Here is a 57,671-nt window from a genome sequence, read left to right as displayed (position 1 = left end):
TGTCTATTTGAAGACTTTAGTGCTTATGAAAATTTAAAGCTTTTTAAAGATTCATTTGGAATCAAAAATAATGGTATAGAAGAAATATTAGAACTAATTGATTTACCAAGATTTGACAAAAAAGCTGTAAAGCATTTTTCGCTGGGCATGAGACAAAGATTAGCAATTGGTATAGCATTACTTGGAAATCCCGAATTGTTAATTTTAGACGAGCCTTTAAATGGACTCGATCCTGAAGGGATTAAACAGTTACGTAATTTACTGATTGTTCTTAATAAGGAAAAATCAACAACCGTACTGATTTCCAGTCATATATTAGGAGAACTATCAAAAATTGCAACTAAGTATGGGGTTTTACACAAAGGAATTATGGTCAAAGAGTTTAGTATTAATAAATTTCAAACTGCCCGAAAAAGATATGTACATATTAATGCTGCAAACATTCCTAATATTAAAAATATCCTTGAAAATGTGTTTCCGAATGCCACCTATGAGATTGTTTCAATGAATGAAATGAATATATATATTGATAATATTGAAGCAAAAGATATTATAAAAATATTATACGATAAAAAAATACCTATTAATGAAATTTCTAATATTGGTGAAGATTTAGAAAATTATGTATTCTCGTTAATGAGAGGGGAGGGAAATTAATGTTATCACTTATCAAAGCAGAGCTTTATAAACTAAAGCATTTAAAGATATTTTACTTAGGTATAGTGCTGAATCTTTTTATAGTTATCTCAATGTTATTAGGCAGGAAAACACTGGGTAGCATAAATAATGTTTCCGATTTTGTCAATATAATGTATAGAAATTATTCTTTTGCTTTACCTATATTATGCTTTTCTACAACATTTGCATCACAAGAATTTTCACAGAAAACAATATATCCAGTTATAGCTAAAGGAGTATCTTTTAGTAAAGTCTTTATTAGCAAGGCCATAGTTTCATGTATGGGAACAATGCTATATTTCATAATAGGATCTGCTGTAGGCATTGGTTTATCATTTTATGTTTTTCCGGATAACTACGCACCAGACCTATTATCTTCTATTGTTAAAATATTTCTACTTGAAACTCTGATACATATCGCTTATACAGTTTTTGTTTTAGCTATAACTTATGTAATCAGAAGTAGTAAAATGAGTATACTTACAAACTTTACTATTATGATTTTTTTACCTGCATTATTACATGGTATTATGAAAACATTTAATCCGATTATTAATTTAAGAAGTTTGTGGATTGTAAATGTTGTCAATTTGCTTGAAATAGGACGCAATATTGAATGGTTTTATTATGCATTTATCATATCTATTTTTTATATTGTTGTTTGCACTTTAATTAGTGTTCTGGTAGGGAATAAGCGCGATATTTCATAGGGCGTATTTAGTTTTGTAAGTATCTTATACATTTGGAGAATACAAATAAGTTATCGCTTTATACATATTAATATAATTAAATTAGAATACAAAAGATGGGAGATTAAAATGAGAAAATTTAAAAAATGTATCTTGGGATTATTGACATGTAGTATTTTGGTTTGTACAGCTAGTATAAACGTTAGCGCTTATTCAGAAAATGCTAATAGTGACATACAGGAATGGAGCGACGAAGAATTTACCGTACTTATCGACTTTATTAATTCATTAAAAAGTCAGCATCCCAATATGAGCAATGAAGATATTATTAGACTACTAGACGAAGTCTATAGGACTCGTTCTAGCATTTCTGATATATGGGGGGCATTAACTGATAGTGAAAAAAAGCTAGTTGTAAAATACCCATTTTCTGCTTTGAAAGTTAATACCGCAAAAAATGTTGCTCTTGAACAAACTGAATTAAAATTTGGTAATAATGGTTTAGGTGACAGAAGCGATGCATTTAGGCATGGTTTATGGAATGCTGAAATGGTTGTAATGATTGGCAGTGAAAAAGCCGAACTATTTGCAACTGCTCATGAAGATAAAGATATGATAGGTACTGAGGCAGATGGCCATACAAAGTTAGAGCATAAGGAGATGGATCTTCATAACAATAATGTTGGAAGAAAAATTGCAGAAGCAAATATTAATTTAAATGTTGACGAAATGGCTGACCTAATTTATAAAAATATTTTTATTGAGACTACTGACTTTATCTGGCTAAATGAATAAATTCCTTAATAATAAAAGATAAATGATGATAAATAATTTCGCCTATAAAAAATTCACTCTATCTTTACAAGAGGGTGTCGCAAAATCATCAAATTAGATGATTGAGCGATGCCCTCGATCTATGTAAGCGCCAAATAGCAAGTACCGTGACATTTTTAGGCGGCTGCTTTGCAGCCATCGATATTTAAGCTTTGCGAATCCCTGCCGGAAGTTTTTCTGACCAGGGCAGAAGATCTTCCAGAAAAGAACAATCCTTATCATTCATGTGTTTCGGAATCTCTTCCAAGAGATGATGCACATAATCAAAAGGTTTCAGATTATTGGTTTTTGCAGTTTCTACAATACTGTAAATGATTGCGGAAGATTTGGCTCCATGAATCGTATCGATCATCTGCCAATTCTTTTTCTTATGTGCTTAAGAACATAAGAAGAATTATGTGCCGAACTTAGTTATGTGCTCATAGAGCCTAATCAAGCATATTTATATAATGCAGATCACTTTCTATGAGCACATAATTTTTTAGCATAATGAATTCAAGAAGTTCATGATATCTGCAGATGGCTTGTATTTATAAGAACTGTTACCGGCACTTCCCACTTTTTCCATAGCTTTACGTTTGAGCTCCATATCGGAAATCATATATTTATGTGTTGTTTCTTCCCGATAGATTGCCTGAATCTGTTTCATCAGCAGAAATGCATGGAAGATTTGAATCGTCGTGGGAAGGATTTCGTTGAGTCCTGGTGTAATGAAACACATACAACGACCAAAAGAATTCCAAACTGTTTTTTGCAAAGCAAAAATGTAGGTAATTGCAAAATGTTGTGTATGTAGGTAATTGATTATTCCGGGGCCACACCGGACTGGCGGCTCTATAATGGTATCGTAATTTAAGACACTTCAAGAGACATTTCTTAATGAATCTGATATACTGTAAACACTACAGAAAGAAGGATCATTATTATGTCTCGAACAAGAAGAAATTTCTCCGCCAAATTCAAATCAGAATTAGTGATTGAACTGCTCAAAGGAGAAAAAGACTTAAATACAATTGCAAGCGAAAACAATATTCAGCCAAACCTTCTCCGCAACTGGAAGAAGGAATTCCTCGATAAAGCATCCGTGGTTTTTGATGACACACGAGAGGATAATCTGAAAGAAAAACTCGCTTTAGAGCGCAAGGAAAAAGCTGAATATGCGAAAAAAGTTGGCCAGCTCACCATGCAGGTGGATTGGTTGAAAAAAAAATCTGAAGAAACACTTGGACCTGACTACGAGAGTAAATTTAGTCCAAAACCTTTTGAAGACTAAAGAACTTCCAGTTAAAACAGGAGCTGCGCTTCTTGATATCAATCGTACCAGTGTTTATTACAAGGGCACGCCCATATCTCAGGAGGAGTTAGATTGCAAATCGATCATAGATCGATTACACACGGATAACCCGGCCTGGGGAGCACGACAACTGTCTGCTCAACTGAAGAAACGAGGGCATCAGGTTGGCCGCCGGAAAACGCGCCGTTATATGAATGAAATGGGGATTGATCCAATCTATCCAAAAATGAACCTTTCTAAACGTATGCAACAGGCTAAAGTCTGCCCGTATCTGCTGCGTAACGCCGTTATCGACCGTCCTAATCAGGCATGGTCAATCGACATCACATATATCGCCATTAAACATGGATTTTTATATTTAACAGCTGTGATTGACTGGTACAGCCGCTGTATCGTTGGATGGGAAGTCGATGATACTCTGGATACCAGAATGGTCATAACTGCGCTAAAGAAGGCGTTTATGGTAGCAAAACCTGTTATCCTGAATTCGGATCAGGGCTGTCAGTTTACAAGCAATGAGTATATGAATTTTCTCAAAGAGAACCAGATCTTTCAAAGCATGGATGGTAAAAGCCGCTGGGCTGACAATATCATGATTGAACGATGGTTCCGGAGCTTCAAGTACGAGGAAGCATATCTGACCCAATATAACAATATCAGAGAAGCACGGAAGGCAATCGGTAAATATGTGCACACTTACAACTTTGAACGTTGTCATTCTGCACTCAATAATCAGACACCGGCATCCTGCTATTATCCGATCCTGTTACTGGATGATCATGCAGCCTAAGGGGGATTTTTTCCCCCTACCCAGTTACATATATCAGTTCATTATAAAAAGCTTAGATTTTTGTCTTGACAACTGAACCACTATACTCTGCCGTACCATAATATTCAGTAATTGCAAAAAGACCTTGGGGGCTACTCCCCCAAACCCCTGTAAAATCAACGAATGAAGCAAATTAGTACCTACATTTACTCCATCCGTTGATTCGGCAAATACCTACAAAATCAGGTTGCAACTTTCTGTATTTTACTTTTGCAACAAACATTCCAAACATACATTATCTTCAGGAAGAAAGGAATCTGTTGTTACCATTGCCAGATCGTCGTTATCGCCTGAAGGAATTAGAAAGCAGGATTATTAGTCCTGACTGCTATATCAGTATTGGCGGAAATAAGTATAGTGTTCCCGATATCTTTGCAGCAAAACCATGTATTTCAGAATTATTTATGGGTTTAGGATCGAGTTGCAGTTTTATGACAGAAAGAAGAACTATGTTATGAAATTGGAAGCGTCACGTAACAAGCATGAAATCCTGACGAATCCGGAGCACTATAAAAATGTAGCGCCAAAGGCGCCAACATCGATTCCGTAGATACGAAGGGAATTCACTGCCAAATACAGTAATGGTCTGGCTTACCTGGAAGCAGCTGGAAAAAAGTTTGATCAGCCCACGCATTACGCAAGAAAGATTATGCTGCTTGAAGAACTCTATGATACAGATACCCTCAATCGTTTTATCGGATATGCAATACAGCATGATTCTATGGACATCCTGTCATTTAAAGAACTGCTCAAAGCTTACAATGCAGGCAGGCTGTCTCTTCCTGAGGAATCTAAACAGAGACAGGAAGTTTTATATAAAACCGGAGAATACCATGATGATAATCCAGAACTTTTACGGGATCTAGATTACTATGAACAGAATGTAGGAGGAACAGTAAATGCCTAGTGAGAAAAGTGCTGTAAACGCAGCCTATATAGAAGCTAGAATGAAACTAGATGATTTAATGCCTTGGGCGGAGGCAGTACAAGCGGAATGTAAGTAACTTCGAGGATGGTAAAGCCATCCTCATTATTTTTATAGGCACTTTGTTATTAAGTGCTTACAGTGATGAGTCTATTATCTCACATTGGATGATTTTGAACAGGTACTTACTATTTTGCGTTTACCTTAATTTTACACCAACTGCCGGATTCTTTCGAGGTCTGGCAGTTATTTTTTCACTAGAAAAGGAGCTACGCATTACTTAGTGCGACAGCCCCTTATGATATTAAATAAGTCTCCAAACTGAATAATTCTTTCTAGTTTGGAAGCTACACAATTTCAAAATTGCAACCTCTGTTATCTACTACAAGGATGTAAGCAGTTTTTATCTAGTATGCCTTATCCATTTATAGAAAAGCTGTTCTTCAACTGAAATATACTTTGATTTTGTGTAATAATTTTTTGAGAACAGAAAGAAATATTCTCCCTATAGTTCTTTTACTTTTTTCGCAATATTGCCTTACCTTGCTCGGAAAGTTTCGGTTGATAACTAAATCCTGCTGATGCAAGACCTGAACCATATAAAGCAATTTGGTAAATAAGATTAGTAAATAAATCTAAAATCTTGTTACGCATAAATAACCTCCTGTAATTTTAAAAATATATTTATAGTCAATTACGAATTCATCTTAAAACTACATAATAAGTTTTCAAGCTTATTTTCGTAAAAGCCTATCAAATTTAACTTTTAACTGAAGAACTGCAACCAGTAAAAGTGTATTAGATATAACAACTATATACGGATTTGATTTATAGAAAAAAAGCAAAAATATACTAATCGATATATATATTATCAATAAACCTAATGTATAAATTTGAAACTTTTTTTTTTGGCTATATAATTTTTCCTGACACTTATCCAGTAATGGACCAAGAAATAATATTACAATGCCCGACATAAATCCAATAATTACATATGTGTATCCTGACAATAATATGGCACTATGGTAAATGGGTAGTACACTAATTATAAAAAAGAAATTACTGTATATAAAACATTTTGTAAATGTATCAGCATGATACCCGCCATTCAATATCCGTAAAGAAGTAAATATTGTAATAAATATTAAAGAAAATGATGCTTTAAAAAAAATAGTACCTATAAGAAATATAGTAAAGCCAGTAAACACAGTAGAAAAAAAGAGTTCAAACCCATAAACATAAATTTCTCTATACATATTACTAATATTTTGTTTTTTTAGCAAATAATCAGTGCAATATTCAGATGCTTTTTTCTCCAAAGCAATCCTCCTTTCATGCATTTATCATACAATATCTATTTAACTTCATGTGCTAAATATTGTTTTTTGTCCTATTTTTAATGTGTTTTGAGGTAATATATTCAATTTACATTCATAAATCGACAATTTACGTTCAAAAAAAATTCAAAAAAAATATATATGGTATTCTTAAAAGCGTTTACATGTATCAATATAATACGATAAAACGAATAAGAAAAAATCTTGCTCGTTACTCGAAAGCTGAGAGAAATAATAATTAAGTTTATCCAATAAAATAGTTGCATTTTCATCTATGGATATAAAATCAATAAGTAACTTATCTATACTCACATTAAGTACAGAAGAAATATTTAAAAGTTTCTCTAAACTGACCATTAATTCCCCTCTCTCTAATCTACTTACTGTACTTATTGACATATCACACTTAGCAGCTAATACTTCCTGAGACATTTTTCGAGATGTACGTATTTGTTTAATCCTATTTCCAATTAATTTGTTCATAATTTACTATCTCCTTTTGTTTTATTTTATCAGCTCTTTCCATCAAAGTTGAGAGAGCAATATGCCCATATATTTACAAATATGCTCATATTTGATAAAATAAAAACAAAAAGGGGTTTACTATGGAAAAAAAAGAAAGTAAAATAGAGGAAGTATCCGCAATAAAGATGTCCATGTCATCTCTTCATTATAAAGGTATAGACATTAAAAATACATACAAACGTTGCATAGAGGCTTTATTGGCATATTATTATGAATTTCAAGATACAAAGTTTTTAGAAGTAGCCTATAAATATATTGAAGCATTTTTAGACACTGGATTTATGTATAATGAATATTCTGAATTATTTAATATTGTGATTGATTTGTTGGGAATTACCTATGAAGAAGTAAACGCTAAAAATAAATCTAGTTTTCCAAAACTAAAGTTGAACAAACATCAAATTAAAAACGTTATCAGACGTTGGTCACCATCAAAATATCATACAATGCCAATAAATGAAGTGATAGATGATATAATTTTCAAAGTTAAAAATAAAGAAATCGGTATATATAGTTATAGTAGTAATGCAAAGCCTGGAATTACCGAGGATGATTTAAGTAATGATACCTATGAGTTAATCATAACTCCTATAGACGCATATTTCAGAGATATTAGACGCGGCATTTTTTATACTCTTGAGGAGGATTAGTATGTTAAAAATTGCTATAGTAGATGATGAAGAAGCATATTTAATTTATTTAAAAAAAGTTATAGAAAATACATGCAGAGATAAACATATAAATGTAGAAGTTGCGACATATGGTAGTAGTCAATATTTTTTGTTTGATTTACAAGAAAATGTGTATTTTGATATTTATATATTAGACATAGAAATGCCTTTTATAAATGGGCTTAAAATAGCGGAGTTAATACGTGAAAAGTATCAAAATAATTATATAGTATTTGTAACAAGTCATTTGAAATATTCAATTAATGCATTTGAATATAATGCATTTCGATATGTAAAAAAAGAAGATATAAAAAAGAAAATACCAGAGATAATACAAATCATAAATCATAATGTTGAAAATGAAGAGTGTAATAGTTATATTGTTGCTACAAATAATCGATATGAAAAAATATTTATTAAAGATATAATATACATATATCGTGAAGGAAATAATGCTATCATATGCACCCGAAATGGATACAAAACTAAAATTAGAAAAGGTTTAAAAACTTTATTAACAGAAATAAATTCAGATGATTTGTTCTTTATAGACAGAGGAATCATTGTTAATATAAGGTATATTATAAAATTAAATAATAACATTCTAACATTAAATAACGGGGAAAATCTTATTGTTAGCAGGCCGCATTTGTCAGATGTAAAGAAAAAAATATTCCATAATTGGAATGGGAGGTTCTAAGTATAATGATAAACTGTATAGACGTTATCATAACATTTATTGAATGCTTTATTTGCTATAAAACATTGGAAGCTTTTTTTGAAAATAATTGTAATAAAAAAAAGTACTATATACTTAAATACCTTCATTTGTTATTAATGACAGTTTTAATAACTATTGTAAATAATATATCTGTATATTTTGTAATGATTCTTCCCTTTTTAGTGGTCATACTTATGTCCATAGGATTTTATATAATCAACAATGAAGTTCACTTTCTGAAAGTCTTTACAGTAGTTAATTTGTACTATTTACTAATTCTTACATTAGATCTTTTTATGTTGTTTCTTTTAGGAATAATTTTGAAAAAACCACACATTGGTAATATTATAGGTACCGGTGGTGGTCACTATGAAAGAATTGTCTTTATAGTTACAATGAAAATGATTTTGATTATTGTATATTTTCTTTTACTAAGAAATATACATAATATAAAAATCTATTTTGAAGAATATCACAGAGAGCTTTTTGTAATATCAATTATTTTATATGTTAGCGTTGTCTGTTATCAAAAAATAGCTTTTATGAAAATAGAAGATAATATTTTAGACAACTGGATTTCTTTTTTAATAACTTTGATTTTAATAAGTGTTATATTAGGGTTACGTTCGAAATATCAAGGACTATTAATGCGTGAAAATTCAATGAAACTAGAAAATCAACTTCTTCAAAAAAATTTTAGTAATCTTGATGAATCAATCCTGGAAATCTCAAAAAAGGTTCATAATACTAACGCTATTTTAACAATTATACAGCAATATCTGGAAGACTATAAAGTTGAAGAAGCCATTGAATATATTAAAAAGCAACGTAATGAATTAACATATTCAAAATTAAAAATTTGGACAGAAAACAAACTAATTAACTATATTCTAAATGATAAAATATCCCAGGCTCAATCACGTGGTATAATTGTAGAAGAGGATATTGCATTATCTAATATAAATATACGAGATGAGGATTTATACATAATTATTGAAAATATTATGGACAATGCAATCGAGGCATGCAATAGAATAGAAAAAGGCGAAAAATGGATTCATATTTGGATTGGTACGATTAATAATATGTTAATAATAAAAACCGCAAATAGTTCAGATAATGAAACAATCTCTATAAAGAATGGAAAATTAATCACAAGTAAGGAAAATAAATACATTCATGGTTTAGGACTTAAAATCGTTCGTGAAAAAGTAGAGTTTTATAATGGACATATGGATTTTGACATTTTACCCAACGAGTTTAGAATGAATATAGGCCTGTTTTTTTAAATATAATAAACACTATATAAAACTGAAATATTTGATTATTCAAGATGTTGGGGCCAAAAGAGTTTGTAAAAACTCTCTGACCTACCATATAGTACCTTGAAAATTTTATACAACTGGATTTTTATGGTTTTCCCGATGTTAGTAGGCAATACCAACATGACAGTTATCCTTTTTGTTATACCAATACTGGATTTTGAGCATAGTGCCCCAAGCCCTTTCGATAAGTAAAGAGTTTTTTTGAGTTCAATGCTTCGATTTTACATCCAAAGAAAAAACGTCCTTGGATTAGTCCTCTGATCATCATCCTATCCGCATGATATTGTCTGCGTAACAGGGACGGCAGGGTTTATAATGTTCTATTGAAATTCCAGAAACGGTTAATAATCTTGCTTCTATAACTACCACACCGATTGAAATAAGAGATGCAAATATCTAGTTTTTTTCGTTGGCGTATTGTATCACGCAACGATAAGTCTAACGAGTTTACAACAAGGGCTTCCACATCATTACTATTTAATGTCTTGTTCTCTTTTATTTGTTTTCCTTGTAAAAGTTCTGTTACTGTAATACTAAGTACATCAGCAATAGGAATAAGTAATATAACATTTGGCATACTGTTTCCACGTTCCCAGTTACTAACTGTTTTATCCGACACAAACAACTTATTTGCTAAGTCTTTTTGCGTCATATGTTTTTCTTTTCGCACTTCGGCTAAAAATTGTCCAAATTTTTCATTGTTGATTTGATACATTTATGCCACCGCCTATCGTTATTTTAACTATTTACGATAAGGTAGGCAACCTATTAACGGGAGCGTTCCTCTATTTTTCTAACTTATGAGGAGAATTTTTATTTTTTCTGTTGTTCCTGCGAATTGTTGTTCTGTGAACTGTCTGCGTTCTGGCTATCTTTATCCTACAACACAATATCCTCTGCTTTTATATATCAGTCCACATCTGCATTCAAGTTTTTCATGATGTCATATTGGCTACTGGAGTGATAAGTTACACAACTGAGCAGGAAATCGGAATGAACTGCTTTTTCTATGAAACATATAAAGCTATGCTTCGGAAGCTAATTCATGCATCCAAAAAGCTTCATATTCTTTTGGTTCTGATAATACTGGAACCGTAAGAATATCTATTTGCATTCCAAGTATTTTTGCTATTTTATCAAGGTTTTCATCACGGAGCTTTCTGGCATCTGCTTCATACTGAGCGATACGGACATCAGCAGAATCTTCGGGAAAACCAAGTGTGATACCAAGTTCTTTCTGAGTTAAGTGCTTTTTTGTCTTAAATATTTCAATTTTCTTCCAAATGTGATCATTGTAGTGTTTCCTTTCCATTCGTTATTTTGAGTGTGTGAGGTGTCGAATCATAAGTTGTTCGACACCTCTGATTTTGTAGGGAAGATTATTCACCGGTACTTCCAAATGCACTGATATCTCTTGCCTCTCCAAGATCAAGAACAAAGTCGGCGATTAGAACGGGAGTGATAACCAGTTGTCCTACACGGGTATCTTTGAGGAGTGTCTGGGATTCTGAACTAACATTACTGATGATGGCATGAATTTCTCCACGATATCCGGAATCAATAGGCGGAAGTTCGCAGACCAATCCTTTTGCAGCCATGCTGCTTCTTGGAAAGACATAACCGGCATATCCATCCGGAATCATGAGACCAAATCCTAAGGGGATTCTTTCAATTTCTCCCGGCTTTAAGGTGCAGTCATAAGGCATATATACATCTGCCCCGGCATCATTTTCATGGGGACGGAATGGATAATGATCTTTCTCTAATCCAAAGTCGATTAATTTAATCTTCATAAACAGCTTCCCTCCCTTCTACGAGCAGAGGATAATCTGCTCTCATTATTTCTAATGGAGACCAGTCTTTTGGGATAGGGATTCCACAGGACATAGAACCTTCTTCACAGCATTCCCTCTGACAGAAAGGACCGGTCAGCTTCGGTGAAAATAACACCGGATCAAATTCATATAGTTTCTGCCAGATATCCAACATTACAATTCTTGTTTCGTCGGTATTTCTCCTGCAGATACGCTGACCGATCATATGTTTCCACTCATAAGGTGTAGCGCAGATAATCAGAATATTTCTCAAAGCATGAGGAAGAGCATAACCGGCAGAGTCATGATGAAATCCCACAGAACATAATTCCTGATAACATCTGAGATCCGATAAACAGCTTTGCAGATAGAGATCAATGTATCTCTGTTCGGAAAAAAGGATTTCATATGGGATCACAAATGCAGCTTTTTCTGAATAGTTGCTATATTGTAAAGAAGCACTCATGAATTTTACTTCGTTTTGATGACGAGTGATCTGTGCAAGAAAACGTCTGCTTGCGCCTACAATTGCAACTGTGATCACCGTAAATTTCTGTACGGTTGGATGGGGAAGACTGGCAATCCGGTCTACGGTTTTGTCTGTAAAAGATTTATGGTAAAGTGTCATAAGATCATCCATGTTTTGGATGGAGTGTCCCTGTTGGGTAAGCCTAGCTGCGAATACCATATTTTGAGCCGCTTCCTGAATGGTGTAACTATTTAAAATCTTTGTCTCAATGTGATCCATAGGCTTGCTCCTCCTTTATCAATGCTTTCAGCAGAATAAGATAGTTGATGCAGTCGGTGATCTTCTCATCCCATTGCTCTAAGTCAAACTGGAGCAGAGAAGAGTAACACATATCATACAGAGATACGACATGCTTCGACATCATTCCGGCCAGAGCAGCCTTAGGTGTGCATCCCTGTAATGAGGCAGCGATTTTAAACGCACTCAGGCGGTCAATGCGGTCTCCGGTGTATTCTTTTTTCTTGTGTGCCAGGACATCGGCACATTTTCGATATTGTTGTTCAAGGACAACATTAAATTCATTTTGTGTCATATTGTAATTTCTCCTTTGTAAAATGATTTATAATTCGGGTTCCTGTGTCCTTTGCTTTTTCGGAACCTGGTTGTGGAGAATTGCTTCCACATTTTTGTCTACGGTTTTTAAATCTTGTGTCAGATCCTTTAGAGATTGGATGGATGATTTTTGCCGATTAATCTGTTCCTGCAATCTAGCTTTTTGCTCCTTCAATGTTTTGATGGAATGCATCTTTCCATCCGGATAAAATGATTTTAGCCAGTCGCGGGCTTCTTCATATGCCTGAATTTCAGCGGTGTGTTCCTTTCGGAATCTGCCTTTGTTTTTTGCTTTTAAAAATTCGGTATAGAGCGCTTTCTGTGCAAAATATTGTCCGGTGTAATGGATCTGACGATTGATGCTTTTCAAATCTGCATTCATTTCCATAAGCTGATCTGTTGCCTGATCTAACTGTTTTTGAGATTTGGAAAAGGCATCTTTTAATTCAGTTTGGGTATTGTATCCATGTTCTTGCACATAGATAATGGTATTTGCCATTTCCTGAAGATTGGATATTTTTACCCGATGAGCATATCCGGGACTTTGCATTGCTTTCACATTTTTCTGAAGATCTAGCACCAACCGTAAATGCGATCTGACATAAAGAATGGTTATTGGATCTTTTTGTGAGAAGAGCTGTTCTAAATGTTCTTTGCCGTATTGAGTCCCTAAAGCCTTCTCAGTAATTCGTTTGTCCCGATCCGGATGGAGATAACGATATCTTCCTCTTTCTTCAATGACGGAAATCTGATATTTTTCAAAAAGCAGAGATTGGAATTCCTGAAAGCTTTTAGAATGCGAGCTGCATTCTTCGATGGCATTCCTAAGTTCTTGCTTCTGTGTCTGAAATGTAGTGGCAGTTGGTTTCAACCCATCTGCAATGATTTTTTTGTTTGTCTCTTCTAATTTTTTCTGTCCGGATTTTTGCGCCATATATTCAGCCTGTGTGATTTTTGTTTCAGCTGGAGAGAGAAGATCAACCTGATGAAGTCCCTCCTGGATGCACATATCCATAATTTCCTTTTTGAAATAATTCAGGAATTTATTTGTGGATCGGTGCTTGTATCCGGCAATTTCTTCATGGGGCTTATCCATGTAAGGTAGTCTTTTGACAGCTTCCTTACGGACGCTGTTGATCACAATATGCGTATGGATATTGCCGGAACCATTGTGACCATCGGTATGTGTCACGATAAGAGCCTGATATCCCGGAAAGATTTTCTTTGCAAGTTCTAAAGATAGAGCCTGTGCTTTTTCTCCGGTCAGCCCACATTCTGATTTGTCATCTGGATCAAAACTGATGATATAGTGATGACTTTTGATTTCAGATCTGCTTCGGTTCTTTTTAAAATGTTCATTACATTCATAGCATTCAACATCAAAAGTATCGGGATTACAGTTGAGACCATCCACATATAATTCATCTCTTCGCAGTGGCCGATTAAATTCATCGAGAATCATTTTTCCGGTTGATTCATCATGCTGGAAGATGAGATAATTCAGAGCATCTGAATAGTTTGCATTCCGACTTTTAATATGTTTCACTATTGCCACGATAATCACCTATCATTTTTAGCAGGTCCTTTTTTAACCTATAGAGGTCGTAAAGACATTGCTGGATTTCGTTTGTTACAGATTTAGAGTACGCTCCTCCTGTATTGAAATATTTTGCGATCTGATTAAGATTAGAGCCGATTTTTCCATACTCTGCTAAGAGCATTTTTATTGTTTGGCTATCAATGACAACTTCATAGTGTATAGCCATTTTGTGATCTAAAATCAGGTTTCTCAGATAATCAGAACGGGATAATTTCGCCTGAGAAGCGGCATGATTGACTAACTCTAATTCAATGTCACTTAATCTTAAACAAATGATATTAGAGTGTTTCATTTCATTTCTTTTTTTCTTTGGTGCCATGTTCCTCCTCCCTTAATTGAGTGCTTCCAACTTCAGGGCACTCCACTAGAAATATCAGCTGTCCCTTCTGATACTTCTGGTGTTGCGTACACATTTTATGTGGAAGCCAATCTGACATTTTGTGAATGTCAGTAACGAGGGTATGGGGAGCGTAATCCACATCAAGATAAAACTCAGAGTAATCGGAAAGCCAAAACGGCGATACCGTATTACTGGGTGGATCTTGCTCTTGAAAGATTAACCCTCTCATATAACGAAATGCTCAGAGGGAAAAATACAGGGCGAGATAGAAAAAAAGTAAAAAAACTGCTATACTACATTTCAGAATCATCCCCCAAAATAGACTTTGAGAATAGAGGGTGAGATGCACCTTATGAAACAGAAGATGGATGCTTATCTCTTCTATGTGTGCGTAAGACAATAGATGATGTATAATAGTTTTATGTAGAAAAAATTTTGAATGTGTGATTAGGAGTTGAAATTAATGTATTTGCCATTAGAGTACGTGAAACGTTATAGTGTTTTGACAGAGTTATATTGTAGTGAGGAATATATTAATTGTGAACCTGAGGTATTACTAGAGATGATTGCAGATGCTGATTGGGGAACCAGTAATTATTCGGGTCCAAATAAAGAAAGATATATTCATACATATAATATGTTTGATAAAAACTATTTTGCTATGCATACAATAAGTGCTTGTTTTGCAACAGCTGGATTTGCTGGAGTCTGGAAATATAATAAGATTGTATATGAACCGGATTATGATTTCTCGCAAGCACTCTTAGGCACAAATAAATTAAGAGTATATCCGGAAATGCTCAAACATATACCGTTTGATACCTTTTATTTGGACTTCTCAAAAAATGAACTTTTCGTATATGAAGGATTTTTTGTACAAGTAAAAGTATACGATACAGGAGTAATAAGAATATCCTCTCTTCCGACAGAAATCGGATATTCACATATACCAGTACATGAGTATGAAGGCGAAAATCCCACGGCATATGCAGATACATTTTGGATAAAACCAGAGATGTATAGTGTTGACAATGGCGTATATTATTTTGATTATAATTTGCATAAAGATTTGATGTATACATCAGATAGTTTTAGGACGCAGTGGTTTATTGGAGGAGTGAGTAATTTTAGACTGTTTTTATTACAATTTTTGATGTATTTATCTTCGAAAGAAGCGGATGTTATTGAAAGTTCAGAAACTATAAAAACATATAAACCATCAAGTTTGGTGAAAAATAAATATTCAGAAGTACGTAAGTGGAATGTTGGATGCCGTTATGGAGAAAAAATAAGAAGTTATCAAAAAAATAAAATGCAACAATATGAGAACAGTGAAAGCAGTCAGAATGGAAAGCGACCACATATTAGAAAAGCTCATTGGGAGCGGTATCATGTGGGAGAAGGGAGAAAAGATATTATTACAAAATGGAAAGAGCCAGTTTTTGTAAATGGAGACTTTAATGATATTGTTGCGAATATACATGTTGTAACAAATAAAGAAGCAGACTGTTCATTGGGAGAAGGGCTTGTTAAACAATATTTAGAAGCGAAAAAAATCTCTTTTCGTACAGAACATTATATACGAGAAATACGAAAAAGATATGATTTTTCGCTGGAATGGAATAAAACATTACTTTTTATTGAATTTGATGGAGAACAGCATTTTAAGTCGATCAATCGCTGGGGAGGGAAAAAGGGATATTTGAAAAGAAGACAAGCTGATATAGAAAAAAATGAATATTGTCGTAACAAAGGCATTCCGTTATTAAGAATCAGATTTGATCAGGCATACTTGATTCCTAATATGATAGATGATTTTTTAAAGAATAGTGAAAAATACTCTCAACAATTTAATACATATCTTGCGGATGATGTGTATTATAGCATTTGTCAGTAATATTAAAAAAATATGAATAGGTAAATAAGGAATAATTATGTGTGAAATTCATGTCTACACAACCGGATATGTTATCAATATTAGAGAAATTAAAGCAGAAAGAATAGTGTTTTATGATTAGATTTTGGCTTTAATAATTTGGCGCAAGAAAAACATCAGATATAATTCAGAGAATATTAACATGAAAAATTACAAATGTGTACCATAAAGTATCTAGAGTATTCTATCTGCCCCAGAAGTTGAATATTTGGATATGAATTGGAAGAAACAGAATTTGAAACTTGATGGATGGATCGCGCAGATCTGTCAGCATGAATTGGATTATTGGGAAGGAATATTGATATAAGCAGCGTAAAATTTACAGGAGAGATGGTTTATGAAAACAGAAAGAACAGATGAGTTGTACAAGGTTTTACTTACTAAAGGATATCCGAAAGAACTTTGTTCAGAAATAGCTTATAATATCTTGAATACTGATTATACGGCGACTAGAATGTTAGGATACTTGTATCGTTACACGGAACCTAGAATGGAAGATGTAATAGATGAAATGATAGCAATTTTAAGTGACCGGGAAGAATTCATAAAGAAAAAAGAAATGGAACAGGCGCAGGCTGTTATAAACGAGATTTATAGAAATGGGTTGTGATATAAAATATGAAAATAAAAAAATTCAATATGAATAGTAGTAATTTGTAACGATAGTTGTCGAAGAAAATCCTTTGACAACTATTTTTTTAACTTTTTATCATAATCACCCTGTAAAATCCATTGATTTCCTTTCGTTATATGAGAAGACAAATTTGTTTTCTTTCTTATTCATAAATGGAAAGGAGTTTTGTGAAATGGGTTTTGCAAGAAAAGATGTGGAAGCTACTAAGAAAATGGAAAAGAAGTTCGTGAGATATCCAGAAGGTGCGGAGAAATATAGTTTAGGATTGACAAAATTTCAGGCATTAGCAAAAGAGGCGAAAGCAGTCTATAAAATTGATAAAGTAGCTTTAGTAAATTGTGAGATATTTGAAAAATATTTGGAAACATTCCGAGAGTATTAAAATTTTAAGAGAGAAAATAAGAGAGAAGAACTTCTATAGTTTTCTGCATTTTTAATTGACTTTATGTCATACAGAAAGTATAATGTTGGTATAGGAGGTATAAGAGCTGAAATGAAAAAGATGGGAAGACCAAAATCAGACAATGCAAAGAAGAAAGTATTAAGCATTCGTGTTCCTGATCAGCTATATTCCCAGATGCTTGCATACGCCGAACAACATAAAATGAATACAACGGACATTGTCCTAAAAGGGGTAGAGATACTTTTATCCGAGCAGAAAAAATAGTAAGTGCTTCTCTCTTAAGAGGAGGAAACTATTATGGCGAAAGTCAGAAAAGATTTGCGAGGAAGATCTTTACGCAAAGGAGAAGTACAAAGATCATCAGATAAAAGATACATGTACACCTATACAGATCCGATGGGCAGACGTAAATTTATATATGCTAACGATCTGGCAGAACTAAGAGAGAAAGAAGCTAAACTGATGAAGGATCAGTTGGACGGATTGGACCTCTATGTTGCTGGCAAGGCAAGTGTGAATGATACGTTTGATCGGTATATGTCCACGAAGTATAATTTGCGTGAATCTACAAAAAGTTCATATTTATATACGTACGATCATTATGTACGTGATACCTTTGGAAAAAAGCGGATTGCAGATATAAAGTATTCTGATGTATTGCAGTTTTATTATTATCTTCTTAATGAAGTAAAAATTTCATTGGGAACATTAGATACTGTTCATTGTTTGCTTCATCCAACATTTCAGTTGGCAGTGCGGGATGAGATTATACGAAATAATCCTACTGATGGAGTAATGAAAGAAATCAGCAGAGAATCCGGGAAGAACAGAGGAATCAGACATGCATTGACAGTAGAGCAGCAAAGAGCATTTATGGAATATATTGCGAACCATCCGATATATTACCATTGGTGGCCTATGTTTACGGTGTTGCTTGGAACAGGATGTAGAATTGGTGAGGCATTAGGGCTTCGATGGCAAGACCTAGATTATGACAAAAGAACAATCAGTATCAATCACAGTTTGAGTTATTATCAAAAACCAGAAAGCAACAAAAGTGTATTGAGAATATCCAAACCCAAAACAGAAGCGGGAATTCGTACAATTCCAATGCTGGATATTGTGAAAGATGCTTTTGAAATGCTTTATGAAGAACAACTGGAAAATGGTTTTAATGAATCAGAAATTGATGGAATGTCAGGATTTATTTTTTGTAATCGTTTTGGAATGGTTCCAAATCCACAAACAGTCAATCATACGATTAAGCGTATAGCAAATAGTTATAATGCAGACGAAGTGGTACGAGCTAAAAGAGAGCGAAGAGATCCTATTATACTACCTAATTTTTCTTGTCATCATCTGAGACATACTTTTTGTACACGACTTTGCGAAAATGAAACAAATTTAAAAGTTATTCAATCCATTATGGGACATAGAAACATTGAAACAACAATGGATATTTATGCGGAAGCAACAGAGGAAAAGAAACAAGAGTCATTCGAGAATTTAGCAACAAAATTAGATATTTTTTGAGAAGTGCTTAGTAGAACGGATGACAACAATTTGTTTGATTTACAACAAATTGACAACAAAAAGAACTTAATAATGAAGAATAGTGAAGAATATATAAGGTTTATAAATTTGGACAATATAGTATAATAACGCATCCCGAAGAATCATGAAGAAAACGTGAAATCTTTCCCGACAATGAAGTCACAGGGTGCTGCTAAGAACGAAGCAAACAATGCAGCACAGGAAACAAAGCCAGTTGAGAAGATTGATTTTTCCAAAGTAAAAGTTGAGCCATTATTCGAAGAAATGGTTGATTTTGATACTTTCAGCAAGTCAGATTTCAGAGCTGTAAAGGTAAAAGCATGTGAAGCAGTTAAGAAATCCAAGAAGCTGTTACAGTTCACTCTGGACGATGGAACAGGCACAGATCGTACCATTTTAAGCGGTATTCACGCTTATTATGAGCCAGAAGAACTGGTTGGAAAAACACTGATCGCTATCACAAACCTGCCGCCAAGAGCTATGATGGGAATTGATTCCTGTGGAATGTTACTTAGTGCAATACATGAGGAAGAGGGCGAAGAAAAACTTCATCTTCTGATGGTTGATGACCATATTCCGGCAGGTGCAAAGCTCTATTAAGATGAGAAAACTGAGCCTTGCGGCGGTGTGCGCTTGCGAACACCGACATAAGGCGAAAAACGCACGGAGACGCCAGTCGACGTGATGTAAAGATGTACCGTTTTACCGAATAGACGGGACGTACTTCATTTGATAAAAAACTAAAAAAACAGCGATTTACATCAAACTTACATCATTTGATGCAGAAATCGGTGCAAGCAAGAAAAAATCGCATAATTAGTGCAATGAGTGGGCAATTCCAATCGGAGTTGCCCATTTTTAAAACAAACAGAAATACAAATCGGGATTTAACGTTTGAGAAAAGAGGAGTAAACATGGCAAAGAAAGAAGAAAGATTTGAAGTTACATTTAGAGACGGAAGTGGGCTTAAAGATGAAGGAATTCGTCAAATTCTTGTAGATAAGGAGACTGGGGTTAACTACCTTTGTTGGAACTCCGGATTTGGAGCCAGTATTACACCTCTTCTGGATTCGGAAGGAAAAGTCATAGTCACAAAGTAAAATCGGGAATTAAAGGATAAAACTAATGAAAATCAAAAAGGTAATTATAGGAGTCACTATCGGAATAATCGCAGCAATACTTTGGAGCGTTGTTTTCATAAACTCATTAAATAGCATGGCTGGAATTGGAATCGGAATATGTCTGGGTATATCTTTTGGCATATCTGGCAGTCTTATTTTTTCAAAAAAAGATAAAGATAAGTGATGATACAACTTCCTGTTTGCCAACTTGCCCTTTGAGAGAGGAGAAATCCTTTTCTCAAAGGGCTTTTTCTATTTATACAGATATTCGCAAACTACAAGATAAAGCCAAAACTTCATATACTCTAAGCACAAGGAGGTTGAGGTTTATCAAAGATTTTATTTATTTCCCGGATAACTTTGCCGGAGAAGTTGCACCGCCGGACAAGGTGAAGTCGGAGGTGGACACAACTTGAGTATTTATTTTAAAAAGTTTCTTATCTAGGCCATCTGCCTTTCTTATCCATCAACGGTGCAAACGCCTGATGTGGTTCACTCTGGTACCAATAAGCAACACTTGCAACATCATCCTGTCGTTCAAACAGGCCTTTATAACATACTCCAATCTGCTGAATCGTAACTTTTAAATCTTCTTCAAAGCAAATCGGATCCATCAAATGCCAGCGATAAAAGCCTCGCATCGGTGGGCAGTCATCATTATGATAAGGATTATGCACCAGTTCATCATGTGCGGAATAATAAGGGTATCCCAAAAATGGAGAATTATAAGTTTGTTCTACCGTCTTTCCATTTACCTGATGTGCAAAGCTCCAGGAGCCACCAAAATAGTCCTCGGTTCCGGTACCACAGATAGTTGGATATTCGTCATCTCCATCAATATAAAATTTAACTTCGCCTTCGCCCCACCAATATCTCTCAAGTGTTGTCAAAGCAAGATAGGTACCAACATAATGGCCTTTTCCTTTGATATTGTCCAAAATCACATAATCCTTTGCGAGTTCGGTAATTCTTTGACGTCTCCACTGTGCATGAAAATAAGCGGTATCTTCCGGTAACTCATCGTATAAACAGTAATCTACCTGATAGAAGAATGCAGGAATTGGATTATCATGCTGATTTTCCAAAGTGATTTTTGCTTTTTTGCGGAATGGCATTTCAAAATAGCTGTTAAAGCCTCTGTTTGGAACGACAGAAATCGGCATAGAAGTCACAAGACATTCTCTTGCAAAACCGCAGCAGAAAAAGTCACCTAAAGGACTTTCAACAGATGGAGTTTCTTCATCATCCCAGTACATGCGAAGTACTAAATCGCGAAGTACATAACAATCGGCATCTGATGTTTTATTATCAACCGTAATCCAGATATGCTGGATAATACCCGGTCCATCCATTTCAGCTAATACGACCGTTTCATTTGGCATAATATCTTTTAAACATGGACTTCCTTTTCTGGAAGGACCAAGATGGCTTGCTGCCATCCCGCCCTTTCCTTTTTCACCAGTTGGATTTTCTGCATTTATCGCTCTGGATCTTCCATTTTTTAATCTAAAAATATCTGACATTATCAATTCCTCCGTTTACTGTTTTACACCGCCTGCCATGACACCTTCCATAATCTGTTTTTCAAAGATTAATACGAAGATAACGATTGGTAACAGGATAACACATCCAACGGTACTAATCAAATCCCATGGCATACTATATGAGGTTTCTCTTGGGATTGTGGTAATTGCAACACTGAGTACTTCTATTTTCTGTGCAAAAAACAATGGTGTAAACAAATCGTTAAGGCAGTTGATAAAATTAATGATTAAGATTGTTGCAATTGCCGGTTTCATTAAAGGCAGCGTGATATAGAACAGTTTCTGGAACATATTCGCGCCATCAATCTCTGCAGCTTCATCCATTGAAACTGGAATTTCACTTAAAAAGTTGCCTAAAATTAACATGGTAAATGGAATTAACGCACTTGTGTACATGATAACCAGTCCTGGGAAGGTATCAATTAATCCGAACTGTTTCATTAAATCGTATAATGGTCTTGCGGTTACGATTCCCGGAATCAAAGCAGAAGCCACGATTGCAGCATATACAAGAGTAAGTCCTTTTCCGGAATAACGAGTAAATGCATAAGCGGACATCAAACAGATTACAGTGGATAAGATTAATGAGCACACGGTAATAATTGCAGTATTTAAAATCTTTTCGCCCAGATTCATTTGTGTAAAGATCCGGATATAGTTATCCAGTGTCGGGTGCTTCGGTATATAGTGAATTGGGGAACTAAACAATTCATCTGCCGGCGAAATAGATGATGTAAAAATCCAAAGTAATGGAAGTAAAATAATAAAGGCAACGATCAAGATTAAAATCCATTTGAATACAGATGCCAGAATTCTTTTGTTTTTTGGTTTCATTTTCCACATCTCCTTCTATATTTAATCAAATTTCTTTATCGCCTTAAGCTGGATAAAGCTTAAAATAGTCATAACGATAAACAAGCAAACCGCGATTGCAGATGCATATCCAAGATTTAAGTTTGTAAAGGCTTCCTGCATAATTCGATATGCTAACAGTGAGGTTGAATCTCCAGGACCTCCTGAGGTCATCGCATATACTAAGTCAAAACTTGTCAATCGCCACATAGTAAAGAAGATAGAAAGACTTAATATTGTTTTCATAATGTTTGGCAATGTGATGGAAAAGAAGGAACGGATTGGTCCGGCTCCATCAATTTTTGCCGCTTCATAAATGTCGGCTGATAAAAACTGCAGTGCAGCAAGTACTAAAATTGCGAAGAATGGTAAATCTTTCCATAAGTCAACTGCGATAACTGCGCCCTGTGCAGAATTTGCATGCACAAGCCAGTCAAAGTGAAAGTCCGGAACAAATTTGCGGATTAGATCATTGATTAATCCGTATGCGTCGTTGAATGCCCATCTTGCAGCAAGTCCGGCTACTACCATTGGCATTGCCCATGGAATCAGTACAATAGTACGTAAGAATTTTTTACCTTTAATCTTCATATTTAACATTAATGCAAGAATTACGCCGAGTATCAGATGGAAGAACATGGATACTACCGTAAATATTACAGTAAATCGAATAGAAGATAACAATTTTTGATCGCTAAAGATTTTAATATAGTTTCCTAATCCGATAAACTGAAAGTCAGTTCCTTTTAACAAGCTCATGTCATAAGTGCTGTTGATAAAGGTCATAATGATTGGATAAAGTGTTGTAGATGCTCGTACAATCACTACCGGAAGCACCAGAAGCCATGCGATCCATAGTCCCTTTGTCTTCTTTTTCATTGCTATTTACCTCCTGTGAAATCTCTGAGATACGATATGAACGACTTTATTTTACGACATAAGTATCAACAGATTGCTGTGCCTTTTTACAAAATTCATCGAGTGTTAATTCATCAGATACATACTGCTGGAATAAAGAACCCATATCACTGATGAATTCCATTGCCTGAGGAGCCATAGGACGCGCAAGCAGTTCAGTATCTGCTACGTATTCTCTGATTTCATCCAAACCTGGCAGATCCATTGCAGCTAACTCATCGCTTTCCAATACATCGGTTCTTGCCGGCAGTCTGGAAGTCATTTCGGTGTAATCCAGCTCGCCCTGTTCACTAGCTGCGTATTTAAGGAACTTCTCTGCGGCTGCTTTATTTTTGGAAGCACTGTTCAGGACATATCCCCATGTAGACATATAAGCGGTTTTGTTCTCAAATGTTGGCATAGGTGCAATGTGCTGTTTATCCGCACCATATTTTCCGGAATTAACAAAAGTCTGGATTGCACCTACGTACATGAAAATCGAAGCGTAGTCGCCATCAAAGAATTTCTGCATCATTGGGTCATACTGATCGGCAAGCTGAGAAATCGGAGTTTCATTATTCTTCATCATGTCGTACATGAATTTTACCGCTTCCTGCGTTTTCGGATTAGTCCAATCATAGTAATCTCCACCAAATAAGTTTACAAACGTTCCGATTGAGTTAAATACATAAGTTTTTTCCCATGCATCGCCATATCCGTATTTGCCGTCTGCTGAGTTTGCTTCTACATATTTCTCGAAGTCTTCTTTTGTTTTAATCTCAGTAAGACCTGCGTTTGCCATCTTTTCTTCATCTACCCAGAAAGCAAGAATATCCATAAAGCAAGGAACAGAATAAGCATTATCGCCAACCATTGTCATTTCTTTCATATATTTCTCCGGGAAATTCTTCATAACTTCCGGTGTCATGACCGTATCCTGAAGTGGCTCTAAGTATCCGGTGTTTTTAAATGCACTCATCATTTCATCATTGATTGTAATCACGTCGATGCTGTCATCGCCTGAGGAAAGGATGGTTGTGATTTTGGCCTGACGGTCGTCTGTGTTGGTTGGACACGCAATTGTTTCGATTTCCAGACCGGTTGCTTCTTCGGCTTTCTGGATATATTCATCAAATGCTTTTCCATAAGTGGTGTCCTGTGTCATTAAAGTGATTTTGTTGGAATTTTCATTTTGCTTGGCTTCTGAGCTTCCTCCTGATTTTCCGCAGCCGCTACAAAGGCCAACGAGCATGGTTGCTGTGAGTAATACACTAACGATTTTTTTCTTCATTTTCTTTTACCTCCAATGTTTAATATGTACTTTCGAAATTTTTCTGTCACTGATTTTTGTTGACTTAATCATAAAAAAATACAGGTCAAAAATAAATATATTTTTTTATGCATGATTTATATTATTTTTCGTTTTTGATGTAAATGATTGTATTTTTTAGTTTTTTTGATTAGAATTAGGCTGGAAGGAGTGATACATATATGCAGTTTGCTAAAAGATTAATCAATACCATCAAAGAACATTTTCGCTTAAAGCTACTCATTTGCTTTATTCTCTGTGCGATTTTTCCCCTTTTTGTATTGGGAACGATTTCTTACAAAATTTCTTACAATATAGCAAAAGACAACATGCTAAAAGAAACCAAAATAGCGTGTGAAAAAAATCAAAATCTGCTTGAAAATCGAATGACTCAGATAGAGAGCTTAGCAGATTCGATTCATTTTAATTTATGTGTGTTATGCACAACCCCGGAACAGCCGATGTCAAAATATCTTGATACCCTTTCCTCGGTGCGAAACAATATTACTTCGATGGCGGATTCATTTAATATTTATCATGTAAATGTTTTTCTGCCGGAGGACAGTTTTGTGTCAAATGAAGGAATCACGTTTTGTTCTTTATCGGAAATGGAAGATTATAGAGTACAGTTAAGTGATTTTGCCAATCAGGGAATTAAACCGAAGTGGCTGTTTCAGAAACGAGTGAAGTTTCCATATATGGTAAGTAAAAACAAAAATCCCGTAGGCGTACTTTCATGCTATCGGTCTGCCCAAATTAATTCGCAACAATATTGTTTTGCACTTCATATAACGAGCGATGAATTAAGCTACTATTTGGACGAATTTTCAAAAGAGAATCCTTCTGTTTCTTACATAATAGATGCGGAGGGAACCATCTTAGCAAGTACGGATCAGACACAAATCGGTACGTCTTTGACTAATGAAAAACGGAATGCGCTTACCCAAAATAGAAAGACGTCTCATATTTCATATAATGAATGTGAAATCATTTCAGCACCGGTACACAACCAGCTGTTTTTGATTACTGAGACACCGGATTACTATATTCGTCAAAGTGCATCGCTTCTTGTAAAAATGATTTTCGTGTGTTTTATAATTGTGGTTCCGTTGACGATGTTTGCAATTATCTGGGTAGCGGATCAAATGACAAATAAAGTAAATCGTTTGTCACATTCTATGTCTGAGCTTAAGATGGACAACGTCATAGATGCAACACAGATTAATGAGTTGGTTCCGGCAACTTCTTCTCATTTAGATGAAATTGATACGCTGACGGTTACTTGTGCTAACATGATTACAGAGTTAAATGCGAGCTTTGAAAGTAATCTAAATTTAAAAATACAAGAAGAAAAATTGAACTATCAGTTGCTGCAGTCACAAATTAATCCTCATTTTTTATATAATATTTTGGCATCTGTGCAGAATTTATTGTCATTGGGGGAAATTAGCAAAGCAGATAAAATGCTTGCTGATTTATCACGGTTTTACAGAGGGCTGTTGCGCACCTCAAATGATTTGATTCCGATTAAAAAAGAACTGGAAATCGCATGTTTGTACATGGAGATGGAGGCATTATGTAAAGATAATTTGTTTGATTGGGATATAGAGCTGGAAGAAGGCATCGAAAACTTTCTTATTTGTAAATTTACCTTACAGCCGATTTTGGAGAATTCAATTCAGCACGGTTTAAAAGGCAATGGAATCCATATGCATATCCATATTTCTATCACATATGATGATGATATGATTGAAATCATAATTTCGGATGATGGAATGGGGATGTCTCCTGAGAAATTAAATGAAATTCAGGAAAGCATTGAATCCAAACAGATTCATTATGAGAAGCATTTTGGTATCAGCAATATCAATTCACGAATCTGTTCTTCCTTGCAAGGTCATGGTACACTTAGAGTAGAGAGCAATAAAGATTCAGGAACAACGATTCATATCAGAATTCCGCAGTTACTGGAGGATTAGTAATGTACAAAATTATGATTATAGATGACAATCATATCTCTGTTGATGGGATTTGTCATAATATTGGCTGGTCTGATTTAAATGCAGAAGTTGTTTGTAAAGCTTATGATGGGCAACAGGCACTTAATTATTTGCAGAATAATCCGGTAGATTTGATTATTTCAGACATTGAAATGCCACAGTTAGATGGGTTATCGCTTGCCGAAAATGCACTGAAACTGAATTCCTCTATAAAAATTATCCTGATCAGTGCATTTGATAAATTTGAATATGCCAAACAAGCGATACGGCTGGGAGCATTTGATTATATAGAGAAGCCACTTGATTATGCTTATCTGGAAGAAATCATTCGTAATGCGCTTGATATGCTCGATAAAGAGCAGAAGAATCTTGCAATCTTAAAAAAGAGTCGTCCAATCATGGTTGACAATTTTTTTCATAAATTAATACAATCTTCAAGTGATGAAGCGCGATATACACTTTCAGATTATGCAAATTATCTTCAATTAAACCTGGAATATCATTACTATCAGGCGATTGTCATTCGAATACAAAACGCAGCAGAAATCAAAGAAAAAAACGGAATTGAAGAGTATCATATAAAGTTAATGAGTATGTCGGATACGATAGGGGAACTTTTTAATAAAAACTTTGCTTTGGTGCATACTTTGTCAACCTTTGATGAAATCGTGTTGCTGCTTGGGCACAATTATTCAAATCCAAAATACTTCTACAGTACGTCATATGGATTGTTGACAGAATTAATACAACTGTATAAGCATCATCTTTTCGAAATAAATATTGGAATTGGCAGCATTGTTAAATGTTTGTGGTCGTTGTCGTCTTCGTATTCAAATGCATTAAAATCACTGGAATATCGTTTTTTCTTTCCACAGAAAGATATCTTTACAATCAGTGATACAGTAGACAAAGATTATACTGTAGAGTTATATGAGGTTTCCGGAAATGAAGAACTGATCCAGCTGTTGTGTAAAAATGATTTGGATGGAGTAAAAAAATGGATTCTCTCATTTTCAGAAGAATTGACGCAAAGCTATAAAAACAAACAATTTATCTTTTTGCGTGTCTATCAGCTTTTGGGGCATTTACTGAAATTTCTTTGTGACATGGGGCTTAACATCAATGATATGGAAAAAGATATTATTAAGACGTACCAACAGCTTGATGCGTTCTCGACAAGTACAGAAATTTTCCAATGGCTGTTTCGCTTGTGTCAGACAATTTCTGATGAAATGAACCTTTCAACGAAAAGCCATCAAGAGCATGTTTGTGCTGCAACGTTGGAGTATATACAGCAGCATTATCAGGATAACACATTATGTTTGAACGAAATTGCGGAAAATGTACATATCAGTCCGGCGCACCTTAGTGCGCTATTTAAAAAGCAGCGCCAGCAAAATATTTCGGATGTAATTGCAGACATTCGGATTGAAGCAGCGTGTAGTTTATTAAAAAATACCAGTCTTCCATTGAAAGAGATAAGTGCGAAAGTAGGCTATTCAAACCAATATTACTTTAGTTCTTGTTTCAAAAAGAAGACCGGTAAAACACCTTCTTCGTACAGATAAAAAATAATCGGCTGCTTTCTGTATTATTTTCAGGAAGCAGCCGATAGCTTTCTACTCGGAGATTATGCTTTTTATTCGGTTTTGAAACAAAAAAGTTCAAATTCTAAAGTTCGTGTAGCTACAGCATTATAGAGCAGCTGCTTTTTGAATTCGATATTCCGTAGGTGTCACTCCATAATATTTTTTAAATTGCTTACAAAAATAATCAACCGTTTCAAATCCAACGTTTTCAGCGATAACAATTACTTTTTTCTTTGTTGTAGTCAAAAGAATTGCTGCTTCCTGCAATCGATATTTTAGCAAATAATGCAACGGTGTATCATGAAGATATCTGTGAAACAAGTTTAACGCCGTGCTTTTGCTTACCATGGCCTGTTCGGCAATCTCTTCTAAAGAAAGTTTTTGGTCAAAATTTCGGTGAATGTATTGCATCATAAGTTGCAGTCGACCTTGTGATGAAACAATATTTATTTGTTTTTCTTTTGATAAATCTTCTTTTACATGGGAATAAATCAGATGCCAAAGTTCTTGTACAAGGCAAGAGGTGAGCAGCTCCATTTCGCCTTCTTCTATTTGGAGTGATATTATTTTTCTCATAATATGTAAAGCTTCTTTTTGCCAGGGTATTTCCGGTGAAAAAAACAAACAATCTAATGCTGATTTTTCAATGGGTTCAACGTATTTCTGGTAAATTCGACTGTTTGAAGCTGCAATAAATGTTGGAAGCAGTAGGAAATTTGGAATGACGGCTCCTTTTTCAGAATAAAAGCGATGAAGAATCCCGGAATTAACCCAGAATCCTTGCCCTTCAGTTATGGAAAACTGTTTTTCTCCTGCCAAAAATACAGCATTTCCTTCTTCAACAAACACAAATTCGAATTCGTTATGCCAGTGCCATTCGATGCAATTAAAATCAAATAAAGACAGATTGTCATAATAAAAGTGAAATGGATAATCGCTACGACCATGCTGAATTGTTTCCATCATATTTTCATCTGTCAAAATTTTATTGTAGTAGGTGTTATAATCCATGTTTTTTCTCCGTATTTCTTCTCCATAATTTTTGAATTTACGATATTATACAATAAATATCTGATATATTCCAGTGAAAAAAGAGTGAGATTGTGTTATTGTACAGTAGACGTTTTTGTGAAAAAGAACGTAGAATAAAAAAATAAGCAGAAAGGAAATTTTTTAATGAAAAGCAAGTATAGAAAAACATTAATTGCCTGCTATTTAGGATTCATCACTCAGGCAATCACTGCAAACTTTGTGCCGCTGTTGTTTTTGATGTTTCACAGGACTTATCAGATTTCACTTGGTAAGATTGCTTTTATTTCAACAGTGTTCTTTTTTTCACAGTTGCTTGTGGATTTGTTTTGTGCAAAGTATGTAGATAAAATTGGATATCGCAGAAGTGTTGTTGCATCTGAAGTATTGTCCGGAGTAGGTTTGATTGGGCTGGCTGTTTTACCGGAGCTGCTGCCTTCTCCTTATGTTGGAATTTTAGTCAGTGTTATGATTTATGCAATTGGAAGTGGGCTTATTGAAGTACTTGGTAGTCCAATTGTAGAAGCATGTCCGTTTGATAATAAAGAGAGTGTTATGAGTCTTTTGCACTCATTTTATTGTTGGGGTTCAGTTGGAGTAATCTTGCTCTCTACTTTATTCTTTGCAATTTTTGGAATTGAAAATTGGAAAATTCTTGCATGTATTTGGGCAGTGATTCCATTGTATAATATCTTTAATTTTCTTTCTTGTCCGATTGAATCTTTGACGGAAGAAGGAGAAGGTATGAGTATCAGCCAATTGTTCCAAATCCCTATTTTTTGGATCGCAATTATTCTTATGGTTTGTGCCGGAGCAAGTGAAATTTCTATGGCACAGTGGGCATCTGCTTATGCAGAATCCGCACTTAATATTCCAAAGAGTCTCGGAGATATTGTAGGACCGTGTCTGTTTGCAGTCATGATGGGAGTTAGTCGTTCATTTTATGGAAAATACGGTGAAAAATTAGATTTGATAAAATTTATGATTGGTTCAGGAGTGCTTTGTCTTGTTTGCTATTTGCTTGCAGCATTAGGTCCATTTCCGATTTTAAATCTTGCAGGTTGTATCGTATGTGGCTTTTCAGTCGGAATTATGTGGCCGGGAACAATTAGTATTACTTCCGGTAAAATTCCGCTTGGAGGAACTGCCATGTTTGCATTACTTGCGATGGCAGGTGATTTGGGTGGCTCCATTGGACCTGGTGTGATTGGGGTTGTGACTCAGAATGCAAATGATAACCTGAAAGCCGGCATGTTGGCTGCCTGCGTCTTTCCGGTAGTTCTGATTTTATCGGTTCTTTTTATTAGAAAAAAGAGAGCTGAAATTAAGCCAATAAATCAAAAAACAGAATCTTTTTTATGAGATAAAGTTTGAGGTGCTCGCAAAAAGCGGCACCTCTTTTTGCGTTATATTATTTTGTTTTGATAGGATTCTGAATTCATTTGATATAATTGCGAAAACAGACTATACTTAGGATAATAAGGTTTGCGTTTGCAAGATAAATAAGCCAAAGCGGAGGAGGAAAACAGTGTCAACTACCCACCTCCCAAGGGAAGTGGGGGTTCGCTTATGATAAACGAAAGGATGTCATGCGGCTTGTGGTATTTTGCAAATGTCTATAGATACCCATGGTAGAAAGGAAACGTTTATGGAGCATTTGCGTTGTGTAGTAGAGCGAATTACATATCAAAATACAGAGAATGGCTACACAGTTTTGAAATGTGCTGTGAAAAATTATAATGACCTTGTAACTGTGGTTGGCACAATGCCGGATACTCATGTTGGTTCCGTATTATCGCTCGACGGTATGTGGAAGATGGATGCCAAATATGGACGGCAGTTTTCTGTACAGAAATTTGAAGAAACTCTTCCTGCAACCGTATATGGAATAGAAAAATATCTGGGTTCTGGTTTAGTTAAGGGTGTTGGACCGAAGTTTGCAAAGAGAATCGTGGAAAAATTTGGAGAAGATACCTTAGATATTATAGAAGAGACACCGGACGAACTGCTGAAAGTGCCGGGAATAGGAAAAGTCAGAGTGGATCGGATAAAAACGAGCTGGCAGGAACAAAAAGAAATCAAGAATATTATGCTGTTTCTGCAAGGTCATGAGGTCAGCACTTCTCATGCAACGAAAATTTTTAGAACGTATGGAAGTGAGAGCATTGCCATTGTAAAAGAAAATCCGTATCGGCTGGCAGATGACATCTGGGGCATTGGATTTAAGACAGCGGATTCGATTGCGCAAAAGATGGGAATTGAGAAAGGAAAATTTGTCCGACTGCGCAGTGGTATTTTTTATACCTTAAATAAACTTGCAGAGTTGGGGCACTGTTATGCTACAAGAGAACAGTTGATTGAAAAGGCCAGTGTCCTTCTGGAAGTAGAACAGCCGGAACTGGAGATTACATTAGACGAAATGCTCCGTACGAATGATATCATTCGAGAGGTGTTTGAAGAAAAGGAAGCGATATATCTTCCACCTTATTATTTTTCGGAAAGTGGATGTGCAAAGAGACTGGTTCATTTGATGTCAGGCAGACAAAAAAAGTGTGAGAATCCGGAAAAAATTTTGGAGAAAGTGGCACAATCATCCCAAATTACTTATGATGAAATTCAGTGGCAGGCGGTGAAAACAGCCATTTCATCTAAAGTTATGGTGTTGACCGGTGGACCGGGAACCGGTAAGACAACGACAACATTAGGAATTATTTCCGCATACAAACAGGCAGGGTGTGAGATTATTTTGGCTGCGCCCACAGGAAGAGCCGCAAAGCGAATGTCCGAAGCAACGGGCATGGAGGCAAAGACCATTCACCGCTTGCTGGAATATAAACCACCGGAAGGCTACCAGAAAAATGAAGATCATCCGTTGGAAGGGGACGTTTTGATTTTAGATGAGTGTTCTATGATTGATATCATGCTCATGTACAATCTTTTAAAAGCGATGCCGGAGCAGATGTCTTTGATTTTGGTTGGAGATATTGACCAGCTGCCAAGTGTAGGTGCAGGTAATGTCTTAAGGGATATCATTGATTCGGGACGAGTTCCGGTGGTGCGTCTTAACCGGATTTTCCGTCAGGCACAGGGAAGCCGGATTATTATGAATGCACATCGAATCAACAAAGGGGAAGGGATTGATATGCGTGGTGGAAAAGATGCAGATTTTTTCTTTGCGCCAAAAGAAAGCAATCAGGATGTCGTAAATACGATTGTCCAATATTGTAAGACAAACCTGCCACGATATTATCATGTAGATCCTTTGCAGGACATTCAGGTATTGACTCCGATGCAGAGAGGAGAATGTGGAGCGATTAATCTGAATCAGGTACTGCAGGAAGCAATGAATCCATCAAAAATCTTTTTGCGAAGGGGTGGAACGCAGTATCGGCTGAATGATAAAGTTATGCAAATTCGAAATGACTATGAGAAAGAAGTATTTAATGGAGATATCGGTACAATTACAAAAGTAGACATGGAAGAGCGGGAATTGACCGTTTTATTTGAAACAAGGGAAGTTGTTTATGATGTGACAGAACTGGATGAACTGATGCTTGCTTACGCAGTTACAATTCATAAATCACAGGGAAGTGAATATCCGATAGTCGTCATGCCATTTACGATGAGCCATTTTGTGATGTTACAGAGAAATCTTCTCTATACAGGAGTGACCAGAGCGAAAAAAATTTTGGTACTGGTTGGTGAAAAGAAAGCAATTTATTATGCGATAAGAAATGAAACGACGACCAGAAGAAATACCTGTCTGGCAAGGCGTTTACAGTCGGATAGTGAAGAATCAAAGGAAGTAGAAATACTGCGTTCATGAGCAAGTAGCGAAACGGATTGTGAAAGTCTGCTTTATAGAAATTTCAGAAAGGAGAATTTCGGATGATTTACATTACAGGAGATTGTCATCGTGAATACAGGAGATTTAGTACTCAAAATTTTCCGGAACAAAAAGGAATGACCAAAGAGGATTATGTGATTGTCTGTGGGGATTTTGGCGGAGTATGGAGTTTTGAAAAAGAAGATAAAGAAGAAAAACATCTGCTCGACTGGCTGGAAGAAAAACCATTTACGACGCTGTTCGTGGATGGGAACCACGAAAATTTTGACCGGCTTTATGGATATCCGATTGAAAACTGGCATGGTGGAAAAGTGCATAAAATCAGACCCTCGGTATTGCATTTAATGCGTGGACAGGTCTTTGAAATTTGTAATAGAAGCATTTTTACCTTTGGTGGAGCAAGCAGTCATGATATCAGCGGTGGGATTTTAGAGATGGATACATCGAATTTTCACAGAGAGATAAAGCGTTTAAATCGAGTGGGAATACCGTACCGTATTAATCATTGGAGTTGGTGGGCACAGGAACTGCCATCCAAAGAAGAGATGGAAGAGGGACGAAAGAATCTTGAAGAGCATAATAATACGGTGGATTTTATTGTGACGCACTGCTGTGCTTCGAGTACTCAGCAGCTCTTGGGGAGAGAGAGATTTGAAGATGATATTGAGACAAGATATTTGGAGGAGATACGACAGAGCACAAACTTTAAGAAATGGTTTTTCGGGCATTATCATGACAATCAGAACGTGACAGAAAAAGAAATATTGTTGTATGAGCAGGTGATAAGGATTGCATGATATGATGTGATTAAATTATAAAAAGACGCTGCCCCGTAGAGGTTGATTTTTCTATGGGGTGGCGTCTTTTGTTTGGTTACTGACATCGGTCAAAGTCAGTCAAGATGTTGATTGATTTTAGGTGGTGTCTGATACCGATTTTTGCCGATTCCTTGACACCGATTCCTGTTGTTGTTTGAAACTCTTAACGAACTCAGGATATTCTTTCTGGTGCATTTGATGGTTCTTTATGAAAAGATTAAAGTGTTCAGGTTCACTTATGATTTCCTGTGATGGATATAAGCTGTTTTTGCGTATTTGAAGAAGAACATTCATTCTTTCATTTTCATCTGGAATAAAATAAGAATTACTGCTTATAAAAGATTCAAGGAATACTGAACAATTAGTAAATACAGCTTTATCAGGTGCTAAAAGTCTTTTTAGTGTTTCGTCTTTACGCAGGTCTTCCAGAGTGTCTTGGTCTATGACGATTGGAGTAGAATTTAGTGATAAAATTCCACGTAGCATATTGGTTGTATTAAGATTATCAAGATTTTGTCGGACTCGGAATAATGCCATTTTTTGAAAGAGTGGTTCATGAGTTTTGTTAGTGGAAAAGGTCAGCATACCAGCAGGAATATAATATCGAATATCAGAATTTAAATTTAAATATCGAAACATAAGAGCCATAGCCCTGCGACCAGTATCGTCTGAAATGAAACTATATGCTATAGATGGATTTTCAAGAAGTTTCAAATCACCAGTGAGTTTAAACGGAGGCATAGGGTCTCCACAAAAAGTTGTATTTGTTTTTATTTCTTCAAAAGTTACGATGGTGCGTCCTTCGGTTATGTTAACATTCATTTTAGCTTCTTGAATTTTGCCATCTTTAATAGGTTTTAAATGTTCTTGATGGTGTTTGGGATTAAAATAATAACAATAGTAGTCATAAGCATGATACTGATTGGTAAGCTGATGAATCCCAGAGTCTTTAAGTTTCCCTTTTGTAAGACGGGAAAAGTTAAAGTCAGATGGAGAAGGAGTCTCTGTTGTTTCCGGAAGCTCACAGATACTCCATAAAGGAATATCAAAAATCTGCGCAAGTGCGACAAGCTCTGGAAGTTTTACTTCTCTGTCGGATTCACCATCGAGCATAGCGCGTATTTTACTGGGTGAGGTTTTGATATTAAACCGTTGAAACATCATATCTGCGATACCGGAATAATTTAAAGTCTGTTCCCCGAGAGCCCGTTCAAAATCTCTCTTCCATTTAAATAATCGTTTCTTTACAAGGGAATTATAATCTTGATTTCCGTTTGAATTATCTGAAGATTTAGAGTTCATAAAAATTCCTCCCAATAATAAAAATTTAAAGGAGTATAACTATTTTCATCATATCATTGGTACGACAGGAGTTCAATGCGAAAAAATGCCAAAAATGAATCATATTATATCAAAAATAAAAAATATAAAAATCAAATCTGTTATAAATAAAGTTAATAAGACTAATGATAAAAAATAATAAATGTGATAATATTACAGTACATCAGATATCTGACCTTTCTAAAATCTTTTTAATAATCAGAGATTTTGAATTTTAAAAGAACAGAGTTTCAATTTTAAGATAGTAGAGTTTCAATTTATGGAAAATTAGAGAAAGATGAAAGTATAAAATTATGTTTAAATAACAAGTGTAAAGGACAAGGGATAAGTTTTTAGATGGTAAAAAATAAGGGAGCGTGGTATTATGTATAAGTGACTTTGCAAAAATGGATTTATAAAAATCAGAGATACAAAAGAGAAACAGAAGAAAAAATCTGATAGAGAAGAAAAAATTAAGAAAGAAAATATATCAGAGGGGAAACGGAAAATATGAGCGAATTTTCAACTGTATTATCGCGGTTCGTGAAAGAGAAAGATGTCAACGTATACCGTCTGGCAAAATATTGTGGATATGACAGAGCTAATCTTTATAAAGTAATGCGTGGAGAGCGGAAACCGCCGAGTCTGGAAGTTTTAAATCTGTTGTGTGAATATATGCATCTTTCACCGGCGGAGGAAGAAATTTTAGAAGAAAATTATGAGATTACAATGGTAGGACACGATAACTATTATCGAAGAAAAAATGTAATGAAATTTTTTTCTGACTTTTCAATGACCAGTAACTTGGAAAATGTACTGCCAACAGTAGAAATTAAAGAGGACTTTGAAATTCCAAATTCAAGTTATATGCTGCTTCGCGGCAATTATGAAATTAATTCTGCGCTTTTTCATATTATTGCAGATGAAACAAAAAACCAAAAAGGACATATTCAGATACTGGCACAGCCGGAACATGCGTTAGGAAATTTGTTGGCAATGCGTGGAAATACTTCAAACGAAATAATAATTGACCATATTATCTGCCTGGATAACAAACCGGAGATTGCATATTCAAAATCAAATTATACGTTAGATTGTCTGAAACATATTCTTCCATTATATAATTACAATTACGATTATAACACCTGGTATTATTATGCAGACCTTGGTTCATTGGGAAGAAATTTCTCTGTATTTCCGTATATGATTTTAACTTCAAAATATGTATGTATGCTGTCGGATGATTTGCAGGACGGATATTTAAGTAATGACCCGGAACTGATTAAAATGATGAAAGAGCGTTTTGAAAAATACCGGAGACGGGCTCATCGGTTAGTGGAAAATGTGCAGGGTGAAATTGAACAGCAGTATATGATTATGGGAATGTTAATGGCAAATCCTTATCCGAAATATGCATTTCATATGTCTCCATGTATGATGGCAGTATTAGACAGAGAATTGATTGAAAAATATCTGGTGCCTCAGCTTCCACAAAGAGAAGAATTAGTTGAGGTGTTATGTGAATATATTTCAAATCTTCAAAAACAGGATATGACTTATGTCTGCTCAATGGAAGGAATTTTACAGTTCATTGAAACAGGAATCATCAGTGAATTTCCGAAAGAAATGTATCAGCTTCCGGATAAAGAAGACAGAATGGAGTTAGTGAAGCGACTTTTTGATGAAGAAAAAGCCGGAAAAGTACATATTTTGAAAAAAAACATTGGAGATTTAAAGGCAGAATTATATTTATGCATTACACCGGAAAGCGGATTGCTGCGATTTGCAGTTCCATCTAAGAATGTTTTAAAAGATATTTCCTTAGAAGAATCAGGTTTGGTTTCGGTGTTCTATGACTTCTGTGAAAATTTAAGCCCGGAATTATTTTATTCGGAAGAAGAAGCAAAGAGAATTATTTTCGGATAAATGTAGTTTTAAAATCAAGCACAGAAGAATTATGAGAGTACATATAATCAGAACAGAGTTTTTTGGAAGAAAAAGCCGGAAAGCTCTGTTTTTTGTTGTACAAAAGTAGAAAAACAGGTAAAATAAAAGAAAAATTGTCGAAAACAGGGGGAAATGATTTGAAAATTTGTATGAAATGCAAGAGAGCATTTGAAGACGAAAAGAAAGTTTGTGATTTTTGTGGGGAACCACTAATTGAAATCAGAGAAACGGATGGGGTAAAAAAAGAAAGAATAAAGAAAAATCCAATGGCATTTGCAGTAATAGGGATTGCAATCGCATTGGTGGCGGGACTTGGAATTGGTTCGCTGACAATGAAACAGCTTGTAACTGGAAAAAATGAAAAAAGTGCGGTGCAAAGCGTTGAAACAGATGAGGAAAACGTGCTCGGAGAAGTAAAAAAAGAAAAAGGTGTTTCAATTGAAGATGAGGAAGAGGAAACGGACGAAGATGAAGTGCCGGAAATTAAGGTAGGGGAAACCTGGACTGTGGATGGACTGTGGAAGGTTACGATTAATTCTGTGACGGAAACGGAGGAGAGACATACAGACACAAGTTATGATGGAGATAAAAATCCAGAAGCAGTTTATATTGTAGATTATACGTATGAAAATTTAGGATATAAAAGTGATTCTTCAGGATTAGGTATTGATTTAAGTGGAGTTTATAGCCAAATTGTAGATTCAGATAAAGAAATGGGGTATAGCTATTATGTTTATGTATTATCAAAGCTTACTTCACCTGATTATGTACCAGTAGGAGCAAGAATGACCGCACAGGTAGCGATAGGAGTGAATCATAAGGGAACATTTTCTATTTTATATGAAGGGCGTGTAGAAGATAGAGAAAATTTGTATGATTCTAAAATTTACAGAGTAAAGTTTATTTGTGAAGTGAAGGAGTAAAGATTTAAAGAGTACATTGTAAGAAGAAAGTGAGAAAGAAATATGGCATTAATGGAAAAGTACGATGCATTTATCAGCTACAGTCATGCAGAGGATAATGCAGAGATTGCGGAGGCACTTCATAAAAAACTGGAGCATTATCGGATTCCTTCTCAAATTCAAAAAATAACAGGAAAAAAGAAAATAGAACGTGTCTTTCGCGATAAGGAAGAACTGCCGCTTTCAGCAAACCTCACAGAAAATATTTACACAGCATTAGATAATTCGGAGTATCTGATTGTGCTCTGTTCACCGGAATCACGGGCATCTCAGTGGGTACAAAGAGAGATAGAATATTTTGCAGGGGTTCATGGAAAAGAGCGTATCTTTGCGGTATTAATAAAAGGAGAACCGGAAGATGTATTTCCTCCAATTCTCTGCGAAAAGACAGAAATAAAAACAGATATCAATGGTCAAAATTACATCATTACAGAACCAGTTGAACCGCTTGCAGCAGATGTCAGAGGGTATTCAAAAAAAGAACGGTTAAAAAAATTAGATGCAGAATTCTTACGCCTGATAGCAGGAATCCTGCAGTGTCCTTATGATGAGTTAAAACAGCGGCATCAGGAATATCGAATGAAAATTGCAATTGCAGCAATGAGTGTAGTGATGTTTCTTGGAATCGCCTTTGGAATGTATTCATCATATCAAAAAAATCAGGTGAATACGGCATACCAGCAGTCGTTAATAAATCAAATGAAAGGCCTATCAGAAGAATCAGAACGATATCTGGACGGAGGAGACAGGATAAATGCACTAAAGACAGCACTTGAAGTTCAGTCAGAAGGACAGAGCAGTATTTATCCGATAGTGCCAGAGCAGATTTATGCTTTAAATAAGGCACTTTATACCTATCAACATTCAAGTAATTATATTTATAAGCCAGAAAAAATGAAAACCATGGATGGGGCAGTAACAGAGGTAAATGGCTTCAGTCCAGATGGAAATTTATTTTTTGCGCTTGATTCCTTTGGTCAGGCTTATTTTTATGATACAGCTACAGAAAAAGTGGTCTGGAAAATTAATGCAGAAAAAGTTTTTGAAACGACAGGGGAAAATTTTATCTGGGGCAAATTTAACGGAAACCATTCGATTGTGATGGCAACAGAACATTACTTTGTGGCATTGGATGTAGAAAAACAATCCTGCGGAGCAATTGTGAAAACAAAAAAGAAGAATCAAAAAGACCAGGCGATGGATTTGTATAAAAACAAATTAGCGGTGTGTTATAAAACCAAAAAAGAAAATGCCCAATATGACAGTATCAGTCTGTTTATTTATGATATGGAAAAAGGGGAGCTTTCGGAAACTTATGATTACCTTTCAGAAAAAGAAACAAACGATCCAGGGGAACTTAATGAAGTCAGCAAAATAGCTTATTCTGAAAAGGGAAATTATTTGGCAGTAGCGAAAAAAAGGCTTGGTCGGGAAGTTGATGAAGGGCAAAAATCGACAGTTTATATTTATGATACCCAAAATGGAAAAATAATACAAAAATTCAGTGAAAAAAATGTTTCAAAAATTTGTTTTATAGATGAAGAGGCTGTTGCCGTAATCGAATATGATTGGATAGACTATGATATGGAAGTACAGGAGAAAATCTATAGTCTTAAAGATGGAAAGGCTTTATGGCAAAGTGAAAAAATGAGAACTGCTGTGACAATGGCAGAAGATACGCCAACAGCCGGGTGTGTTTATCTTGGAGAAGCATATATAGATTCTGGAACGCTATATGGAATAGTCGGTTTTAGTTATGCAGGAAATTTGATCTTAGTAAAAAAAGGTTACTGGGAAATTGGATTTCAGCGAATGTTTGAAGCTGATGTTGTAAGTATTCAAAGAATAGATGAATATAATTTTTTAATTGGACTTGATAATGGAATAGTTTATCGGTATATAAGTGGGACATGGGATAAAATTTTAACGGTGAATGCAAGTACGAATCAAGTATATTATAATGCAGAGACAGATAAAATTGTTCAGGCTAAGTCGCACGATTTGATATTTTCGAAGAAAATGTTCGATGAATCCATGAAAAAAGAAGGAACAGAACAACCAGAACTTGAAAATGATGTAACTAATAATGCGGGAGAGAAAGTAGTTGGAACAAAGCACAGTGCAGAAGTCGAAGGCGATTCAATCATTATAACAGACAGAAAAAATAAAGAAATTGTTTTGACAATTCCCATGTATCAAGCGGAAAATACGGTTTATGGATTCTTTAATAATGATGAACAATTTTTGGTGTATAATGAACAGTATGATGAAATTGTAGTATGGGATATTGAAACACGGAGCATATTAAAACAACAAGAACTGAATTTGGAATCTACAGGCAAAACAAAAATTATTATAGATGAAGAATTGCATTTTTTTGCATTAAGTCTTGGACAAGAATTTATTTCATTTACCGATGAAGGGGCACAGTGTAATGTATTAGATATTTTTTACTATGATGATGATTTTAATATTTATCGCTACGCAAGTATTCCGTATGGAGATGTTGATTTCAAAAAAAAGAAAATATATGTAAAAGATTTGGATAAATATTACTCGGTATCATTTTATAGTTATGAAGAACTCGTGGAAAGGGCAGAAAAAATTTTAAAAGAAAAATAGAATTAATAGTGGCGAAAAGTGATAGTGACGGAGTTTTCTGGTTTGGCAGAAAACTCCGTTTTTGTGGTGCAGAATTTCAGCAAGGAGTTTCAAAATTTGAAAAAGATGGGAGAGTTGAAATTGGGAGAAGGTGGTTTAATAAAGATAGAAATTGAAAAGAAAAATCAAAAGAAACCGAGGGAGAATTATTATGAAAAAAAGAATTTTAACATTAGCAGTTTTAGTAATGGTATTTACAAGTGGATGTTCAAGTAATCGTGATATGAAAGCTCTTGAAGGAACCTGGATGGGAGAAGAAGGTGGTATTGTTTTTTATGAACCAATGGAAAAAAATGGGTTTTCTGGTTCAGCTACGATTATTGATGATGGAGATTCTAAAGATGGTGAATATGAGATAGATGATAAAGCAAAAAGACTAAATCTTAGCTATAGCGATGGATGGGGCACTCCGGTAACTGCTATGTACACTTACGATTTAAATGGCAAAGAATTAGAACTCACATTGGTAAAATATAAAGATGTTACAGGTGAGTACAATGTAGATGATGGAGATACGCAGGTTTTTGAGAAAGAATAAAAATAAAAGGTATTTTGCCGACAAAATTTGACACATATTGTGAAGTAATAGGGAAAAAGATAGAATTATTACGATAGACATAACTTTGAAGGGGGAAAAACAGAAGATATGGATAATTTTAACTACAATTTAGAATAGTTTTGAAACTTATGATTTCAGAGGGAGTGTCTAATTTTAAGATAGGAAATAAAAAAGATAAAGAAAAATATAAAAAAGAGGAGAAAAATTATGAGAAAACGAATCGTTTCTATACTTTTAGCGGGGACAATGCTAATTGGAACTGCAACTGCATGTGGTTCAAATAGTGGGGGAAAACCAATTGATTTAAAAGATCCAGATGGAGAATATCATGTTCAGGTCGATTTTAAAACAAATGAAGTGAAGCTTTCTTGTACAGCGACAGATGATGGTGCAGGTACAGGCGAAAGTTGGTCTGAAATGTTAAATGCTTGCAATATAGAACATGATTCGGCAATTAATTTTGAAACAATGTCTTTTAATACAGATTATAAAATGTCAGATGATTTTAAGAAAGTATTTAAAGATTTTTGGGAGAATGATTTTCAGAATGAATACTCAGGAGTTGAAATTAATGAGGATGGAACAACATTAGATATTGTTGAACTTTGTAGATTTTTATCATTGGGAGAACAATGGGAAAAAAATCCGAATTTACTTGTTACAGAACGTCCAGTCGTTGAAAATGGAACAGAGGGAGCGGTGGAAGTATGTTTAGTGTATGAAGGACTAGAAGATAAATTTACAGAAGCGGATACAGACAAAGACGGTTATATATCAGTACAGGAATATATTGAAATGAAAGTTTCAGAATACGAAGAAAGAATAGAAGAATTTCAGTAAAAAGCAGTAACGATAGAGTTTTCTGGTCAGCCAGAAAGCTCTGTTTTTTATATCTGAATTTCAAGACAGAGTTTCAAAATTCAAAAAATATAGAGAAGCTGAAATTGAAAGAAAATGGTTTAATTAAGATACAAACAAGGAGGAACACAAAAAATTAAATTTTAAGTAAGATGGAGGTGATTGCGTCAGAAATGAATAAAAACTGACCACAAAATATGACACGTATTGTGAAAATGTACAAAAAAAGTTAAAATTATAGCAATATATCAGAAAAAATGTAAAAAAGGAGAAGGATGATGAAAAGACAAATTACTTTTAGGGGGGGGGTAAAGCTAGCTTAACTCCACAAAAGTCATATTGTAGTCAGTTTGATTTCAAAATAAATAGGATAGCTCTTTTCTATATAAAAGACCTTGATAAGGGAGGATAAAAGAGGTTTTTACAGAGACAGAAAAAAAGAAAAGGAGTTATTTTATTATGGAAAAATCAAATAAAACATTAAGTAATGTAATCACAGTAATTTATGCAGTTGTTGCAGCAGGATGGCTGATTTCAAGTATATTACAATTTAGAACAGCAAAAGGAGTTATGTCGACATCAGGCAGCGTATTATATTTTGTTCCGTTATTATTGATGTTAGTTGTTGTCGGAATAGAAATTAATCGTTTGAAAAAAGAGAAATATAAAGTTCTTGATGCGGTTGTATTTTTGATTTTACCAATTGTAATGATGATTGCTTTGGTGATGTCGGGTGTTTCTATGGGAAGTGCAGAGGGAGATATAGAGATTGGAAGTGCAGGATATATCGCCGTGTTTTATCTTTTTAAATCTCTGGCAGCAATCGGAGCAGGATTTGTGGCTCTTATATTAGCGGTAATCAAAAAGAAGACAGAAAAATAAAAAAGAAAAAATATCCTTTCAAAAGCTAAATCATTAAAATAGGCTGTTAATCTATGTAATAGATCTAAAAAGTTATCCTGTAGCAATAGAGCAGAGGCAGAGAAAAAGAACAGGAGTTATTTTAAATGAAAAAAACAGGAAAAGCATTAAATAATATAATTAAAGTAGTTTATATACTTTTAGCAATTATATGGGTCTGCTGGGAGCTGCTTTGTGTTGTGGCAGAATATAAGAGCACAGTTGGAACATTCGCAGTAGTTTTAATAATGGCTATTCTTGTGAGCGGAGTGCTTCGTTTATCAAAAAAGGCATATAAACTTATAGATGCAATGATTCTTGCAGGAGTGTCACTGGTATATTTGATATATGGTCTTGAAGGTGCAAATAAAGAGATAGCCTCTTTAATGTTTGTTCCGGCATTAGTTACATTTTTAGCTTCAATTTTGATTGTTTTGGCAGCTTATAAAAATAAAAGCATCGAGGAAAATACAAAATTAAGCACAGGATTAGATATGGTTCTTAAGGGGCTTTACATCATAGCAGCGGCTGTCTGGGTAATTGGAAGCATTTATATATTTTGCAGAATGAAACCAGAACTTAGACCGGCAGGAGTACAGATAATTATCTATTTTATTCCGTTATTAATAATGCTGGCAGTTATCGGACTCGGCTTCTATGGTCTGAAGAAAGAAAAAAGAAGTCTGCTCAATCCACTTGCCATTGTGGTTTTGTCATGGGCAGAAGTTCTCTTTGTTATTATCAATGGAAACGTCATTGGTGGTCTTGATAAAGGTAAAGTAATATCTAAGATACTTGCTGGATATTTTTTCCCGGGAATGGCACTGGGTTTAATAGGCGCAATAATTGTTGTGGTTATGATAGTTAGAAAAAAATACAGCAAATAAAAAGAATGAGCGTAGAAAGAGGCACCGACGTGGTGTCTCTTTTGAATCATTTACATTTGAAAGCTTAAGAGGGAGGAAAGAGCATGGGAAAATTTATCAAAAAAATGGTATTTGCATTTCTTACTGCAACACTTATTTTTGCAGTTGTACCGGCAACCGTTCAGGCAGCAGGATGGAAACATAACAAGTATGGGTATTGGTGGCAGGAAAATGATTACAGTTATCCGAAAAATCAGTGGAAAACCATTTATGGAAAACAGTATCATTTTAATTCAAAGGGATATATGGATACCGACTGGACGAAGGTAGATGGAAAATGGTATTACTTTGGTGGAAAAAATGATGGAGCGAAGAAGACTTACTGGCAAAAGGTAAGAGGAAAATATTATTGGCTTGGAAGAGATGGAGTTATGAGAACAGGCTGGCAAAATGTATATGAAAAGTATTATTGGCTTGGTGGTTCTAATGACGGAGCAATGAAGACAGGCTGGCAGAAAGTAGGGGGCAAATACTATTTACTTGGAAAAAATGGTGATATGAAAAGTGGCTGGCAGACTGTATATGGAAAGAAATATTATCTTGGCGGTGCAAATGATGGTTCTATGAAAACAGGCTGGCAAAAAATTAGCGGTTCAGATTATTATTTTGGAAGAACCGGAGAATCCAATGAAGGTGTTTTAAGAACAAATACATACATTGGAGATTATTATGTGAACGATTCTGGAAAATGGAATGGAAAAAGAGATTTGAAAGAATATCTGAATAGTAATGAGAAAGTGAGTGCTATTGTATATGGAGATAAACAGAATAAAGTAGTCTTTTTTGATAGGGACAGCGACCAGGATAAGAAGTATGTCGAATATTTAATAATCTCTGCAAATTCAAAATACAGTGTATATGGTGTTTACTTTGGACAATCGGTTGAAGATGCTAAAACAACTCTGGAAAAACAAGGCTGGAAATTGAATGAAACAATACAACACAATGGTAGAATGGTATACTCATTTAGAACAAAAGGAATGCAGATTGATGTAGAGAAAAACAGCCGATATGGTGACAGGGTCACGTTCTCGAGAGTTTATTATGATTCAAATGGAAATGTGATAGGTGGAATCAGGTATAATCAGGACGATGAGAGTAAACCGGTAGTTCAAAGTGCAGTTCCAGCTGAAAGTGAAGGGGATACAGAAAATATTCAGTCTGTAGAAGAACAAATTTCAGAAGAACAAAGTCCAGAAAAACAAGAAGAGTTAACACAAGAATTTGTTGGTGCAGAAGAAAATAGTGAAATTCAGGAGGAAGATTCTCAGGCAGAGGGGAATAAATCAGAGGATGGACAGGAATCTGAATCAACAGAAGAAAATGAATTGAATTAAAATACAATTTCAACAAATAAAAGCGAATAAATAAGTAGCCAAAATTGGGATAGGTGAAGTATAATTTAATTGAATCAGAAGAACAAATAAAGGAGGATAAGCGTATGTTTTGTGGAAATTGTGGAACGAAAAATGAAGACCATGCAATGTTTTGCCAAAATTGTGGAGCAAGACTTGATGGCGGTGGTGGAAATCAAAATCTGAACCAGAATCAGCAATGGCAGGAACAGCCAGTGCAGCCGGATTCCAATTTTGTCTATCAAAACGAGGTATCAGCACCGATTGTAACCCCTCAAAAGAAAACCGGAAAACTTAAAATTATAGTTCCGGCAGCAGCTGTGGTAGTTGTTGTATTTTTATTATTTAGTTTACTTGGAGGACGAGGAGGATATAAGAAAGTAGTAGAGAATCTGATTGAAGGTTCACTGAATCAGGATGCAGAGAAAATTTTAAGCGTTATACCAGATGCTTACATGGATTACGCTGATGTAGATAAAAAAGAAGCAATTAGCGAAATTCAGGATGAACTGGATGACATGGATATTTACGATTTGTTGGGAGATAACGTAGATATTGATTATAAGATTGGTGATGCAGAAGATATCAAAGGTGATGACTTAAAGGACATCAAAGAGGACTGTGAAGAGTATGGTGTGAAAGTCTCTGCTGCAAAATCAGTTGATGTAAAGTTTACAGTGAAAACAGATTTAGGAACAGATTCACAGACAGTGTCCGTTCCAGTTATCAAAGTAGGACGAAAATGGTATATAAATATGGAGGAATTGTCGGGACTGCTTTAATAAATTGGAGAAGAGAAAATAGCCTATGAAAAAAGAAAAAGAATTGAATACAATGAAAAAAATGATTAAGAAACTATCAATTGCATTTTTGATGGCGATGCTTGTATTTGCCATTGTTCCTGCAACTGTTCAGGCAGCTGGATGGAAACAAAATAAAAATGGATATTGGTGGCAGGAAAATGATTACAGTTATCCGAAAAACCAATGGAAAACGATTTATGGAAAACAATATCACTTTAATTCTAGCGGATATATGGATACAGGCTGGAAACAAATTGATGGAAAATGGTACTACCTTGGCAATAAAAATGATGGTGCAAAGAAAACTTACTGGCAGAAAGTTTACAACAAATATTACTGGCTTGGAAATGACGGTGCTATGAGAACAGGCTGGCAGAGAGTCTATAATAAGTACTACTGGTTAGGAAGTTCCAACGACGGAGCAATGAAGACAGGTTGGCAAAAAGTGTATGGTAAATACTATTGGCTGGGTCATTCCAATGATGGAGCGATGAAAACAGGCTGGCAGACGGTATATGGAAAGAAATACTATCTTGGTGGAGCAAATGATGGTTCGATGAAAACGGGCTGGCAGAAGATTGATGGATATTGGTATTATTTTGGTGGAGCAAATGATGGCTCACTCAAAACAGACACCTGGATTAACGAATATGGTGTATATGTAGGTACAGATGGAAAATGGAATGAAACAAAATATCGCTATTCAAATGGAGAATATTTATCAGAATTATCAATTATGAACAATAGTAAAGATTATAACAATGCACAATTAATGTTCTGGCATAATTATGGAGCAAGTTCTTCGGATGAAGATTTCTTTTTTCATTGGGAATCAGGAAAGAGTGAGTATGTAGTTCAGGGAAATCGTTCCAAAAAACAATTTTTACTTAAATTTACACCGACTCAATCAGGAATGCAGATACAGGTAACATGTCAGGATGGACAATATTATTCATGGACTAATGGTACACAAAGTGAAACATGGATAAATGCAAATTATCAAAAAGTAGATGAAGCACCTAGCAGAATTCAGTAATTGAATAATAACCAACAGTTAAAAACCAACAGAGACGGAGTTTTCTGGTTTGCCATTAGTGGCAATAAAAAAGCCAGAAAACTCCGTTTTTACTTGGTTGAAGAATAAAGATTAAGTTGTGAAAATATAATAAATCTATTATAAGTGAACTACTCGGTTACTTGTAGCTGAGTAGTTCACACATCCAACTCATCAGATTAGTTTTCACATACTTTCTGCCCTTGATTGTTTGAAGTTCTTGAAAAGTGAGGTTAAATATGACGGAAAAAGAAATGATTACTTTTATGTTTGCGCATTAATTGAATATATCGCACGTGAAACTTAAAACTATCGAGGGTATATAGTAAAGCAGATAGGAAAAGAGGGATTAGAAAAACTCTTGTATGAAACAGACATGTAGAAAGTGAAATCTTTGCATGTCTGTTTTTTATTGCAAAATTTTTTGCGTCTAAAGGCAAATAAAGTTTGCCTACAAAATCTGACACATATTGTGGAAATGGGCTTCAAAAAGGTAAAATTAAAGCAATAAAATCGAAAAATAAAAAAGGAGAAGTCGGTGTATGGAGAAGTTTATTAAGAGAGTAGCAATTGCAATTCTTACCGGAATACTTGCATTTGCGGTTATTCCTGCAACGGTTCAGGCAGCTGGATGGAAACAAAATAAAAATGGATATTGGTGGCAGGAAAATGATTACAGTTATCCGAGAAATCAATGGAAAACTATCAATGGAAAACAATATCATTTTAATTCCAGCGGATATATGGATACAGGCTGGAAAAAAATTGATGGAAAATGGTACTACCTTGGCAGTAAAAATGATGGTGCAAAGAAAACTTACTGGCAGAAAGTGTATGGTAAATATTACTGGCTTGGAAATGACGGAGCAATGAGAACAGGTTGGCAGAAAGTCTATAATAAGTACTACTGGTTAGGAAGTTCCAATGACGGAGCGATGAAAACAGGTTGGCAAAAAATGTATGGTAAATATTATTGGCTGGGTCATTCCAATGATGGAGCGATGAAAACAGGCTGGCAGACGGTATATGGAAAGAAATATTATCTTGGCGGTGCGAATGATGGAGCAATGAAGACTGGCTGGCAGAAGATAGGTGGATATGATTATTATTTTGGAAAAACAGGGGAATCAAATGAAGGCGTTTTAAGAACAAATACTTGGGTTGGAAATTATTACGTAGATGCGAATGGAAGATGGGACAAATCAAAAACTGTAGTAGATATAAAAAATTATTTGACGAATTATAAGAATTTAGTAAGCAAGTTAGGAATGAAAAAGACAAGGTCATGGCAATTTGGAAGTTCCGATTCTTATGTGAAAGATGGGTTTTATTTGGAATGGCAAGAAGGATATTCATTTGAACCGTTTAGTATGAAAAATGAAAGTGCAGATTATATAAGATTGAATGGAATTAGTATAGGAGATAGCGAAAATTCTTCAGATGTAATGCTAAGGAACGCTGGTTGGGAAAATAAATTTAAATGGAACGGTGAAAATGGTTATACAAAAAAGATAAATGGAACATTGCATGCATTAACAATTTATATTAACAGTTCAGGATGTGTTAAAGGATGGTATTTAAATAACTGGCCACAAGGTGTTGATTGGTTTTCAGCAGAAGAAGATGAGACTCCAATAGTTACTCAAAATGAGAAAGAACAAGAGATTATAGAAGAAAATAAAGATTCCGAAATAAAGAAAGATCAAGATGAACAGAAAGAAGAAACAAATTTAGAGGAAAGAATAACTGAAACTGATAAAATTCAAGAAGAAAAATCTCAATTAAATGAGAACGATTCGAAGGATACACAGGAATGTGAAACGCAGAGTGATAATAGTGAAAATAAATCGCCAAAAGAAGAAAAAGTTATTAATTAAAAATCCAGAGACTTTAGGTTCTATAGTTTCACGTTTTCAAAGAATGGTTTCAAACTATCATTAAGCCTATAATGTTGAAACTATCTCATCGTGGTTTAATAAAGACAGAAAGACAAAGGAGGACAAGTGATATGAAGAAATCAGAAAAAGCAATGAGTGCATTAATTGGATTCTTGTATGTAGTATTGGCGGGGGGATGGATTTATTCAGGAATCTATTATAAGAGTTTTGCAATGATGCTGATGCAGTCTTCTAAGATGGGAATTGTGTATTATATGCTTCCACCTATTGCAATTGTATTTCTTGCAGGAAGCAGTTTAATTGAGCTGGTTAAGAATAAGAGTACAGCTGTAAATGCAATTATGAGCATTGTATTATCGCTTGGAATTTTTGGGGCGGGAATGTACAGTTATTCAAGATTGGAGTATGGAACAATAGATTATGTCTTATATACAGCGAGTGCTTATTTGATTGTTTCAGCAGTTACAATTAGTGTATCCTCCATTTTGGTGATGTTGAATTCAGCAAAAAAGAGAATGAAATCAGAGTAAAGATTTGGGTATGGGGAAATTTTATTTCTCATACCCATTAATATATTTGGAAGTTTCATTCAGCAAGTTTTGGGAGAAATAAAATTGTAAAAAATACGCTAAAAGAATATACAGAAAACAAGATTTGTTTTAAAATAGAAATAACGAAAAATTCATGGGAGGAGTAATAATGGCATTTTGGGATAATTTTGAAAAAAAAGCAACGGATGCAACAGCAAATGTAGTATCAAAGGTAAAGGGAGTGTCTGATATTACAAGATTAAATTCTATGGTATCGGAAGAAGAAAATCGAATCAGAGAAATCTATTTTAAAATCGGTCAGACTTATGTAACATTACATGGTCGGGATAATGAGGCTGGATTTGCAGATTTATTAAATGCACTCAAGGCTTCCCAATTAAAAGTTGAACGGTATAAACAGGAAATTATGGATATCAGAGGCGTTCAAAAATGTGAGAGATGTGGAGCGGAAGTGGCAGCAGGAGCTGCATTTTGCATGACTTGTGGAGCTCAGATACCAAAAATTCAGCCAAAGCCAGCAGTTAATTCTGGAAGAAGATGCAAGAAATGTGGAGCAACTGTAGCACCAAATGCTCGTTTTTGCACAAGCTGTGGAACACCTTATGTGGAAGAAACACCAGTAAATCCAACTCCACAGCCACAGATGAATCAGCCTGTGCCAGAGACACGACAGCCACAGGTAAACCAGAATACAGTGCCATTTGGAACGTCACAACCGCCAGTGAATCCAGTTCCAGAAGTGACACATCAACCACCGATAAATCCCGTTCCAAATGTAACACCACAGCCACAATTGAATTCAGTATCAGATACAACAGCAAAGTCACAAAGTCCAAGTTTGGATGCAATAGTGCAACCGCAGATGAATCCAAATCCAGTTGTAAAAGAACAGCCACAGGTGAATGGGCTCAAAAAAGTCTGCACAAATTGTGGAGCTGAATTACAGGATGGTGTGGCATTTTGTATTCAATGTGGTATGCCTGTAAAAAAAGAAGAGCCAGCCAAAGAGAATGTGATGTTTGAAAATGTAAATCCGGTCGAACAGACTGAAGAAAAAACTTCACAAAAGGTGTCGTTAGAGAAAACGGTATCCGTTCATTCAGAACATACAGCGCAGACACAGCAGGAAGAACTTGAAAAACAATGGGAAAATCCAGCTAAAAATGTCTGCCCGAATTGTGGAACGACTCTTGCTGATAATGTCAGATTCTGTATTAATTGTGGAGAAGAAGTAAGAAAAGCAGATGAAAATGCGGAAGAAGCAACTATGAGAGTGAATTCTATTACATTCAAAAGACCAGATGAAGTGCAGACACCAAAAAGACCAAGATTTTGTATTGGGTGTGGAGCTAAATTAGATGATGACTCTGTCTTTTGTACCGTGTGTGGAAAAAGAGCAGAGTAAGAAGATAGAAAAACAGGAAAAGAGCCTGCAGAGAAAGTTGATATGATTTCCTTTGAGATAAGGTGCATATCAGATGATTCTGCAGGTTTTTTAATATAAAATAAACTGACTACAACCTCTGACACATATTGTAAACGCAAAACAAAAAAGTGTAAAATTATAACAATGAGATAGAAAAAGAAAAATTAGAAGGAGAAAAGGCATTTATGAAAAAAATAATTAGAAAATTGGCGACAGCCATTCTTGCCGGAACACTTGCATTTTCTATGGTACCTGCAACGGTTCAGGCGGCAGGGTGGAAGCAGAACAAAAATGGCTACTGGTGGCAGGAAAATGACTACAGCTATCCTAAAAATCAGTGGAAAACGATTTATGGAAAACAGTATCACTTTAATTCCGGCGGATATATGGATACCGGCTGGACAAAAGTAGATGGCAGATGGTATTATCTGGGGGCAAGAAACGACGGAGCAAAGAAAACTTATTGGCAGAAAGTGTACGGAAAATACTACTGGCTTGGAAGTAATGGTGTGATGAGAACTGGATGGCAACAAGTATATGGAAAATATTACTGGCTTGGCGGTTCGAATGATGGAGCGATGAAAACTGGCTGGCAGAAAGTAGGAAAATACTACTATTGGCTCGGTCATTCCAATGACGGAGCAATGAAAACTGGTTGGCAAACTATCTATGGAAAGAAATACTATCTGGGCGGAGCAAATGATGGAGCAATGAAGACCGGATGGCAGAAAATTGATGGATATTGGTATTATTTTGGTGGCACAAATGATGGTTCACTCAAGACAAATACCTGGATTGGAAACTATTATGTAGATGCAAATGGACGATGGACTAAGACGAGAACAAAGACAGATAAACAGATATTAAATGAATTTATAAGTGGGGGAAGTTATAAAAAATATACAAGTGGGTATTCAAATTTGTCTTATGTTATTACTGATTTAAACGCAGATAATGTTTCTGAATTATTAATTGATTCTGCTGATGGATTAGGCTTTTTTAGAACATGGACATTTGTACTGGATAGCCAAAAAAATGTTGTAAATGTGAATGAAATGTATGGCTATGGTCGATTCCGATATTCATCAGCTTATAATATGATTGCCGGATCACCAGAAACAAGACCTATGCCGTCTGCCTGGTATTGGCCATTTTATAAATTAAATGGAACAAAGCTGGAATATGTATTCTCTGCTAATAGTGCAGATGAATTAAAGAAATATTCATTTGAAAATTTTACCTGGACATCGCTTGGTAGTTCTACAAAGAGTTATTCTGAAACAGGTGAATCTCAACCAGTTGTTCAGAGTGCAAATGAAAATGAATTGCAAAATGAAGCACCATCTGTAATTCAAGAAGAAACACAGGAGAGTGAGCAGAATTTAAAACAGGATGAAAATGTAGAAACAGAACAGAATATAGAAGAACAGCAGTCTGAAGATGTGAATACAGAAGAAGCAGATGAACCAGAATCAACAGAAAATCAGGAAATAGAATCGGATATGGAAAAAACAGTTCAAGAAATAGAACAAGTAGAAGAATAAATTTAAGAACCTGTGGAGAGAAATCTCTGCAGGTTTTTTAGGATATGAAAGATTAGAATACGAAAGGGAAAAAACATGGATTACAATAAATTAATAGTTTGTTTTCAAGATACATTAAAAATATCAGAGGATGAACTTTGGGATGTGACAAGAGAAGCAATTCAAAATACCAGAGTATTCAAAGAAGATATTGCCTCGGAGATTAAGATTGCATACAAAGATTCAATGAAAGCGTTAAATGATGCAGAAGTTAAGGTTGAGATAGATACGACATTTCATTCGGCTAGGAATTATTTGAAAGATGGAAAAGTAGCAGTTTTGAATTTTGCAAACCCGAAATATCCAGGAGGTGGAGTACAAAATGGTGCTAAGGCACAGGAAGAGTGCTTGTGTAGAAGCAGTAACCTGTATCAGTGTTTGAAAGATGAAAAGGTATTTGAGGATTATTATTTTTATCATGCAAAAAGAGGCGGGAATTGGTTTACGGACCGAATGATTTACAGTCCAGGAATTACTGTTTTTAAAGATGATAGTCCAGTTCCTGTTTTGATGCCGGAAAATGAATGGTTTCAAGTAGATGTGATTACATGCGCTGCGCCATACCTTGGAGGGAGTATTATAATTGAAGGAAACGAATTAAAACAAATATTTGTAAAAAGGATAAAAAACATTTTGGATGCAGCAATAATCAATCAAGTGCAGACAATTATTTTAGGAGCGTTTGGGTGTGGAGCATTTAAAAATCCTCCAGAGGTTGTTGCACAGGCATTTTATGAAGTGATTTATGAAATGGGGTATAAAAAATATTTTAAAAGAATCGTATTTGCGATTAAACCATCTGGTCCATATTGTAAAAATATCGAGGCATTTTCAAAACGATTTGATATGAAAATGATGGAGGAGCAAAATCAAAAAGATAAAGATAAGAAGATTAGTTTTTGGGAAAAATGCAGGAAATTAATTGGAAAGTAAAAAGGGAGTTAAGCGGTAACTAAGATTTTACAGCAGATTTATGTTATTAGAAGCGAAAAATTGGTTTGTAATAAAGTGCTATCATGATATAATAAAAGTAAACCAGAAGAATAAGCATTATACCAAAAGGAGTTGGAAATGGCAAAAAAGCAAGAGCTTACATTGGAGGAAAAGCAGGAAAAAGTTCGTGATTTTCCTCCAATAGATGATGCCTTTTTTGAAACGCTGGCAGATGATATAGCATTTTGCCAAGAAATACTAAGAGTGATATTAAGCGATAAAAAGTTAGTTGTAGAAGATGTAATTGTACAGAACAGTAAAAGAAATCTATATGGGCGTTCGGTAAGACTGGATGCATTATGTACACTTGGAAATGGAACGAAATGTAATATCGAGGTACAGCGCTTGAATAATGATAATCACTTAAAGAGGGTAAGATATAATGCGGCAAGTATAAGCTGTTGTAGACTTCCAAAAAGGAGATAAATTCAGAGAACTTGAAGACTTATATGTGGTTTATATTTCTGAATTTGATGTGTTTCATGAAGGATATACAAAATATCATGTGGACGGTGTAGTTCGAGAAACAGGAAAAAAAGTAAAGGATGGTCTGGACGCAGTGTGTGATGTGATGAAAAAATATGAAGAGATTGCAGCAAAAGAAGCATCAGAAAAAGCAAATATTAAAGCAGTGAAAAGTATGATAAAAGTATTTCAGGCTACAAAGCAGCAAATTTTACAGATATATTCGGAAAAAGAATATGAGCAGGCTGTGAAAGAACTCGAGGAGGAAGAAGCTGAAAATAAGTAAATAGAGAAAGTAAATAGGTATATGGAGAAGAAATCTTTCATATACCTATTTTGCAATCAAAGGTGACGGAGTTTTCTGGGTTGCTATCAGGTAGAATAAAAGAATCCGAAAACACCTTATGTTTGGGAGAATTAGAGGATTTTTTCTGTGTTAATATATCTAATTCCGATAAAAATTAGTAAAAGAATAAAGAGAATGTTTGTAAATAGTCCTAATAGTAGTTCAGAAATAGTTATTATTCCGATAAAAGAGTGATTGAAACAAAAAATAAGGTTTAAAATAGGAATGAATTTAAAGAATAATGAATGACATTGAATAAATCCTAGAGAAACTAAAGCGGTAGTGCCAATTATTCCTAAAAATATAATGCTATTGAATGATTGAGAAGCTCTTAAATTTCTGGATATCATAGAAGTAGTTGATGTCAAAAAAACAGCAATTACAGATAAAAATATGAGGGTTAAGATCATACCTGCGATATTAAAATTAGTATTTCCAACGATCATAAATTTAAGCTGCGCACTTTTAGAATCTGTGAAAAATGAAGAAATAAAAAATCCCAAAAAGGTTAATAGCAAGTTTAATAAAGATAAAAGAAATAAAGTTAATGTCTTACCAAAGTAAATAGATTTTCGATTTACTCCAGATAATAACAATAATTCTAAGGTTTTTCGTTCTCTTTCTCCTGCAAATAGATCACTGGAAAAAGTGATGATACTTTTGAGAATTAAGGTTAATAGTAAAATCGGAAGAATAATATTGGAAATAGAAGAGGTTGCATCAACTAAAATATGATTTTCATCCTTTAAGTTCATTTGGAGAATATTCTCTTGTGATTCACTTAATGCAGTATTATAAAATTTTTGAAAACTATCTCCTAATTTTGTTGTTTCCAGTAATGAAGCATAAGAATTTGAATTATAAATAAAATCAATATTTTGATTATATATAGCTATATAACAAGTAATATCTCCATTTTGAAGAAGTTTATCAGGATTTGAAGAATCTATTATATGAACTCTAAGAGTATTGTTTTCTGAGATAAATTGATTAAAAAGATTTTTAGATTGTTCTGAATCGGATTGAATACAAATGTTAGTAGTACTAGTAGGATGAGTATTAGTTTTTAAGGTATTTAATCCTATAATGAAAATAGGCAAAGTAAGTATTGGCATAAGTAAAATAAAGATACAAGTTTTATCTCGAAAGATTTCAAGTAATTCTTTTTTTAATATAATGATACTTTCTTTCATTTTACAAATCCTTTCTTCCATCTAATTCTTTAATAATGTAGTCATTTTTTCTGTCAGGAGGACAATTTTTAAAGAATAGAGAGGTGCTGATTTTTTGTTGTATGTTTCCATTGCTTAAAAATGCAATATTGTCACTTAGATCTGAAATTTCAAAAATATTATGTGTTGCTATTAATATAGTTTTGTTTTGAGTTTTCAGGTATTTAATAAAATTAATTACATCATTAGAAGCCTCAAGATCTAATCCTGTAGAAGGTTCATCTAGTAATAAAATATCAGGATTATGGATAAGTGAAATGATAAATGCAACTTTCTGATTCATGCCTCTTGAGAAAGTATAAGCTTTTTGATTTATAAAATTCTTGAAGTTAAGAACTTCGTCGAGTTCAGCCATTTTTTTATTGATATCTTTTTTCTTCATTCCGTGCAAACTTCCGAAATAATGAATAATTTCATAAGCTGTCAGATTTCGATAAAGATTAACTTCACCACCCATTAAAATACCAATTTGAGAATTGTTTTTGATTTGAATTTCACCGGAATCAGGTTTTAATAAGCCTGAGATAGAACGGATTAATGTACTTTTTCCTGCTCCATTTTTTCCTACTAAAGCTGTAATTTCACCAGATTCGATTGTTAAGTTTAAATTATTTAAAATTGGATGACCATTAAAAGTTTTAGTTAAATTTATTATATCTATCATAATACAATCTCCTGTTGGATATGGAGATATAGCTTTGTGGGCTATATCTCCAGAATATGTTTTTGGGCGTTTTTTGAAATGTTTATCTTCTACAAGAAGAGACAGCGTGACCGACAACAAGGACGGAGTAACAAACTGATAAACCTAAGAACCACATATAAAAGCCTCCTTTCGTTTGAATAATTAATAATTTTAAATAGCTTTTATCTTCTTCTGCAAGAAGAAACAGCATGTCCAATGACAAGAGCAGAATAACAAACTGACCAACCTAAGAACCACATATAAAAGCCTCCTTTCGTTTGAATAATTAATAATTTTAAATAGCTTTTATCTTCTTCTACAAGAAGAAACGGCGTGCCCAATAACAAGAGCAGAATAACAAACTGACCAACCTAAGAACCACATATAAAAGCCTCCTTTCATTTGAGATTTTTTGTATCTCTTCTTTCTGATGTTATTCTCTCATGGCGAAAGAATTTCAACATTATAGAGTTGAACTTTAAATGAAATTATATTTTGAAACTGGTGAAATTCATGTTAATGAAGTGAAACAAAAACAAATCAAAAGAGAAGAATGTCGTACCAAAAGAGGAGATAAAGTCAGAGAACTTGAAGATTTATATGTGGTTTATATTTCTGAATTTGATGTGTTTCATGGAGGATATACAAAATATCATATGGACAGAGTAGTTCGAGAAACAGAAAAAAAGTAAAGGATGGTCTGGAGAGAATCTTTGTAAATACAGAGATAAAAGATGGAACAGAACTCTCAGAACTAATGACACTAATGACCTGTTTCTTGAAAAAAGAAGTAGATGCTCCGAAATTTCCAGAGTTTTCAAAGCAAATGAAATTTTTAAAACATGAAAAAGGAGGTTTAGACGCAGTGTGTGATGTAATGGAAAAATATGAAGAGATTGCAGCAGAAAAAGCAGCAAAAGAGGCATCGGAAAAAGCAAATATCAAAGCAGT

At 34.7% G+C, this 57,671-nt stretch carries 61 protein-coding genes and 2 pseudogenes (2 of these 63 only partly in view); 43 read left to right on the top strand and 20 right to left on the bottom strand.

The genetic code is table 11. The features are described from left to right. From ACYQ2D_RS09065 to ACYQ2D_RS09055, 3 genes are all read left to right on the top strand, one after another. A protein-coding gene (locus tag ACYQ2D_RS09065) for an ATP-binding cassette domain-containing protein (RefSeq protein WP_204454797.1) crosses the window boundary here: on the top strand, positions 1-657 show its 3' portion. It extends 249 nt beyond the left edge of the window; only the last 657 of its 906 coding nucleotides appear in the window; its start codon lies beyond the left edge, outside the window; the stop codon is at positions 655-657. Then, the gene (locus ACYQ2D_RS09060; protein ID WP_204454795.1) at positions 657-1,388 is read left to right on the top strand and encodes an ABC transporter permease; all 732 of its coding nucleotides are present in this window, start codon (positions 657-659) and stop codon (positions 1,386-1,388) included. Before ACYQ2D_RS09065 ends, ACYQ2D_RS09060 begins: the two co-directional genes overlap by 1 nt. Before the next feature lie 108 nt (positions 1,389-1,496). Then, positions 1,497-2,162 (top strand): DUF6973 domain-containing protein, encoded by a 666-nt coding sequence (locus tag ACYQ2D_RS09055; protein WP_204454793.1) that lies wholly within the window; start codon positions 1,497-1,499, stop codon positions 2,160-2,162. A gap of 184 nt (positions 2,163-2,346) precedes the next feature. On the opposite strand, the pseudogene ACYQ2D_RS09050 reads toward ACYQ2D_RS09055, so the two are convergent. Beyond that, positions 2,347-2,571 (bottom strand): annotated as a pseudogene (locus ACYQ2D_RS09050) (transposase domain-containing protein); the annotation flags it as partial. Between the two features lie 111 nt (positions 2,572-2,682). Beyond that, positions 2,683-2,922, bottom strand: a complete 240-nt coding sequence (locus ACYQ2D_RS09045; RefSeq protein WP_459785230.1) for a hypothetical protein — start codon at positions 2,920-2,922, stop codon at positions 2,683-2,685. A 204-nt stretch (positions 2,923-3,126) separates the two neighbouring features. Between ACYQ2D_RS09045 and ACYQ2D_RS09040 the strand changes: the two genes are divergently transcribed. The 4 genes from ACYQ2D_RS09040 to ACYQ2D_RS09025 all read left to right on the top strand — a co-directional run bounded on the left by ACYQ2D_RS09040 (position 3,127) and on the right by ACYQ2D_RS09025 (position 5,231). Continuing rightward, the gene (locus tag ACYQ2D_RS09040; RefSeq protein WP_270534373.1) at positions 3,127-3,474 is read left to right on the top strand and encodes a transposase; all 348 of its coding nucleotides are present in this window, start codon (positions 3,127-3,129) and stop codon (positions 3,472-3,474) included. Next, positions 3,425-4,285 carry an IS3 family transposase gene (locus ACYQ2D_RS09035; RefSeq protein ID WP_459785229.1) on the top strand — a complete coding sequence of 287 codons (861 nt, stop codon included), beginning with the start codon at positions 3,425-3,427 and terminating at the stop codon, positions 4,283-4,285. The genes ACYQ2D_RS09040 and ACYQ2D_RS09035 overlap by 50 nt, the downstream gene beginning before the upstream one ends. A 197-nt stretch (positions 4,286-4,482) precedes the next feature. Continuing rightward, positions 4,483-4,782, top strand: coding sequence for a Mu transposase domain-containing protein (locus ACYQ2D_RS09030; protein ID WP_459785228.1), 300 nt, complete (start codon positions 4,483-4,485; stop codon positions 4,780-4,782). Positions 4,783-4,973: 191 nt separating this feature from the next. Beyond that, on the top strand, positions 4,974-5,231 hold the full coding sequence (locus tag ACYQ2D_RS09025; protein WP_204455005.1) for an ABC transporter B family protein: 258 nt from the start codon (positions 4,974-4,976) through the stop codon (positions 5,229-5,231). A gap of 534 nt (positions 5,232-5,765) precedes the next feature. Here the strand turns inward: ACYQ2D_RS09025 and ACYQ2D_RS09020 are convergent. The 3 genes from ACYQ2D_RS09020 to ACYQ2D_RS09010 form a co-directional block, all read right to left on the bottom strand. Then, positions 5,766-5,903 (bottom strand): hypothetical protein, encoded by a 138-nt coding sequence (locus ACYQ2D_RS09020; RefSeq protein WP_204455007.1) that lies wholly within the window; start codon positions 5,901-5,903, stop codon positions 5,766-5,768. An 80-nt stretch (positions 5,904-5,983) separates the two neighbouring features. After that, on the bottom strand, positions 5,984-6,568 hold the full coding sequence (locus tag ACYQ2D_RS09015) for an accessory gene regulator B family protein (RefSeq protein WP_204455009.1): 585 nt from the start codon (positions 6,566-6,568) through the stop codon (positions 5,984-5,986). Positions 6,569-6,736: 168 nt separating this feature from the next. After that, positions 6,737-7,069, bottom strand: coding sequence for a helix-turn-helix domain-containing protein (locus ACYQ2D_RS09010; RefSeq protein WP_204455011.1), 333 nt, complete (start codon positions 7,067-7,069; stop codon positions 6,737-6,739). A gap of 122 nt (positions 7,070-7,191) precedes the next feature. Here ACYQ2D_RS09010 and ACYQ2D_RS09005 point away from each other — a divergent pair, with 122 nt between their 5' ends. From ACYQ2D_RS09005 to ACYQ2D_RS08995, 3 genes are read left to right on the top strand one after another with little or no spacing between them, the layout of a single operon-like run. Beyond that, on the top strand, positions 7,192-7,761 hold the full coding sequence (locus ACYQ2D_RS09005; protein WP_204455013.1) for a hypothetical protein: 570 nt from the start codon (positions 7,192-7,194) through the stop codon (positions 7,759-7,761). 1 nt (position 7,762) lies between these two features. Next, on the top strand, positions 7,763-8,482 hold the full coding sequence (locus ACYQ2D_RS09000) for a LytR/AlgR family response regulator transcription factor (RefSeq protein ID WP_204455015.1): 720 nt from the start codon (positions 7,763-7,765) through the stop codon (positions 8,480-8,482). 5 nt (positions 8,483-8,487) lie between these two features. Beyond that, positions 8,488-9,792 (top strand): sensor histidine kinase, encoded by a 1,305-nt coding sequence (locus ACYQ2D_RS08995; RefSeq protein ID WP_459785225.1) that lies wholly within the window; start codon positions 8,488-8,490, stop codon positions 9,790-9,792. Between the two features lie 346 nt (positions 9,793-10,138). Here ACYQ2D_RS08995 and ACYQ2D_RS08990 read toward each other — a convergent pair whose 3' ends face one another. From ACYQ2D_RS08990 to ACYQ2D_RS08960, 7 genes are all read right to left on the bottom strand, one after another. Further along, positions 10,139-10,543, bottom strand: a complete 405-nt coding sequence (locus ACYQ2D_RS08990; protein ID WP_459785223.1) for a helix-turn-helix domain-containing protein — start codon at positions 10,541-10,543, stop codon at positions 10,139-10,141. 309 nt (positions 10,544-10,852) lie between these two features. Then, positions 10,853-11,140, bottom strand: a complete 288-nt coding sequence (locus ACYQ2D_RS08985; RefSeq protein ID WP_459785222.1) for a helix-turn-helix domain-containing protein — start codon at positions 11,138-11,140, stop codon at positions 10,853-10,855. A 67-nt stretch (positions 11,141-11,207) separates the two neighbouring features. Beyond that, a complete protein-coding gene (locus tag ACYQ2D_RS08980; RefSeq protein ID WP_204454954.1) occupies positions 11,208-11,621 on the bottom strand; it encodes a dUTP diphosphatase in 414 nt (137 codons plus the stop codon). Beyond that, the gene (locus tag ACYQ2D_RS08975; protein WP_204454951.1) at positions 11,611-12,390 is read right to left on the bottom strand and encodes an FAD-dependent thymidylate synthase; all 780 of its coding nucleotides are present in this window, start codon (positions 12,388-12,390) and stop codon (positions 11,611-11,613) included. Before ACYQ2D_RS08975 ends, ACYQ2D_RS08980 begins: the two co-directional genes overlap by 11 nt. Next, the gene (locus ACYQ2D_RS08970) at positions 12,377-12,703 is read right to left on the bottom strand and encodes a hypothetical protein (protein WP_004606466.1); all 327 of its coding nucleotides are present in this window, start codon (positions 12,701-12,703) and stop codon (positions 12,377-12,379) included. The genes ACYQ2D_RS08975 and ACYQ2D_RS08970 overlap by 14 nt, the downstream gene beginning before the upstream one ends. Positions 12,704-12,730: 27 nt before the next feature. Further along, positions 12,731-14,278 (bottom strand): relaxase/mobilization nuclease domain-containing protein, encoded by a 1,548-nt coding sequence (locus ACYQ2D_RS08965; RefSeq protein WP_204454949.1) that lies wholly within the window; start codon positions 14,276-14,278, stop codon positions 12,731-12,733. After that, positions 14,256-14,642, bottom strand: a complete 387-nt coding sequence (locus ACYQ2D_RS08960) for a plasmid mobilization protein (RefSeq protein ID WP_033143206.1) — start codon at positions 14,640-14,642, stop codon at positions 14,256-14,258. Before ACYQ2D_RS08960 ends, ACYQ2D_RS08965 begins: the two co-directional genes overlap by 23 nt. Positions 14,643-15,126: 484 nt before the next feature. Between ACYQ2D_RS08960 and ACYQ2D_RS08955 the strand changes: the two genes are divergently transcribed. The 9 genes and pseudogenes from ACYQ2D_RS08955 (at position 15,127) to ACYQ2D_RS08915 (ending at position 20,495) form a co-directional block, all read left to right on the top strand. Beyond that, a complete protein-coding gene (locus ACYQ2D_RS08955; RefSeq protein WP_204454948.1) occupies positions 15,127-16,560 on the top strand; it encodes an AcrVA2 family anti-CRISPR protein in 1,434 nt (477 codons plus the stop codon). Positions 16,561-16,807: 247 nt separating this feature from the next. Next, on the top strand, positions 16,808-16,906 hold the full coding sequence (locus ACYQ2D_RS08950) for a peptide deformylase (RefSeq protein WP_459785218.1): 99 nt from the start codon (positions 16,808-16,810) through the stop codon (positions 16,904-16,906). A 30-nt stretch (positions 16,907-16,936) separates the two neighbouring features. Continuing rightward, positions 16,937-17,209, top strand: a complete 273-nt coding sequence (locus ACYQ2D_RS08945; protein ID WP_054703388.1) for a hypothetical protein — start codon at positions 16,937-16,939, stop codon at positions 17,207-17,209. Between the two features lie 196 nt (positions 17,210-17,405). Further along, on the top strand, positions 17,406-17,615 hold the full coding sequence (locus ACYQ2D_RS08940; RefSeq protein WP_008976866.1) for a DUF6462 family protein: 210 nt from the start codon (positions 17,406-17,408) through the stop codon (positions 17,613-17,615). Between the two features lie 111 nt (positions 17,616-17,726). Continuing rightward, positions 17,727-17,900: a hypothetical protein gene (locus tag ACYQ2D_RS08935; RefSeq protein ID WP_009246937.1), complete on the top strand. Its 174-nt coding sequence runs from the start codon at positions 17,727-17,729 to the stop codon at positions 17,898-17,900. Positions 17,901-17,933: 33 nt separating this feature from the next. Further along, complete coding sequence (locus ACYQ2D_RS08930; protein WP_204454946.1) at positions 17,934-19,169, top strand: site-specific integrase; 1,236 nt, start codon at positions 17,934-17,936, stop codon at positions 19,167-19,169. 153 nt (positions 19,170-19,322) lie between these two features. After that, positions 19,323-19,790: pseudogene (locus tag ACYQ2D_RS08925) on the top strand (lysine--tRNA ligase); the annotation flags it as partial. Positions 19,791-20,104: 314 nt separating this feature from the next. After that, positions 20,105-20,290, top strand: coding sequence for a DUF6440 family protein (locus ACYQ2D_RS08920; protein ID WP_117457123.1), 186 nt, complete (start codon positions 20,105-20,107; stop codon positions 20,288-20,290). A 25-nt stretch (positions 20,291-20,315) separates the two neighbouring features. Further along, entirely contained in the window at positions 20,316-20,495 is a 180-nt protein-coding gene (locus ACYQ2D_RS08915) for a hypothetical protein (RefSeq protein ID WP_054752407.1), read from the top strand. 253 nt (positions 20,496-20,748) lie between these two features. Here the strand turns inward: ACYQ2D_RS08915 and ACYQ2D_RS08910 are convergent, their stop codons facing one another. From ACYQ2D_RS08910 to ACYQ2D_RS08895, 4 genes are read right to left on the bottom strand one after another with little or no spacing between them, the layout of a single operon-like run. Beyond that, positions 20,749-21,834 (bottom strand): glycoside hydrolase family 172 protein, encoded by a 1,086-nt coding sequence (locus tag ACYQ2D_RS08910; RefSeq protein WP_459785215.1) that lies wholly within the window; start codon positions 21,832-21,834, stop codon positions 20,749-20,751. Positions 21,835-21,849: 15 nt separating this feature from the next. After that, complete coding sequence (locus tag ACYQ2D_RS08905) at positions 21,850-22,689, bottom strand: carbohydrate ABC transporter permease (RefSeq protein ID WP_022302649.1); 840 nt, start codon at positions 22,687-22,689, stop codon at positions 21,850-21,852. Between the two features lie 21 nt (positions 22,690-22,710). Next, positions 22,711-23,586, bottom strand: a complete 876-nt coding sequence (locus ACYQ2D_RS08900; protein WP_022302650.1) for a carbohydrate ABC transporter permease — start codon at positions 23,584-23,586, stop codon at positions 22,711-22,713. A gap of 46 nt (positions 23,587-23,632) precedes the next feature. Continuing rightward, positions 23,633-24,895 carry an ABC transporter substrate-binding protein gene (locus tag ACYQ2D_RS08895; RefSeq protein ID WP_117457127.1) on the bottom strand — a complete coding sequence of 421 codons (1,263 nt, stop codon included), beginning with the start codon at positions 24,893-24,895 and terminating at the stop codon, positions 23,633-23,635. A 200-nt stretch (positions 24,896-25,095) separates the two neighbouring features. On the opposite strand from ACYQ2D_RS08895, the gene ACYQ2D_RS08890 reads away from it, so the two are divergent. After that, positions 25,096-26,892: a sensor histidine kinase gene (locus ACYQ2D_RS08890; protein ID WP_459785213.1), complete on the top strand. Its 1,797-nt coding sequence runs from the start codon at positions 25,096-25,098 to the stop codon at positions 26,890-26,892. 2 nt (positions 26,893-26,894) lie between these two features. Further along, positions 26,895-28,481 (top strand): response regulator, encoded by a 1,587-nt coding sequence (locus tag ACYQ2D_RS08885; RefSeq protein ID WP_459785211.1) that lies wholly within the window; start codon positions 26,895-26,897, stop codon positions 28,479-28,481. Between the two features lie 126 nt (positions 28,482-28,607). Here the strand turns inward: ACYQ2D_RS08885 and ACYQ2D_RS08880 are convergent, their stop codons facing one another. After that, complete coding sequence (locus ACYQ2D_RS08880) at positions 28,608-29,513, bottom strand: helix-turn-helix domain-containing protein (protein WP_459785209.1); 906 nt, start codon at positions 29,511-29,513, stop codon at positions 28,608-28,610. Between the two features lie 165 nt (positions 29,514-29,678). Between ACYQ2D_RS08880 and ACYQ2D_RS08875 the strand changes: the two genes are divergently transcribed. From ACYQ2D_RS08875 to ACYQ2D_RS08865, 3 genes are all read left to right on the top strand, one after another. Beyond that, positions 29,679-30,893 (top strand): MFS transporter, encoded by a 1,215-nt coding sequence (locus tag ACYQ2D_RS08875; protein ID WP_459785208.1) that lies wholly within the window; start codon positions 29,679-29,681, stop codon positions 30,891-30,893. Positions 30,894-31,179: 286 nt separating this feature from the next. Beyond that, entirely contained in the window at positions 31,180-33,357 is a 2,178-nt protein-coding gene (gene recD2, locus ACYQ2D_RS08870; protein WP_459785207.1) for an SF1B family DNA helicase RecD2, read from the top strand. 62 nt (positions 33,358-33,419) lie between these two features. After that, positions 33,420-34,175 carry a metallophosphatase gene (locus ACYQ2D_RS08865; protein ID WP_459785206.1) on the top strand — a complete coding sequence of 252 codons (756 nt, stop codon included), beginning with the start codon at positions 33,420-33,422 and terminating at the stop codon, positions 34,173-34,175. A gap of 117 nt (positions 34,176-34,292) precedes the next feature. Here the strand turns inward: ACYQ2D_RS08865 and ACYQ2D_RS08860 are convergent, their stop codons facing one another. After that, positions 34,293-35,498, bottom strand: a complete 1,206-nt coding sequence (locus tag ACYQ2D_RS08860) for a hypothetical protein (RefSeq protein WP_459785205.1) — start codon at positions 35,496-35,498, stop codon at positions 34,293-34,295. A gap of 528 nt (positions 35,499-36,026) precedes the next feature. Between ACYQ2D_RS08860 and ACYQ2D_RS08855 the strand changes: the two genes are divergently transcribed. The 17 genes from ACYQ2D_RS08855 to ACYQ2D_RS08775 all read left to right on the top strand — a co-directional run bounded on the left by ACYQ2D_RS08855 (position 36,027) and on the right by ACYQ2D_RS08775 (position 54,743). Further along, positions 36,027-37,442, top strand: a complete 1,416-nt coding sequence (locus ACYQ2D_RS08855; RefSeq protein ID WP_459785203.1) for a helix-turn-helix domain-containing protein — start codon at positions 36,027-36,029, stop codon at positions 37,440-37,442. 158 nt (positions 37,443-37,600) lie between these two features. After that, a complete protein-coding gene (locus tag ACYQ2D_RS08850; protein ID WP_459785201.1) occupies positions 37,601-38,386 on the top strand; it encodes a hypothetical protein in 786 nt (261 codons plus the stop codon). Between the two features lie 42 nt (positions 38,387-38,428). Beyond that, positions 38,429-41,047: a toll/interleukin-1 receptor domain-containing protein gene (locus tag ACYQ2D_RS08845; RefSeq protein ID WP_459785200.1), complete on the top strand. Its 2,619-nt coding sequence runs from the start codon at positions 38,429-38,431 to the stop codon at positions 41,045-41,047. A gap of 190 nt (positions 41,048-41,237) precedes the next feature. Continuing rightward, a complete protein-coding gene (locus ACYQ2D_RS08840) occupies positions 41,238-41,624 on the top strand; it encodes a hypothetical protein (protein ID WP_459785198.1) in 387 nt (128 codons plus the stop codon). Positions 41,625-41,852: 228 nt separating this feature from the next. Further along, on the top strand, positions 41,853-42,485 hold the full coding sequence (locus ACYQ2D_RS08835) for a hypothetical protein (RefSeq protein ID WP_459785197.1): 633 nt from the start codon (positions 41,853-41,855) through the stop codon (positions 42,483-42,485). A 477-nt stretch (positions 42,486-42,962) separates the two neighbouring features. Beyond that, positions 42,963-43,385 (top strand): hypothetical protein, encoded by a 423-nt coding sequence (locus tag ACYQ2D_RS08830; protein ID WP_459785196.1) that lies wholly within the window; start codon positions 42,963-42,965, stop codon positions 43,383-43,385. Between the two features lie 125 nt (positions 43,386-43,510). Continuing rightward, on the top strand, positions 43,511-44,290 hold the full coding sequence (locus ACYQ2D_RS08825) for a hypothetical protein (RefSeq protein ID WP_459785194.1): 780 nt from the start codon (positions 43,511-43,513) through the stop codon (positions 44,288-44,290). An 83-nt stretch (positions 44,291-44,373) separates the two neighbouring features. After that, entirely contained in the window at positions 44,374-45,666 is a 1,293-nt protein-coding gene (locus ACYQ2D_RS08820) for an N-acetylmuramoyl-L-alanine amidase family protein (RefSeq protein WP_459785193.1), read from the top strand. A gap of 104 nt (positions 45,667-45,770) precedes the next feature. After that, a complete protein-coding gene (locus ACYQ2D_RS08815; RefSeq protein ID WP_459785192.1) occupies positions 45,771-46,466 on the top strand; it encodes a zinc ribbon domain-containing protein in 696 nt (231 codons plus the stop codon). A gap of 25 nt (positions 46,467-46,491) precedes the next feature. After that, complete coding sequence (locus tag ACYQ2D_RS08810) at positions 46,492-47,523, top strand: N-acetylmuramoyl-L-alanine amidase family protein (protein WP_459785190.1); 1,032 nt, start codon at positions 46,492-46,494, stop codon at positions 47,521-47,523. A gap of 560 nt (positions 47,524-48,083) precedes the next feature. Beyond that, positions 48,084-49,418, top strand: a complete 1,335-nt coding sequence (locus ACYQ2D_RS08805; RefSeq protein ID WP_459785189.1) for an N-acetylmuramoyl-L-alanine amidase family protein — start codon at positions 48,084-48,086, stop codon at positions 49,416-49,418. 131 nt (positions 49,419-49,549) lie between these two features. Next, positions 49,550-49,969: a hypothetical protein gene (locus ACYQ2D_RS08800; RefSeq protein WP_459785188.1), complete on the top strand. Its 420-nt coding sequence runs from the start codon at positions 49,550-49,552 to the stop codon at positions 49,967-49,969. A gap of 169 nt (positions 49,970-50,138) precedes the next feature. Continuing rightward, entirely contained in the window at positions 50,139-51,395 is a 1,257-nt protein-coding gene (locus ACYQ2D_RS08795) for a zinc ribbon domain-containing protein (RefSeq protein ID WP_459785187.1), read from the top strand. Positions 51,396-51,601: 206 nt separating this feature from the next. Then, on the top strand, positions 51,602-52,960 hold the full coding sequence (locus tag ACYQ2D_RS08790; protein WP_459785186.1) for an N-acetylmuramoyl-L-alanine amidase family protein: 1,359 nt from the start codon (positions 51,602-51,604) through the stop codon (positions 52,958-52,960). Between the two features lie 75 nt (positions 52,961-53,035). Next, complete coding sequence (locus ACYQ2D_RS08785) at positions 53,036-53,932, top strand: TIGR02452 family protein (RefSeq protein WP_459785185.1); 897 nt, start codon at positions 53,036-53,038, stop codon at positions 53,930-53,932. A gap of 138 nt (positions 53,933-54,070) precedes the next feature. Beyond that, a complete protein-coding gene (locus ACYQ2D_RS08780; protein WP_459785184.1) occupies positions 54,071-54,418 on the top strand; it encodes a hypothetical protein in 348 nt (115 codons plus the stop codon). Between the two features lie 25 nt (positions 54,419-54,443). Continuing rightward, on the top strand, positions 54,444-54,743 hold the full coding sequence (locus ACYQ2D_RS08775; RefSeq protein ID WP_459785183.1) for a hypothetical protein: 300 nt from the start codon (positions 54,444-54,446) through the stop codon (positions 54,741-54,743). A gap of 131 nt (positions 54,744-54,874) precedes the next feature. Here ACYQ2D_RS08775 and ACYQ2D_RS08770 read toward each other — a convergent pair whose 3' ends face one another. Continuing rightward, positions 54,875-55,996, bottom strand: a complete 1,122-nt coding sequence (locus ACYQ2D_RS08770; RefSeq protein ID WP_459785182.1) for an ABC transporter permease — start codon at positions 55,994-55,996, stop codon at positions 54,875-54,877. Position 55,997: 1 nt separating this feature from the next. Further along, positions 55,998-56,699, bottom strand: coding sequence for an ABC transporter ATP-binding protein (locus tag ACYQ2D_RS08765; RefSeq protein ID WP_459785181.1), 702 nt, complete (start codon positions 56,697-56,699; stop codon positions 55,998-56,000). 503 nt (positions 56,700-57,202) lie between these two features. Here ACYQ2D_RS08765 and ACYQ2D_RS08760 point away from each other — a divergent pair. Continuing rightward, complete coding sequence (locus tag ACYQ2D_RS08760) at positions 57,203-57,412, top strand: hypothetical protein (RefSeq protein ID WP_459785180.1); 210 nt, start codon at positions 57,203-57,205, stop codon at positions 57,410-57,412. Positions 57,413-57,585: 173 nt separating this feature from the next. After that, positions 57,586-57,671, top strand: the 5' end (the start) of a protein-coding gene (locus ACYQ2D_RS08755; RefSeq protein WP_459785178.1) for a hypothetical protein. It continues 118 nt past the right edge of the window; 86 of the gene's 204 nt are visible here — the first part of the coding sequence; it begins with the start codon at positions 57,586-57,588; its stop codon lies beyond the right edge, outside the window.

The sequence above is a fragment of the Blautia stercoris genome, from assembly GCF_054657695.1.
Note: the sequence above shows the minus strand (reverse complement) of the source record. Positions and strands in the feature narration are given on the sequence as shown.

Bases quoted from the DNA above. Each gene is read 5' to 3' on its own strand.
- ACYQ2D_RS09060 (WP_204454795.1), top strand. From the start codon at position 657: ATGTTATCACTTATCAAAGCAGAGCTTTATAAACTAAAGCATTTAAAG.
- ACYQ2D_RS09055 (WP_204454793.1), top strand. From the start codon at position 1,497: ATGAGAAAATTTAAAAAATGTATCTTGGGATTATTGACATGTAGTATT.
- ACYQ2D_RS09045 (WP_459785230.1), bottom strand. From the start codon at position 2,922: ATGTGTTTCATTACACCAGGACTCAACGAAATCCTTCCCACGACGATT.
- ACYQ2D_RS09040 (WP_270534373.1), top strand. From the start codon at position 3,127: ATGTCTCGAACAAGAAGAAATTTCTCCGCCAAATTCAAATCAGAATTA.
- ACYQ2D_RS09025 (WP_204455005.1), top strand. From the start codon at position 4,974: ATGCTGCTTGAAGAACTCTATGATACAGATACCCTCAATCGTTTTATC.
- ACYQ2D_RS09020 (WP_204455007.1), bottom strand. From the start codon at position 5,903: ATGCGTAACAAGATTTTAGATTTATTTACTAATCTTATTTACCAAATT.
- ACYQ2D_RS09010 (WP_204455011.1), bottom strand. From the start codon at position 7,069: ATGAACAAATTAATTGGAAATAGGATTAAACAAATACGTACATCTCGA.
- ACYQ2D_RS09005 (WP_204455013.1), top strand. From the start codon at position 7,192: ATGGAAAAAAAAGAAAGTAAAATAGAGGAAGTATCCGCAATAAAGATG.
- ACYQ2D_RS09000 (WP_204455015.1), top strand. From the start codon at position 7,763: ATGTTAAAAATTGCTATAGTAGATGATGAAGAAGCATATTTAATTTAT.
- ACYQ2D_RS08995 (WP_459785225.1), top strand. From the start codon at position 8,488: ATGATAAACTGTATAGACGTTATCATAACATTTATTGAATGCTTTATT.
- ACYQ2D_RS08990 (WP_459785223.1), bottom strand. From the start codon at position 10,543: ATGTATCAAATCAACAATGAAAAATTTGGACAATTTTTAGCCGAAGTG.
- ACYQ2D_RS08985 (WP_459785222.1), bottom strand. From the start codon at position 11,140: ATGGAAAGGAAACACTACAATGATCACATTTGGAAGAAAATTGAAATA.
- ACYQ2D_RS08980 (WP_204454954.1), bottom strand. From the start codon at position 11,621: ATGAAGATTAAATTAATCGACTTTGGATTAGAGAAAGATCATTATCCA.
- ACYQ2D_RS08975 (WP_204454951.1), bottom strand. From the start codon at position 12,390: ATGGATCACATTGAGACAAAGATTTTAAATAGTTACACCATTCAGGAA.
- ACYQ2D_RS08970 (WP_004606466.1), bottom strand. From the start codon at position 12,703: ATGACACAAAATGAATTTAATGTTGTCCTTGAACAACAATATCGAAAA.
- ACYQ2D_RS08960 (WP_033143206.1), bottom strand. From the start codon at position 14,642: ATGGCACCAAAGAAAAAAAGAAATGAAATGAAACACTCTAATATCATT.
- ACYQ2D_RS08955 (WP_204454948.1), top strand. From the start codon at position 15,127: ATGTATTTGCCATTAGAGTACGTGAAACGTTATAGTGTTTTGACAGAG.
- ACYQ2D_RS08945 (WP_054703388.1), top strand. From the start codon at position 16,937: ATGAAAACAGAAAGAACAGATGAGTTGTACAAGGTTTTACTTACTAAA.
- ACYQ2D_RS08940 (WP_008976866.1), top strand. From the start codon at position 17,406: ATGGGTTTTGCAAGAAAAGATGTGGAAGCTACTAAGAAAATGGAAAAG.
- ACYQ2D_RS08935 (WP_009246937.1), top strand. From the start codon at position 17,727: ATGAAAAAGATGGGAAGACCAAAATCAGACAATGCAAAGAAGAAAGTA.
- ACYQ2D_RS08930 (WP_204454946.1), top strand. From the start codon at position 17,934: ATGGCGAAAGTCAGAAAAGATTTGCGAGGAAGATCTTTACGCAAAGGA.
- ACYQ2D_RS08920 (WP_117457123.1), top strand. From the start codon at position 20,105: ATGGCAAAGAAAGAAGAAAGATTTGAAGTTACATTTAGAGACGGAAGT.
- ACYQ2D_RS08915 (WP_054752407.1), top strand. From the start codon at position 20,316: ATGAAAATCAAAAAGGTAATTATAGGAGTCACTATCGGAATAATCGCA.
- ACYQ2D_RS08910 (WP_459785215.1), bottom strand. From the start codon at position 21,834: ATGTCAGATATTTTTAGATTAAAAAATGGAAGATCCAGAGCGATAAAT.
- ACYQ2D_RS08905 (WP_022302649.1), bottom strand. From the start codon at position 22,689: ATGAAACCAAAAAACAAAAGAATTCTGGCATCTGTATTCAAATGGATT.
- ACYQ2D_RS08900 (WP_022302650.1), bottom strand. From the start codon at position 23,586: ATGAAAAAGAAGACAAAGGGACTATGGATCGCATGGCTTCTGGTGCTT.
- ACYQ2D_RS08895 (WP_117457127.1), bottom strand. From the start codon at position 24,895: ATGAAGAAAAAAATCGTTAGTGTATTACTCACAGCAACCATGCTCGTT.
- ACYQ2D_RS08890 (WP_459785213.1), top strand. From the start codon at position 25,096: ATGCAGTTTGCTAAAAGATTAATCAATACCATCAAAGAACATTTTCGC.
- ACYQ2D_RS08885 (WP_459785211.1), top strand. From the start codon at position 26,895: ATGTACAAAATTATGATTATAGATGACAATCATATCTCTGTTGATGGG.
- ACYQ2D_RS08880 (WP_459785209.1), bottom strand. From the start codon at position 29,513: ATGGATTATAACACCTACTACAATAAAATTTTGACAGATGAAAATATG.
- ACYQ2D_RS08875 (WP_459785208.1), top strand. From the start codon at position 29,679: ATGAAAAGCAAGTATAGAAAAACATTAATTGCCTGCTATTTAGGATTC.
- recD2 (WP_459785207.1), top strand. From the start codon at position 31,180: ATGGAGCATTTGCGTTGTGTAGTAGAGCGAATTACATATCAAAATACA.
- ACYQ2D_RS08865 (WP_459785206.1), top strand. From the start codon at position 33,420: ATGATTTACATTACAGGAGATTGTCATCGTGAATACAGGAGATTTAGT.
- ACYQ2D_RS08860 (WP_459785205.1), bottom strand. From the start codon at position 35,498: ATGAACTCTAAATCTTCAGATAATTCAAACGGAAATCAAGATTATAAT.
- ACYQ2D_RS08855 (WP_459785203.1), top strand. From the start codon at position 36,027: ATGAGCGAATTTTCAACTGTATTATCGCGGTTCGTGAAAGAGAAAGAT.
- ACYQ2D_RS08845 (WP_459785200.1), top strand. From the start codon at position 38,429: ATGGCATTAATGGAAAAGTACGATGCATTTATCAGCTACAGTCATGCA.
- ACYQ2D_RS08840 (WP_459785198.1), top strand. From the start codon at position 41,238: ATGAAAAAAAGAATTTTAACATTAGCAGTTTTAGTAATGGTATTTACA.
- ACYQ2D_RS08835 (WP_459785197.1), top strand. From the start codon at position 41,853: ATGAGAAAACGAATCGTTTCTATACTTTTAGCGGGGACAATGCTAATT.
- ACYQ2D_RS08830 (WP_459785196.1), top strand. From the start codon at position 42,963: ATGGAAAAATCAAATAAAACATTAAGTAATGTAATCACAGTAATTTAT.
- ACYQ2D_RS08825 (WP_459785194.1), top strand. From the start codon at position 43,511: ATGAAAAAAACAGGAAAAGCATTAAATAATATAATTAAAGTAGTTTAT.
- ACYQ2D_RS08820 (WP_459785193.1), top strand. From the start codon at position 44,374: ATGGGAAAATTTATCAAAAAAATGGTATTTGCATTTCTTACTGCAACA.
- ACYQ2D_RS08815 (WP_459785192.1), top strand. From the start codon at position 45,771: ATGTTTTGTGGAAATTGTGGAACGAAAAATGAAGACCATGCAATGTTT.
- ACYQ2D_RS08810 (WP_459785190.1), top strand. From the start codon at position 46,492: ATGAAAAAAGAAAAAGAATTGAATACAATGAAAAAAATGATTAAGAAA.
- ACYQ2D_RS08805 (WP_459785189.1), top strand. From the start codon at position 48,084: ATGGAGAAGTTTATTAAGAGAGTAGCAATTGCAATTCTTACCGGAATA.
- ACYQ2D_RS08800 (WP_459785188.1), top strand. From the start codon at position 49,550: ATGAAGAAATCAGAAAAAGCAATGAGTGCATTAATTGGATTCTTGTAT.
- ACYQ2D_RS08795 (WP_459785187.1), top strand. From the start codon at position 50,139: ATGGCATTTTGGGATAATTTTGAAAAAAAAGCAACGGATGCAACAGCA.
- ACYQ2D_RS08790 (WP_459785186.1), top strand. From the start codon at position 51,602: ATGAAAAAAATAATTAGAAAATTGGCGACAGCCATTCTTGCCGGAACA.
- ACYQ2D_RS08785 (WP_459785185.1), top strand. From the start codon at position 53,036: ATGGATTACAATAAATTAATAGTTTGTTTTCAAGATACATTAAAAATA.
- ACYQ2D_RS08780 (WP_459785184.1), top strand. From the start codon at position 54,071: ATGGCAAAAAAGCAAGAGCTTACATTGGAGGAAAAGCAGGAAAAAGTT.
- ACYQ2D_RS08770 (WP_459785182.1), bottom strand. From the start codon at position 55,996: ATGAAAGAAAGTATCATTATATTAAAAAAAGAATTACTTGAAATCTTT.
- ACYQ2D_RS08765 (WP_459785181.1), bottom strand. From the start codon at position 56,699: ATGATAGATATAATAAATTTAACTAAAACTTTTAATGGTCATCCAATT.
- ACYQ2D_RS08760 (WP_459785180.1), top strand. From the start codon at position 57,203: ATGAAATTATATTTTGAAACTGGTGAAATTCATGTTAATGAAGTGAAA.